51 protein-coding genes and 2 pseudogenes (2 of these 53 running past the window's edge) are annotated in these 57,172 nt (G+C 64.0%); 28 read left to right on the top strand and 25 right to left on the bottom strand.

All coding sequences use genetic code 11. The features are described from left to right. The 6 genes and pseudogenes from FJW06_RS02190 to phnE (FJW06_RS02215) form a co-directional block, all read left to right on the top strand. Positions 1-153, top strand: partial view of a DapH/DapD/GlmU-related protein gene (locus tag FJW06_RS02190; protein WP_140747268.1) — the final stretch only. Its footprint begins 462 nt before the window's first position; only the last 153 of its 615 coding nucleotides appear in the window; its start codon lies off the left edge, out of view; the stop codon is at positions 151-153. Between the two features lie 132 nt (positions 154-285). Further along, a pseudogene (locus tag FJW06_RS02195) lies at positions 286-995 on the top strand (DUF1868 domain-containing protein). 116 nt (positions 996-1,111) lie between these two features. Next, on the top strand, positions 1,112-1,969 hold the full coding sequence (gene phnC, locus FJW06_RS02200; RefSeq protein WP_140747271.1) for a phosphonate ABC transporter ATP-binding protein: 858 nt from the start codon (positions 1,112-1,114) through the stop codon (positions 1,967-1,969). A gap of 138 nt (positions 1,970-2,107) precedes the next feature. Further along, complete coding sequence (phnD, locus tag FJW06_RS02205; RefSeq protein ID WP_140747274.1) at positions 2,108-3,016, top strand: phosphonate ABC transporter substrate-binding protein; 909 nt, start codon at positions 2,108-2,110, stop codon at positions 3,014-3,016. A 160-nt stretch (positions 3,017-3,176) separates the two neighbouring features. Next, positions 3,177-4,130, top strand: a complete 954-nt coding sequence (gene phnE, locus FJW06_RS02210; RefSeq protein ID WP_140747277.1) for a phosphonate ABC transporter, permease protein PhnE — start codon at positions 3,177-3,179, stop codon at positions 4,128-4,130. Positions 4,131-4,216: 86 nt separating this feature from the next. Further along, positions 4,217-5,581, top strand: a complete 1,365-nt coding sequence (phnE, locus tag FJW06_RS02215) for a phosphonate ABC transporter, permease protein PhnE (protein ID WP_140747280.1) — start codon at positions 4,217-4,219, stop codon at positions 5,579-5,581. Positions 5,582-5,659: 78 nt separating this feature from the next. Here the strand turns inward: phnE (FJW06_RS02215) and FJW06_RS02220 are convergent, their stop codons facing one another. The 3 genes from FJW06_RS02220 to FJW06_RS02230 all read right to left on the bottom strand — a co-directional run bounded on the left by FJW06_RS02220 (position 5,660) and on the right by FJW06_RS02230 (position 9,111). Further along, positions 5,660-6,511 (bottom strand): sugar phosphate isomerase/epimerase, encoded by an 852-nt coding sequence (locus FJW06_RS02220; RefSeq protein ID WP_140747283.1) that lies wholly within the window; start codon positions 6,509-6,511, stop codon positions 5,660-5,662. A 209-nt stretch (positions 6,512-6,720) separates the two neighbouring features. Beyond that, a complete protein-coding gene (locus FJW06_RS02225; protein ID WP_140747286.1) occupies positions 6,721-7,908 on the bottom strand; it encodes a Gfo/Idh/MocA family oxidoreductase in 1,188 nt (395 codons plus the stop codon). Positions 7,909-8,055: 147 nt separating this feature from the next. After that, positions 8,056-9,111 (bottom strand): sugar phosphate isomerase/epimerase, encoded by a 1,056-nt coding sequence (locus tag FJW06_RS02230; RefSeq protein ID WP_140747288.1) that lies wholly within the window; start codon positions 9,109-9,111, stop codon positions 8,056-8,058. A gap of 399 nt (positions 9,112-9,510) precedes the next feature. Here FJW06_RS02230 and FJW06_RS02235 point away from each other — a divergent pair, with 399 nt between their 5' ends. From FJW06_RS02235 to FJW06_RS02255, 5 genes are read left to right on the top strand one after another with little or no spacing between them, the layout of a single operon-like run. Further along, positions 9,511-10,398 carry a sugar phosphate isomerase/epimerase gene (locus tag FJW06_RS02235; RefSeq protein WP_140747291.1) on the top strand — a complete coding sequence of 296 codons (888 nt, stop codon included), beginning with the start codon at positions 9,511-9,513 and terminating at the stop codon, positions 10,396-10,398. A gap of 56 nt (positions 10,399-10,454) precedes the next feature. After that, entirely contained in the window at positions 10,455-11,624 is a 1,170-nt protein-coding gene (locus FJW06_RS02240; RefSeq protein WP_140747294.1) for a mandelate racemase/muconate lactonizing enzyme family protein, read from the top strand. 2 nt (positions 11,625-11,626) lie between these two features. Beyond that, positions 11,627-12,343, top strand: coding sequence for a FadR/GntR family transcriptional regulator (locus tag FJW06_RS02245; protein WP_140747297.1), 717 nt, complete (start codon positions 11,627-11,629; stop codon positions 12,341-12,343). A 5-nt stretch (positions 12,344-12,348) separates the two neighbouring features. Beyond that, on the top strand, positions 12,349-13,326 hold the full coding sequence (locus tag FJW06_RS02250) for a hydroxyacid dehydrogenase (RefSeq protein ID WP_140747300.1): 978 nt from the start codon (positions 12,349-12,351) through the stop codon (positions 13,324-13,326). 43 nt (positions 13,327-13,369) lie between these two features. After that, the gene (locus FJW06_RS02255; protein ID WP_140747303.1) at positions 13,370-13,756 is read left to right on the top strand and encodes a hypothetical protein; all 387 of its coding nucleotides are present in this window, start codon (positions 13,370-13,372) and stop codon (positions 13,754-13,756) included. Positions 13,757-13,772: 16 nt separating this feature from the next. Here FJW06_RS02255 and FJW06_RS02260 read toward each other — a convergent pair whose 3' ends face one another. Further along, complete coding sequence (locus FJW06_RS02260) at positions 13,773-15,068, bottom strand: amidase (protein ID WP_140747306.1); 1,296 nt, start codon at positions 15,066-15,068, stop codon at positions 13,773-13,775. Between the two features lie 117 nt (positions 15,069-15,185). On the opposite strand from FJW06_RS02260, the gene FJW06_RS02265 reads away from it, so the two are divergent. Next, positions 15,186-15,533, top strand: a complete 348-nt coding sequence (locus FJW06_RS02265) for a GFA family protein (protein WP_140747309.1) — start codon at positions 15,186-15,188, stop codon at positions 15,531-15,533. A gap of 80 nt (positions 15,534-15,613) precedes the next feature. On the opposite strand, the gene FJW06_RS02270 is transcribed toward FJW06_RS02265, so the two are convergent. Continuing rightward, complete coding sequence (locus FJW06_RS02270) at positions 15,614-16,831, bottom strand: MFS transporter (RefSeq protein WP_140747312.1); 1,218 nt, start codon at positions 16,829-16,831, stop codon at positions 15,614-15,616. A gap of 91 nt (positions 16,832-16,922) precedes the next feature. Between FJW06_RS02270 and FJW06_RS02275 the strand changes: the two genes are divergently transcribed. Both FJW06_RS02275 and FJW06_RS02280 read left to right on the top strand, forming a co-directional pair. After that, the gene (locus tag FJW06_RS02275) at positions 16,923-17,891 is read left to right on the top strand and encodes an AraC family transcriptional regulator (protein WP_140747315.1); all 969 of its coding nucleotides are present in this window, start codon (positions 16,923-16,925) and stop codon (positions 17,889-17,891) included. 102 nt (positions 17,892-17,993) lie between these two features. Beyond that, positions 17,994-18,425: a DUF4437 domain-containing protein gene (locus FJW06_RS02280; protein WP_140747318.1), complete on the top strand. Its 432-nt coding sequence runs from the start codon at positions 17,994-17,996 to the stop codon at positions 18,423-18,425. 20 nt (positions 18,426-18,445) lie between these two features. Here FJW06_RS02280 and FJW06_RS02285 read toward each other — a convergent pair whose 3' ends face one another. The 7 genes from FJW06_RS02285 to FJW06_RS02315 all read right to left on the bottom strand — a co-directional run bounded on the left by FJW06_RS02285 (position 18,446) and on the right by FJW06_RS02315 (position 25,182). Then, positions 18,446-19,549: an ABC transporter ATP-binding protein gene (locus FJW06_RS02285; RefSeq protein WP_140747321.1), complete on the bottom strand. Its 1,104-nt coding sequence runs from the start codon at positions 19,547-19,549 to the stop codon at positions 18,446-18,448. After that, on the bottom strand, positions 19,549-20,652 hold the full coding sequence (locus FJW06_RS02290; protein WP_140747324.1) for an ABC transporter ATP-binding protein: 1,104 nt from the start codon (positions 20,650-20,652) through the stop codon (positions 19,549-19,551). The genes FJW06_RS02285 and FJW06_RS02290 overlap by 1 nt, the downstream gene beginning before the upstream one ends. Further along, on the bottom strand, positions 20,649-20,885 hold the full coding sequence (locus tag FJW06_RS02295) for a hypothetical protein (protein WP_140747327.1): 237 nt from the start codon (positions 20,883-20,885) through the stop codon (positions 20,649-20,651). Before FJW06_RS02295 ends, FJW06_RS02290 begins: the two co-directional genes overlap by 4 nt. After that, positions 20,882-21,841 carry a carbohydrate ABC transporter permease gene (locus FJW06_RS02300; protein ID WP_140747330.1) on the bottom strand — a complete coding sequence of 320 codons (960 nt, stop codon included), beginning with the start codon at positions 21,839-21,841 and terminating at the stop codon, positions 20,882-20,884. The genes FJW06_RS02295 and FJW06_RS02300 overlap by 4 nt, the downstream gene beginning before the upstream one ends. 1 nt (position 21,842) lies before the next feature. Then, positions 21,843-22,748 carry a sugar ABC transporter permease gene (locus FJW06_RS02305; protein ID WP_140747338.1) on the bottom strand — a complete coding sequence of 302 codons (906 nt, stop codon included), beginning with the start codon at positions 22,746-22,748 and terminating at the stop codon, positions 21,843-21,845. Positions 22,749-22,817: 69 nt separating this feature from the next. Beyond that, on the bottom strand, positions 22,818-24,134 hold the full coding sequence (locus tag FJW06_RS02310) for an extracellular solute-binding protein (protein ID WP_140747341.1): 1,317 nt from the start codon (positions 24,132-24,134) through the stop codon (positions 22,818-22,820). A 352-nt stretch (positions 24,135-24,486) separates the two neighbouring features. Beyond that, the gene (locus FJW06_RS02315; protein WP_140747344.1) at positions 24,487-25,182 is read right to left on the bottom strand and encodes a TetR/AcrR family transcriptional regulator; all 696 of its coding nucleotides are present in this window, start codon (positions 25,180-25,182) and stop codon (positions 24,487-24,489) included. Positions 25,183-25,338: 156 nt separating this feature from the next. On the opposite strand from FJW06_RS02315, the gene FJW06_RS02320 reads away from it, so the two are divergent. Genes FJW06_RS02320 through FJW06_RS02330 form a run of 3 tightly spaced genes read left to right on the top strand, consistent with a single transcriptional unit; the run spans position 25,339 to position 27,807 of the window. Continuing rightward, entirely contained in the window at positions 25,339-26,535 is a 1,197-nt protein-coding gene (locus FJW06_RS02320; RefSeq protein WP_140747705.1) for a Tm-1-like ATP-binding domain-containing protein, read from the top strand. An 11-nt stretch (positions 26,536-26,546) separates the two neighbouring features. Further along, positions 26,547-27,386: a phosphoenolpyruvate hydrolase family protein gene (locus tag FJW06_RS02325; RefSeq protein WP_140747347.1), complete on the top strand. Its 840-nt coding sequence runs from the start codon at positions 26,547-26,549 to the stop codon at positions 27,384-27,386. Positions 27,387-27,390: 4 nt separating this feature from the next. Continuing rightward, the gene (locus tag FJW06_RS02330; RefSeq protein ID WP_140747350.1) at positions 27,391-27,807 is read left to right on the top strand and encodes a cupin domain-containing protein; all 417 of its coding nucleotides are present in this window, start codon (positions 27,391-27,393) and stop codon (positions 27,805-27,807) included. A gap of 74 nt (positions 27,808-27,881) precedes the next feature. On the opposite strand, the gene FJW06_RS02335 is transcribed toward FJW06_RS02330, so the two are convergent. Then, the gene (locus tag FJW06_RS02335; protein ID WP_140747353.1) at positions 27,882-29,072 is read right to left on the bottom strand and encodes a Xaa-Pro peptidase family protein; all 1,191 of its coding nucleotides are present in this window, start codon (positions 29,070-29,072) and stop codon (positions 27,882-27,884) included. Between the two features lie 332 nt (positions 29,073-29,404). On the opposite strand from FJW06_RS02335, the gene FJW06_RS02340 reads away from it, so the two are divergent. The 6 genes from FJW06_RS02340 to FJW06_RS02370 all read left to right on the top strand — a co-directional run bounded on the left by FJW06_RS02340 (position 29,405) and on the right by FJW06_RS02370 (position 35,274). Beyond that, the gene (locus FJW06_RS02340; protein ID WP_140747356.1) at positions 29,405-31,015 is read left to right on the top strand and encodes an ABC transporter substrate-binding protein; all 1,611 of its coding nucleotides are present in this window, start codon (positions 29,405-29,407) and stop codon (positions 31,013-31,015) included. Positions 31,016-31,276: 261 nt separating this feature from the next. Continuing rightward, positions 31,277-32,263: an ABC transporter permease gene (locus tag FJW06_RS02350; protein ID WP_140747359.1), complete on the top strand. Its 987-nt coding sequence runs from the start codon at positions 31,277-31,279 to the stop codon at positions 32,261-32,263. After that, a complete protein-coding gene (locus FJW06_RS02355; RefSeq protein ID WP_140747708.1) occupies positions 32,260-33,090 on the top strand; it encodes an ABC transporter permease in 831 nt (276 codons plus the stop codon). Before FJW06_RS02350 ends, FJW06_RS02355 begins: the two co-directional genes overlap by 4 nt. After that, positions 33,087-33,929: an ABC transporter ATP-binding protein gene (locus FJW06_RS02360; RefSeq protein WP_181178108.1), complete on the top strand. Its 843-nt coding sequence runs from the start codon at positions 33,087-33,089 to the stop codon at positions 33,927-33,929. The genes FJW06_RS02355 and FJW06_RS02360 overlap by 4 nt, the downstream gene beginning before the upstream one ends. Beyond that, complete coding sequence (locus FJW06_RS02365) at positions 33,926-34,702, top strand: ATP-binding cassette domain-containing protein (protein WP_140747362.1); 777 nt, start codon at positions 33,926-33,928, stop codon at positions 34,700-34,702. Before FJW06_RS02360 ends, FJW06_RS02365 begins: the two co-directional genes overlap by 4 nt. Positions 34,703-34,767: 65 nt before the next feature. Continuing rightward, positions 34,768-35,274 carry an L-2-amino-thiazoline-4-carboxylic acid hydrolase gene (locus FJW06_RS02370; RefSeq protein ID WP_140747365.1) on the top strand — a complete coding sequence of 169 codons (507 nt, stop codon included), beginning with the start codon at positions 34,768-34,770 and terminating at the stop codon, positions 35,272-35,274. Positions 35,275-35,346: 72 nt separating this feature from the next. Here the strand turns inward: FJW06_RS02370 and FJW06_RS02375 are convergent, their stop codons facing one another. The 8 genes from FJW06_RS02375 to FJW06_RS02410 form a co-directional block, all read right to left on the bottom strand. Then, complete coding sequence (locus FJW06_RS02375) at positions 35,347-36,132, bottom strand: DeoR/GlpR family DNA-binding transcription regulator (RefSeq protein WP_246674497.1); 786 nt, start codon at positions 36,130-36,132, stop codon at positions 35,347-35,349. Positions 36,133-36,192: 60 nt separating this feature from the next. Continuing rightward, positions 36,193-37,491 (bottom strand): FAD-binding oxidoreductase, encoded by a 1,299-nt coding sequence (locus FJW06_RS02380; RefSeq protein ID WP_140747368.1) that lies wholly within the window; start codon positions 37,489-37,491, stop codon positions 36,193-36,195. Positions 37,492-37,493: 2 nt separating this feature from the next. After that, positions 37,494-38,864, bottom strand: coding sequence for a glutamine synthetase family protein (locus FJW06_RS02385; protein ID WP_140747371.1), 1,371 nt, complete (start codon positions 38,862-38,864; stop codon positions 37,494-37,496). 381 nt (positions 38,865-39,245) lie between these two features. After that, complete coding sequence (locus FJW06_RS02390) at positions 39,246-40,007, bottom strand: glucose 1-dehydrogenase (protein ID WP_140747374.1); 762 nt, start codon at positions 40,005-40,007, stop codon at positions 39,246-39,248. 11 nt (positions 40,008-40,018) lie between these two features. Then, positions 40,019-40,831 carry an ABC transporter permease gene (locus FJW06_RS02395; protein ID WP_140747377.1) on the bottom strand — a complete coding sequence of 271 codons (813 nt, stop codon included), beginning with the start codon at positions 40,829-40,831 and terminating at the stop codon, positions 40,019-40,021. Continuing rightward, positions 40,831-41,694, bottom strand: a complete 864-nt coding sequence (locus FJW06_RS02400; protein ID WP_140747380.1) for an ABC transporter permease — start codon at positions 41,692-41,694, stop codon at positions 40,831-40,833. Before FJW06_RS02400 ends, FJW06_RS02395 begins: the two co-directional genes overlap by 1 nt. A 77-nt stretch (positions 41,695-41,771) precedes the next feature. Continuing rightward, positions 41,772-42,935 (bottom strand): spermidine/putrescine ABC transporter substrate-binding protein, encoded by a 1,164-nt coding sequence (locus FJW06_RS02405; RefSeq protein ID WP_140747383.1) that lies wholly within the window; start codon positions 42,933-42,935, stop codon positions 41,772-41,774. Then, on the bottom strand, positions 42,916-44,052 hold the full coding sequence (locus FJW06_RS02410; protein WP_140747386.1) for an ABC transporter ATP-binding protein: 1,137 nt from the start codon (positions 44,050-44,052) through the stop codon (positions 42,916-42,918). The genes FJW06_RS02405 and FJW06_RS02410 overlap by 20 nt, the downstream gene beginning before the upstream one ends. Positions 44,053-44,170: 118 nt before the next feature. Between FJW06_RS02410 and FJW06_RS02415 the strand changes: the two genes are divergently transcribed. From FJW06_RS02415 to FJW06_RS02425, 3 genes are all read left to right on the top strand, one after another. After that, the gene (locus FJW06_RS02415; protein WP_246674498.1) at positions 44,171-44,983 is read left to right on the top strand and encodes a LuxR C-terminal-related transcriptional regulator; all 813 of its coding nucleotides are present in this window, start codon (positions 44,171-44,173) and stop codon (positions 44,981-44,983) included. Between the two features lie 148 nt (positions 44,984-45,131). Beyond that, positions 45,132-45,830 (top strand): GntR family transcriptional regulator, encoded by a 699-nt coding sequence (locus FJW06_RS02420; protein ID WP_140747392.1) that lies wholly within the window; start codon positions 45,132-45,134, stop codon positions 45,828-45,830. Between the two features lie 317 nt (positions 45,831-46,147). After that, a complete protein-coding gene (locus tag FJW06_RS02425) occupies positions 46,148-47,503 on the top strand; it encodes a glutamine synthetase family protein (RefSeq protein WP_140747395.1) in 1,356 nt (451 codons plus the stop codon). Between the two features lie 68 nt (positions 47,504-47,571). Here FJW06_RS02425 and FJW06_RS02430 read toward each other — a convergent pair whose 3' ends face one another. Continuing rightward, positions 47,572-49,608, bottom strand: coding sequence for a recombinase family protein (locus FJW06_RS02430; RefSeq protein WP_140747398.1), 2,037 nt, complete (start codon positions 49,606-49,608; stop codon positions 47,572-47,574). Positions 49,609-50,173: 565 nt separating this feature from the next. Further along, positions 50,174-50,875, bottom strand: coding sequence for a hypothetical protein (locus FJW06_RS02435; protein ID WP_140747401.1), 702 nt, complete (start codon positions 50,873-50,875; stop codon positions 50,174-50,176). Between the two features lie 135 nt (positions 50,876-51,010). On the opposite strand from FJW06_RS02435, the gene FJW06_RS02440 reads away from it, so the two are divergent. After that, complete coding sequence (locus tag FJW06_RS02440) at positions 51,011-51,238, top strand: helix-turn-helix transcriptional regulator (RefSeq protein WP_210238947.1); 228 nt, start codon at positions 51,011-51,013, stop codon at positions 51,236-51,238. A 431-nt stretch (positions 51,239-51,669) separates the two neighbouring features. Next, the gene (locus FJW06_RS29995) at positions 51,670-52,008 is read left to right on the top strand and encodes a response regulator (protein WP_181178109.1); all 339 of its coding nucleotides are present in this window, start codon (positions 51,670-51,672) and stop codon (positions 52,006-52,008) included. Positions 52,009-52,011: 3 nt separating this feature from the next. Here FJW06_RS29995 and FJW06_RS02450 read toward each other — a convergent pair whose 3' ends face one another. Further along, a complete protein-coding gene (locus FJW06_RS02450; protein ID WP_140747407.1) occupies positions 52,012-55,182 on the bottom strand; it encodes a CheR family methyltransferase in 3,171 nt (1,056 codons plus the stop codon). A 1,431-nt stretch (positions 55,183-56,613) separates the two neighbouring features. After that, positions 56,614-57,172, bottom strand: a pseudogene (locus FJW06_RS02460) (IS110 family transposase) (its annotated part continues 250 nt past the right edge of the window); the annotation flags it as partial.

Here is a 57,172-nt window from a genome sequence, read left to right on the forward strand (position 1 = left end):
GCGAAACCGATCCGCGAGCGCTTCGATCGCCGCACCGCCGAGCGCTACCAGGCGCTTGCCTGGTGGGACTGGGACCATGCAAGGCTGCGCGCCGCGCTCGACGATTTTCGCGAGCTGTCGGCAGAGGCTTTCCTGGAGAAATATGGTGGCTGATGTCAGTGAATAGTGAATGGTCAACAGTGAATGGCAACGAAGCCTTCTTTCTCACCATTCACCATTCACCATTCACCATTCACACCCCTGACACAGGACTCGGACAGGACGCAATCTCCCCGGGAGATCGCCATGCTCGCCACTGTCAGACCCTCGCTCGCCGGATTTTCGAAGGCTCCAATCCGACCGCGCCCACGCATCTCGGTACCCGTTACGACCTGTCCGGCAACTTCCTCCCCGAACCGGGCAACACCGTCGTCTGCCATCTGATCGAAGGCTCGCCTTCGCAAGCAGCAATTGTCGAGGTGCGCGAGCGCATGCTCGCCATGCCGGATGCTGATCGGCTCGCTTTCACGCCGATCTCCAGCCTCCATATGACGCTCTTCCAGGGCATCATCGAATACCGGCGTCGCCTCCCCTATTGGCCGGCTGACGTGCTGCTCGACACTGGTATCGACGCCATGACCCGCCTCTATCTCGATCGCCTGCAGGGCTTCGAGGGATACGGCCCCTTCAAGGTCCGGATTGTCGAAGTCGTGCCGACCGGCCTGACCGTCGTCGGCGCCACCGCGGAAGACGGCCGGATCCTGAAAGCCTGGCGCGATGCCCTTTCAGTGCCGTTCGGCTACCGCCATCCGGACCACGACGCTTACGTCTTCCACATCACCTTTGCCTATCAGATCCGCCGTCTCGCCGACGAGCGGGCGGCAGCCTGGCAGGATCTGTTCGACAAGAGCCTCTCATTCCTCGAGCGGGAAGCCCCCGTGGTCGAGTTCAGGCCGCCGGCTTTTTGCAGCTTCAAGGACATGAAGCATTTCGAGGAATTGCTGGTGCTTGGTTGAATCTCCAAGCCTGTGACTCGTAACAAAACTGACATCAATCCGACACCCCAGCTTCATCCGCCTGCGCTAGCGAAGGTTAACAGACCTGCAAAACCGCGACGGACTGGAGCTTTGGTATGTCGACATCATCGGCCACGCTGGAAATCCGCGGCGTAACCCGACGATTTGGCAAGAACACCGCTGTCAGCGACATCAACATCTCGATCCCGCGCGGTCAGATGGTCGGCGTCATCGGCCGTTCGGGCGCCGGCAAGTCGACGCTTCTGCGCATGATCAATCGCCTCATCGATCCCAGCCAGGGGTCGATTTTTTTTGACGGCGCCGAGGTCTCCAGCCTGCAGGGTTCGCCGCTGCGCCGCTGGCAGCGCGACTGCGCCATGATCTTTCAGCAGTTCAACCTCGTGCCGCGCCTCGACGTCTTGACCAATGTGCTACTCGGCCGCCTCAATCATCGCTCCACGATTTCCAACCTGCTCGGCATGTTCTCGCGAACCGAATGCGCCGAGGCGGTGGCCGCGCTCGAGCGCCTTGACATCGCCCGCACCGCCCTGCAGCCGGCCGGCACGCTGTCCGGCGGCCAGCAGCAGCGCGTCGCGATCGCCCGCGCCATGATGCAGCAGCCGAAAGTGCTTCTGGCCGACGAGCCGATCGCCTCGCTCGACCCGCTCAACGCCAAGGTGGTGATGGATTCGCTGCGCGACATCAATCTGCGCGAAGGCATCACCGTCGTCACCAACCTGCACACGCTGGACACCGCACGCGCCTATTGCAACCGCATCATCGGCATGGCCGCCGGCAAGGTCGTCTTCGACGGCGCCCCGGAGGACCTCGACCGCGACGCCGTGCGCACCGTCTACGGCGCCGACGCCAGCGGCGCCGAGATCTCCGAGGCGATCACGTCGACCAGCGTGACCGTCAAGCCGAAGATCACCGCATCCGCCGGACCGCTCGAACCAGCCTTTCCTGGGTATTGAGTCCGCCGCCCGGCCCAGTGGTCCGGGCAAATCGCGGATTTCAGCCGAGCAACCCGGATCGCCCGCCAGCGTCAACGGCAGACTTGAAAAATCAGAACGCCGCCGGCGCGTAGCCGGAACAACAGGAGAGAGATCAAAATGTTCAGGAAGATGGTTTTTGGGGCGGTTTCGCTGCTCGCCGTGGCGGCAAGCGCCGCGCACGCCGCCGACATCAAGGAATTCCGCGTCGGCATCCTCGGCGGCGAGAACGAGACCGACCGTCTGCGCAACTACCAGTGCCTCGCCGATCACCTAAAGGCCGAATTCGGCTTCGAGAAGGTGTCGCTGTTCCCGGCCGCCGACTATGACGGCGTGATACAGGGCCTGCTCGGCGGCACGCTGGACTTCGCCGAGCTCGGCGCGTCCGGCTATGCCAGCGTCTACCTCAAGGACCCGAAGGCCGTCACCCCGATCCTCACCACCAAGCAGACCGACGGCTCGACCGGCTATTATTCGATCGGCCTGGCGCTGAAGACGTCCGGCATCACCGATATCAAGTCGGCCAAGGGCAAGAAGCTCGGCTACGCCGATCCGGACTCGACCTCGGGCTATCTGATCCCGCTGACCCAGATTCCAAAGGACACCGGCGCTTCCAACGAGACCTACTTCGCCTCGACCCAGTTCAACGGTGGCCATGAGAACAACATCCTGGCCGTCCGCGACGGCAAGGTCGACGTGGCGGTGGACGATTCTTCCGGCATCGGCGACTTCAAGAACGGCTACACCTCCGGCACCTTCCACAAGGAAGTCTCCAAGGGCGCCGTCGACCCGAACGACTTCGTCGAAGTGTGGCGCTCGGGCCTGATCCCGAACGGCCCGCTGGTCGTGCGCACCGCGCTGGGTGACGACATGACCGCCAAGCTCGCCGCTTTCTTCACCGCCTTGCCGGCCAAGGACAAGGCCTGCTTCGAAGGCGTCGAGGGTGGCGACTTCACCGGCTACGTCCCGGTGAAGCCGGAGTTCTACAACGTCATCGTCGAAGCCCGCAAAGCCGCTATCGGCGGCTAAAGGCATCAGGAAAAGGGCGGCGTTCACCAAAGCGACGTGCGTCCACTTGGACGCACAAAGTACGCTTTGGCACTTTGGATTGCCGCATCGGACTTTCCGAAAATCGGACTTCGATTTTCGGGCCGATGCGGCGGCGCCGCCCTTTTTTCGTATCCCGATCATGACATCAGCGACACTCCATTCCGACGCAACCCGCCGGCAGGCCGACGCCTGGCGGCGCCAGACCTCGCTGCGCCGCTTCTACACCGCGCTTGGCGTCGGCCTGCTGCTCGTCGCCATGGGCGCGACCATGTGGTTCGCCGACGAGGCCAACGCCGGCCACTTCTTCGACCGGCTGCCGCATATCCTCGACTTCCTGAGCTGGCTGGTCCCGAAGGACTGGAACGATGTCTGGCGGGCGCTGTTCGACATCGCCTCGCCCAGCGACAAGGGCACGCAGGAGTTCAATTTCCCGCTCGGCCGCGTCTATGTCTGGGGTGGCTTCTACATCCCCGAATATTTCGAACTGATGCTGACCACGGTGAACGTGGCGCTGGTCTCGACCTTCATCGGCTTCGTCTTCGCCGTTCCCTTCTCCTTCATCGCCGCGCGCAACCTGACGCCGAACCCGGTCCTGCGGCTCGTCGTCAAGCGTTTCATGGAACTGCTGCGCGCCTTCCCCGAAATCGTGATTGCCGGCCTGTTCGCGGCCATCGTCTCAATCGGCCCGGTCGCCGCCATCATCGCCATCGGCCTGCATTCGATCGGCGCGCTGGGCAAGCTGTTCTACGAGATCAACGAGAACATCGACATGCGCCCGGAGGAAGGCCTGCGCGCCGTCGGCGCCAACTGGTTCGAGCGCGTGCGCTTCGCCGACCTGCCGCAGGTGCTGCCCAATTTCATGTCCTACACACTGCTCAGGATCGAGATCAACGTGCGCATCTCGACCATCATGGGCGCGGTCGGCGGCGGCGGCATCGGCGAGGAGCTGAAGCTTTCGATCTCGCGCGGCTTCGGCGCCAAGACGCTGGCGCTGGTGCTGCTGCTCTTCGTCACCATCTTCCTCGTCGACCAGTTCTCCGCCTGGCTGCGCCGCAAGCTCGTCGGCGAGCAGGCCTTCCTGATGAGTGCCTAGACCATGATTCCGAACCGAAGGACCGCGTTAGCGAAAAGTGGAGGCCGGTTTTCGGACAAGATCATGGTCAACCCAAAAGGTGGCCTATGGCCATGACCGCCGACGAACTGAGCGCAATCGAGGAACGCCATCCGCAGATCTTCCAGCGGCCGGTCTACAAGCGCTTCTGGCCGGTGCTGCTGATCGCGGGCACGGTGCTCTACCTGGGCTACGCCTTGTGGTTCTTCAGCCTGCCGCAAGTGCTGCGCGAGTCGCACTGGGAGCGCTTGCCCCTCTTCCTGTCGCAATGGATCAGCTACGACCTGCAGCCGGAGTTCCGCCTCGACCAGCCCGAGATCACGCCGAAATATCCGCGCTTCTCGGCACTTGGCGAGAATCCCAATCCCGACTGGGTGATCAAGAACCCCGACGGCACCTACACGGTTCGGATCGACGGCGATGCCAAATCCGTCACCTTCGACAAGACCCGGGCGACGATCACGGCCAACGGCGTGACCGTGCCGATATCGCTGACCGGCGGCAAGCCGGTGGTCACAGGTCCGGTACCCGACTGGGTGACCGTCCACGACGACGAGACCGTCGCCAAGATGGGCTTTGCCGGCGAGGTGCGCGTCACCGTCGACCGCGTCAAGGTGCGCAAGCGCTTCCTCGGCTGGGCGAATTTCGTCTTCGACACGCGCTCGCCTTTCTTCGGCAAACCGGCCGGCGAGGTCATCTCGCTGATCGTCTCCGGGCCTGAGCTTCAGCCCGGCACGTCGAACCTCGCTCTGGCGGCCGGCAACATCTGGAACAATGCGCAGTGGCAGCATGGCGACGTCTGGACGAAGCTGCTGCAGACCGTCGTCATGGCGTTCCTCGGCACGCTGCTCGGCGGCATCGTCGCCTTCCCGCTGGCCTTCTTCGCCGCCCGCAACATCACGCCGAGCGGTCTGCTCAGCCAGGTGCTGAAACGCTTCTTCGATTTCATGCGCTCGGTCGACATGCTGATCTGGGCGCTGTTCTTCACCCGCGCCTTCGGCCCCGGCCCGCTGGCCGGCAGCGCCGCGATCTTCTTTACCGAGATCGGCACATTGGGCAAAACCTATTCCGAGGCGTTGGAGAACATCGATGACAAGCCGCGCGAAGGCGTGCTGTCGACCGGCGCCAACGGCATTTTGGTGCAGCGCTACGGCGTGCTGCCGGAAGTGGTGCCGGTCTTCATCAGCCAGACGCTCTACCAGTGGGAATCGAACACCCGCGGCGCGACCATCATCGGCGCCGTCGGCGCCGGCGGCATCGGCTTGAAGCTCTGGGAAGCGATGCGCACCAATTCGAACTGGGCCAACGTCTTCTACATGGTGCTGTTGACGCTGCTCGTCGTCTTCATCTTCGACAACATCTCGAACTTCCTGCGCCGAAGGCTGAGCCGCACGCTGCATGATTACAATCGGCTGCAGGCCGAGCGGGGATAGTTGGACTGCTGCTTCTAAGGAGAGGTCGGCGGGACAGAGGGGCGCGCGAAGGATCGCGACGCCCGCCGGACGGTGCCCCTAAGCCGCCTTCTTCCATCCATCCCTGATATGCCGATACCCTTCGCGATAAACTGCCTCCGGACTCTCGGCGAAATCGCGCCACACCTTGGTCGCCGCCGCCAGATCCTTCAGCGAGCGGCCAAACGACTCGATCGTCAGCCAGTCGTCGTAACCGGCCCGGCGAATGGCGGAGAAAGTCTCCTTCCACGGAATGTTGCCACGCCCCGGCACGCCGCGGTCGTTCTCCGAAATGTGGACATGGACGACATTGCGACGATGCTTGGTATAGGCGCCGATCGGATCGGCCTCCTCGATATTGGCGTGGAACGTGTCGTACATCGCCTTGATGTGCGGCCGGTCGATCGCGTCGATATGCTCCGACAGGTCAGCCATGGTGTTGACGAGATAGCATTCGAAGCGGTTGAGCGCTTCGAGCCCGATCGTCACGCCCTTCTTGCCGGCATGGTCGCCGATGGCGCGCTGCGAGGCGACCGAGCGCTTCTTTTCGGCGGAAGTCGGCCCGCTGCCGGAAAAGGCACCGAGCGTCGAATGCAGCGGCCCGCTCAGCCTATCCGCTCCGAGGGCGGCGCTGCAATCGATCGCCCATTTCATATAGTCGATGCCGGCCTTGCGGGTCGCCGCATCCGGCGAGATCAGGTTCATCGCCGGATCGCCCATGGCCGAGACCGCGGTGCGCTCCAGGCCGATTCGGTCGAGCATCTCGCCGAGCTTTTTATAATCGTCAGGCGCCCCGACAAAGACCGGTATCTCGACGCCGTCGAAACCGGTCGCCTTGATGTCCTTCAGCAGCGCCTCGTGCCTCTTCGAGACGCTGGTGGTCCACAAGAACATGCACATGCCGATTTTCATCGACACCCCCTCCCGCTTGAGGCCAGCCGCTTGCGTTGGCGGGCCACACTCCCCCTCATCCGGCCGCTTCGCGGTCACCTTCTCCCCCGGTGGGGAGAAGAGGTTGTCGTCGGCACTGCGCCTCCTCTCCCCTCGGGGAGAGGTCGGATTGGCCCGAATTGCCTTCGCAATTCGGCTTGGCAATCCGGGTGAGGCCGCGCCGCCGCCGACTATAGCTTCGTCCACGCCCCATTCTTCTTCGACGACTTCACGCAAGCCTCGATGAAGGCCATGCCTTCGACGCCGTCCGCGATCGTCGGGAAGACGACATCCTTACCCGGCTTGCCGCCTTTCCTGCGTGCCGCGCGGATGGCGCGGGCGGCCTCCTGGTAGATGTTGGCGAAACCTTCGAGATAGCCTTCCGGATGGCCGGACGGCACGCGGCTGACGCGCGCGGCCACAGGCAGCGCGCCCGCACCGGCTCGCGTCAGAAGCTGCTTCGGCTGGCCGAACGGCGTGTACCAGAGGTAGTTCGGGTCGGCCTGCACCCATTCCAGCCCGCCTTTGGAACCGTAGATGCGCAGCTTCAGCCCGTTCTCGTGGCCCGGCGCCACCTGGCTCGCCCAGATCATGCCCTTGGCCGGATGCTTGTTGCCGACCGGCTTGAAGCGCAGCATCACGTTGACATTGTCGTCAAGCTGGCGGCCCGGCACGAAGGCGTCGAGATCGGCCGATAGCGAATCCAGCTCCAGCCCTGACACGAAGCGGGCAAGATTGTAGGCATGCGTGCCGATGTCGCCCAACGCGCCGCCGGCGCCGGCCTGCTTCGGATCGGAGCGCCACGAAGCCTGTTTCTGGCCGGTGGCGGCTAGGTCCTCGGTCAGCCAGTCCTGCGGATATTCCGACTGCACGATGCGGATGTCGCCGAGCTGGCCTTTGGCCACCATCTCGCGCGCCTGGCGGATCATCGGATAGGCGGTGTAGTTGTGGGTGAGCACGAACACCTTGCCGGTCTTCTCGACCAGGGCGGCAAGCTTCCTGGCCTCGGCCAGCGACGTCGCCAGCGGCTTGTCGCAGATGACGTGGATTCCCGCCTCCAGGAAGGCTTTTGCGGCCGGCACATGCACATTGTTGGGGGTGACGATTGCCACCGCCTCGATGCCGTCGGGGCGCTTGGCCTCGGCCTTGGCCATCTCGGCATAGGAGCTGTAGCTGCGCTGCGGATCGAGGCCGAGTTCGGCGGCGGAAGCCTTGGCCCGCGCCGGGTCCGACGACAGCGCGCCGGCGACCAGCACGAAATCATTGTCCATGCGCGCGGCGATGCGGTGCACCGCGCCGATGAAGGCGCCCTGCCCGCCGCCAACCATGCCATAGCGGATCGGGCCGCCTCCCGCTTCCGACTTCGATGCGCCGACCATTCTTCGTCCTCTCCTCTTTGGCTCCCCACCCTCCCCGTTGCGGAGAGGGCCGACGCGCGGCGTCGGGGCGGGTATAAAGGTCCGCTGCGACTTGGAGTTCAACCCCATCCGGGCCCGCGGTCGAATCTTCCGACGGAAGTTCCCGGGTCAAATTCCCATCATCGCGCGCAGCAGCTTTTTGTCGGTCGTGCCGGCGGCGAAATCGTCGAAGGCCTTCTCGGTCACCCGGATGATGTGATGCTGGATGAAGGGGGCGCCCTCGGCCGCCCCGTCGTCGGGATGTTTCAGGCAGCATTCCCACTCCAGCACCGCCCAGGAATCGTAGTTGTACTGGGTGAGCTTGGAGAAGATGCCGCCGAAATCGACCTGCCCGTCGCCCAGCGACCGGAAGCGGCCAGCCCGGTTCACCCAGCCCTGGTAGCCGGAATAGACGCCTTGCCGTCCCGTCGGGTTGAACTCGGCATCCTTGACGTGGAAGGCCTTGATCCGCTCGTGGTAGATGTCGATGAACTCGAGATAGTCGAGTTGCTGCAGCAGGAAGTGCGAAGGATCGTAGTTGATGTTGCAGCGCTTGTGCCCGCCGACCGCGTCCAAAAACATCTCGAAGGTCGCGCCGTCGAACACGTCCTCTGAAGGGTGGATCTCGTAACCGACATCGACGCCATTGTCCTCATAGACATCGAGGATCGGCTTCCAGCGTTTGCCGAGCTCGCCGAAGGCTTCCTCGATCAGCCCGGCCGGCCGCTGCGGGAAGGGATAGAGGTAAGGGAAAGCCAGCGAGCCGGTGAACGACACCGAGGCGTTCAGCCCGAGATTGCGCGATGCCTTGGCCCCGAACTTCATCTGTTCGACGGCCCATTTCTGACGCGCCTTGGGATTGTTGTGCACCGATGGCGGCGCGAAGCCATCCATCTGCGCGTCATAGGCGGGATGCACCGCCACCAATTGCCCCTGCAGATGCGTCGACAGTTCGGTGATCTCGACGCCGGCGTCGGCGCAGATGCCCTTCACCTCGTCGCAATAGGCTTTCGACGACGCCGCCTTCTCGAGGTCGAACAGGCGCCCGTCCCAGGTCGGGATCTGCACGCCCTTGTAGCCGAGGCCGGCCGCCCATTTGGTGATCGAGGCCAGTGAATTGAACGGCGCGGCGTCGCCCGCGAACTGCGCCAGAAACAGGCCGGGCCCCTTCATCGTCGTCGGCATCGGCATCCTCCCTCATTGTTTTCGCGAACCAAGCATAGCGCCGATTGGAGCGAGGGCCAGCCTGTTTGGTCAGTCCTACCGGGATCCAAACGCCATGTCATTCTGGTATTACCAAATCCCGCAGTTCGGTCAAGCGCTTGAAAAGCTGGAGGAAGGGTCCTGCCGGCAACCAAAAGAACGAAATTGCATCGTTAAATCATGGAATTGCCCGATGTAAGGAGCTTCCCATGCACACTTCTTGCCGCGCATGAAAATTTGCTGTAGAGGTCAAGATAGGCCCAATTGGTCGAACCAGTTTCGAGAAAATGCTGGCAAGCCTTGGGGAGGAAACGTGCGGCCGCCTCTGCGGGAGGCGTCGCGGGGTAAAATGTGACAGGCGAATTCTGGGAAGGATAGACCATGCATCTTTCGACGCACAATTGGATGCGGGCGGAGCCGCTGGAGGTGACGCTGAAGCGCATCAAGAAGTTCGGCTATGAATCGATCGAGATTTCCGGTGAGCCTGAGCAATACAAGACCAAGGAGACGCGCGCGCTCTTGAAGGAGCATGGCATCCGCTGCTGGGGTTCGGTGACGCTGATGCTGGGCGAACGCAATCTCGCCGCTAAGGACCAGGGCCAGCGCGAGCGGTCCGTCCAATATGTCAAGAACGTGCTCACCATGGTGAGTGAGCTCGACGGCGAGATCATCACGCTGGTGCCCGCGACCGTCGGCAAGGTGGTGCCGGACGGCACCGAGGCGGAGGAATGGGGCTGGGTGGTTGACGCCACGCGCGAATGCTTCACGCATGCCAAGAAGGTCGGCGTCAGGATCGCCGTCGAGCCGCTCAACCGCTTCGAGACCTATCTCTTCAACCGAGGCGCCCAGGCGCTGGCGCTCGCCGACGCGGTGAGCCCCGAATGCGGCGTCTGCCTCGACGCCTACCACATCCACATGGAGGAATTTAACGTCTATGACGCGATCCGTCAGGTCGGAAAGCGCCTGTTCGACTTCCATGTCGCCGACAACAACCGCTTCGCCGCCGGCCTTGGCCAGATCGACTGGCCGAAGATCGTGCGCACGCTGAAGGAAGTCGGCTATGACGGCGCGCTGACCAACGAGTTCGTCGCGCCCGTCGACCGCACGCCGGCCGCGCCCTATCCGGACATGGTCGAGCGCAATCCGGTCGATATCTCGCCCGAGCAGCTGAAATTCATCCAGGACCACGGTTCCAGCCTGCTCACGGAAAAATTCTACACCGACCAGATGCGCATCACCGCCGAAACGCTGCTGCCCCTGATCAAGTGACCTCCGACTGAAACCTGTCCCTTCCGCCCGGCGGGGCGGAGGGCCGAAGGGAAAACATGCGCATCAAAAGCGTCCAGGCCTGGTGGGTTCGCGTCCCGATCGAAGTCGCGAAGCAGCATCGCAGCGACTTCGGTCAGGTGACGACGTTCGACGCCGCCATTCTGCGCATCGAGACCGATGACGGCCTGATCGGCTGGGGCGAGGGCAAGAACGCCGCCGGCAGCGCCGGCAGCTATGGCGCGCTCGTCCATATGCTCAACCATGAGATCGGCCCGCAGCTCATCGGCCGCGATCCCGCCGACATCGGCATCATCTGGGAGATGCTCTACAACGGCGTGCGGCACGAGACGGCGGCACATGCCGGCCATGCCATGCCGCAGCTGGCGCGGCGCGGCATGAGCGTGGCGGCGATCAGCGCTGTCGACATCGCGCTCTGGGACATCCTCGGCAAGTCGCTCGGACAGCCGGTGTGGCGGCTGCTCGGTGGCCGCAAGCTCGAGCGCATGCAGGCCTATGCCTCGGGCGGCTGGGCTTCCGTCGACGCCATCGGCGAGCAGTTGAAATCCTACATTGCCAAGGGCGGCTTCAAGGCGCTGAAGATGCGCGTCGGCGTCATGGACGGCGCCCCGCATGTCTCGGCCGCGCGCGTGCGCGCCGCAAGGCAGGCGATCGGGCCGGACATCGAGCTGATGGTCGACGCGCACGGCACCTACACCGTGGCTGAAGCCAAGCGCTTCATCAAGCTCACCGCCGATCTCGACCTCGCCTGGTTCGAGGAACCGGTGATCGCCGACGACAAGCCGGGCATGGCCGAGGTGCGCGCCTCGGGCTCGACGCCGGTCGCCACGGGCGAAAGCGAGGCGACACGCTACGCCTTCCGCGACCTGGCGATGCTGAAATCCGCCGACATCTTCCAGCCGGATCCGGCGTTTTGCGGCGGCATCAGCGAGGCGATGAAGATCGGCACCATTGCCAGCGCATTCAACCTGCGCTTCGCACCGCATCTGTGGGCCGGCGCGCCCTGCTTCTTCGCCGGGTTGCATGTGTGCGCGGCCTCGCCCGCCTCCTTCATCATCGAATATTCGCTCGGCGCCAATCCGATGATCCACGACCTTGTCGAGGAGACTGTCGAAGCGAAGGACGGTATGGTAGCGATCCCTGAAAAGCCTGGATTGGGATTCACCATCTCGGAGCGATTCCTGGAGGCGCACGCGCAACGTATTTGACGATGAAAGAAAAGAACCTTCTCGCGGAACTTGCCGCCTACCTCTTCGCCAACTCGGACAAGGAGTCCGGCCGCACGCCCTCGGAGCGCGAGCTGGCCGAGCATTTCGGCGTCAGCCGTGGCCAGATCCGCGAGGCGCTCGCCATCCTCGAAGCCATGCGCATCGTCGAGCGCCGCGCTAAGTCCGGCATCTATATCGACACCAAGCAGGCAAGCGTGGAAGCGCTGGCGCTTTTCGCCCGCGCTGGCCTGCCGCTTGATCCGGTGCAGATCTACGAGACCGTCGAATTGCGCAAGATCCACGAGATCAAGGCGGCCGAGCTTGCCTGCTCGCGCGCAACGGAGGAGAACTTCGAACGCCTGCGCGACATCCTGAAAGCCTCCGAAGAGCGCATCGCCGCCGGCGAAGGCCTCGCCAAGGAGGACCGCGAGTTCCATCTCGAGATCGTGCGCGCGACCAAGAACAGCGTCTTCCACAACATCTGCAGCGTCTATTACCTGATGGGCGAGCAGCGCCTGCCGATCTATTTCAACGACCCCGAGCGCAGCGTGCGCTCGCATGCCGAGCACATCCAGATCTATGAAGCGCTGCTGCGCCGCGACGGCAATCTCGCCCAGGCCCTGATGAACGCCCATTTGCAGGGCGCCGAGAGCTACTGGAAGGGGATCATCGAAGGCCGCGGGACGGAACCGAAAAGCGCGGCGCTCGAAAAGGCCTGAGTGCGATGCGCAAGATCCTGTCGACGCATCAGCTGCACCCTCGCGCCACGGCCATGCTGGCGGGTGCAGGCCGCCTTGCGATCGCTTCCGCGCTCGATCCCAAGACGCTGACCGCCGAGGCCCGCGACGCCGACATCGTCATCGTGCGCGCGCCGCTGCCGCCGGAGCTGTTTCAGGGCGCGGCGAATTTGCGCGCCGCGATCCGCCACGGCGCCGGGCTGGACATGATCCCGGTCGAGGCGGCGACCGCCGCCGGCGTGCTGGTCGCGAACGTGCCTGCCGTCAACGCCCGCTCGGTCGCCGAGCACGTGATGTTCACCGCGCTGGCTTTGCTGCGGCGCTTCCGCGTGATGGACCGCGACCTGCGCGCCAAGGGCTGGCTTGCCGGGCGCGAGCACGCCAATTCGACCAGCGAGCTGGCCGGCAAGACCATCGGCATCGTCGGCCTCGGGGCGGTCGGACAGGCCGTCGGCCATATCGCCGCGCATGGCTTCGACCTCAATGTCGTGGCGACGACGCGCAGCCTGCGCCCGGCGCCCGAACGCGTCGGCTTCCTGTCGATAGACGCGCTGGTCGAGCAAAGCGATATCATCGTGCTCTGCTGCCCGCTGACACAGGAGACGCGCGGCCTGATCAGCCGCGAGCGCATCGCCCGCATGAAGCCCAACGCGCTGCTGATCAATGTCTCGCGCGGCCCGGTGGTGGACGACGAGGCGCTGATCGAAGCCTTGCGGAAGGGCCGCATCGGCGGCGCCGCGCTCGACGTCTTTGCCACGCAGCCGCTGCCGCCCAACCATCCTTATTTCGGCTTCGACAATGTTATCGTCACCCCGCATATGGCCGGCATCACCGAGGAATCGATGATGCGCATGGGCGTCGGCGCGGCGAACGAGGCGCTGCTGGTGCTCGCCGGCAAGCTGCCGGTCAATCTGCGCAATCCGGAAGTCGTCGAGCACTACCGGCGGCGGTTTCCAGCCGGCTGACGTTCACCTCAATTTTCCCGGATTTGACGACGACCTTCCCCTAATGCGCAAGCGTGTCGCGAAAGTCGTCCTGATCGCTATCTGCTGTCTATCTGCAGCCGCGGCCCGCGCTGACGCGCAAGGCAGCTACATGCCATGCGACAACGGCCTGCGCTGCATAATGGCGCCATGTCCTTCGAACAGCGCGCTCGACCTCGCCTCCGGCAAGATCATCAAAGGTGTGTCGGTCGACACTGAGGGCCTGCCGCAGCAGGACAAGGCTCTCGGCCTGGCGGACAAGCTCTATGCCGGCAAGCTTGTCGTTGCCGGCACGATCGAGAACCGCCCGCATAGCCTCAACGGCAGGCAATACAGCCTGCCGACACTGGTGGCGACCGGCATTGAACGGGCGGCGACGGACGACGAGCGCAGGCACTGCTCGGCGCGTTGAGATCCGCAGCACAGTCTCAACCTTGCAGCAAAGCCTCAATCGCAGCGGCAATGCGCAGCAGATGTTTGTCATCCCCATGCCTGCCCACCAGCATCAGTCCGGTCGGCAGTTTGGTGCCGGGCATCGGCAGCGAGATCGCGCAGAGGTCGAACTGGTTGGCGACCTGCGTGTTGCGCAGGAGCAGCCCTTCGGTCCTGTCGCGCAGCACTTCGTCGCCGGCCATGGCGGCAATGGAGGGCGCGACCATCGGCACGGTCGGCAATGCCAGAACATCGACCGTGTCCAGCCGTTCCGCCATGGCCGCCACCAGCTCGCCGCGACGGCGGATCGTGCGGATATAGTCGGAAGCGGGAACAGCCAGCGCGCGCGACAATGGCCCAGTGACGTGCGGATCGACGGGCACGGATGTGTCGTTCGTCAGCCAGTCGGCATGCACTTCGGCGCCTTCCATTGAGGCGATCGTGCCGCGTCTGGTCGCCGCGCGCATCTCGGCGATGAGATCGTCGATCGGCAAATCGGCAGCGCGGGCGCCGGCTCGTCCGATCCTATCGATGCAGGCCTCGAAAGCCTCGGCGACCTCCGCTTGCGTCTCGCCGAACAACGCGCCGCGCGGGATGCCGATGCGCAAGGTCGCGAGCGGGGCAAGCTGAAGCACTGTCGGCTCTTCTCCGGCCATGACCGCATCGACGACCGCGCAATCGGCGACGCTGCGGGCAAGCGGGCCGATCGAATCCAGCGTCATCGACAGCGGAAAGGCGCCGGCCAAGGGTACGCGCCGCGCCGTCGGCTTGAAGCCGACGACGCCGTTGAGCGAGGCCGGGATGCGCACCGAGCCGCCGGTGTCCGACCCGATCGATATGTCGCTCGTGCCCTCGCCCACCGCAACGCCGGCCCCGGACGACGAGCCGCCCGGGATCAGGCCGGCATCGGCGGCATTGCCCGGCGTGCCGTAATGCGGATTGTCGCCGATCGCGGTGAAGGCGAACTCGGTCATGTTGGTCTTGCCGAGGATGACCGCGCCCGCCTGGCGCAGCCTTTGCACGATCACCGCATCCCGTGTCGCCGGCGCCGCGCCCGCCCGGATCAGCGACCCGGCCGTCGTCGGCCCGCCGGCGACATCGAACAGGTCCTTGATCGAGACGATGCGCCCGTCGAGCGGACCGAGGCTCAAACCGGCCTTGCCGCGGGCGTCGGATGCGTCGGCGGCCGCCCGCGCGGCCTCGGCATAGAGCTTCACGTAGACCTTCTCGTCGGCCGCGCGATTGGCAAGACGTGACAGGATGATTTCGAGATGGTCGCGGACGGATTGCATTTTCGATGTCGGGCCTTGCAAAGTTGCAGCGTCTTTCAGGCACGGCCTGATTTGGGCCGGCGAAGAGATAACCCGGCAAGTGTGCCTTTGCACCCTGCCAGCGATGGGAAGATGCTGATGCTGTACAAAGGCAGCTGCCACTGCGGCAAGGTGGCGTTCGAGGTCAAAGGTGAGATCGGCGGCGTGGTGCGCTGCAACTGCTCGATCTGCAGGCGCAAGGGCGCGCTGCTGTGGGCCGTGCCGCATGAGAAGCTCAGTCTGGTCGCTTGGGGCGACGATCTCGGCCGCTACACTTTCGGCAAGGCCCAGATCGCGCATCGATTCTGCCGCACCTGCGGCATCCATCCGTTTGCCGAAGACGTCGGCGAAGGCAGCGAACGGTCCGCCTATATCAACGTCAACTGCCTGGAAGACGTTGATCTTGCCGGCGTCGAAGTGTTCGAGTTCGACGGCCGCTCGGCCTGATTACCGGTGCCGGTAGCATCGGCCCTCCCGACATCGGCCCGGCGCCGCCGGGCCGATGTCGGGAGGGCGAGCAGGCTTGCCTACTCGGCGGCCTGCTTCGGTCCCATCAGGAAGGCCACCAGCGCCGCGAGCAAGGTCGCCACGCCGCCATAGGCGAAGGCGCTTGCAACACCGGCATGATCGACCAGCAGGCCGCCGACGATGGCGCCGAGCGCGATCGCCACCTGGAAGGTCGCGACCATCAGCCCGCCGGCGCTCTCGGCCTGGTCGGGCGCGGCGCGCACCAGCCAGGTCTGCAGGCCGACCGGCACGGCGCCGAAGGCGAAGCCCCAGGTGGTGACGGCGACCGCCGCCGTTATCGGCGAGGCGCCTAGCAGAAGCAGCGTCGCCGCCGACAGGGCGATCAGCAGCGGTGCCAGGCCGACGGCCATCTTCAAATTACGCTCGGCGAGAAACGCGCCGGCGAAATTGCCGAAGAAACCGCCGATGCCATAGGCAAGCAGCACCAGCGAGATGGTCTCGATCGGCATCACCGGCACCGTCTCCAGGAACGGCCGCACATAGGTGAAGCCGGCGAACTGACCGGACGCGACCAGCAGCACCACCAGCAGCGCAATGCGGATCATCGGCCGCTTCAGCACCTCGACCAGCGTGCGGAAGCTCGCCACGGCCGTCGGCGGCAGGCTGGGAAGCGTGGCGAGCTGCACCAGAAGCGCCAGCGCGCCGACGACCGCCGCCATCATGAAGGCGGTGCGCCAACCCCAGATGTCGCCGACATAGGCGCCGACCGGAGCTGCGGTCACGGTGGCGACCGAGACACCGGTCAGGATGATCGACATGGCGCGCGGCATCAGCCGCATCGGCACGAGCCTGAGCGCCATGGCCGCCGACATCGACCAGAAACCGCCGAGCGCGACGCCGAGCACGACGCGGGCGAGAAGCAGCATGGTGAGCGAGGAGGCGAAGGCGGCGACGAGGTTGGAGACGATCAGAAGGACGGAGAGGATCCACATTACATACCGCCGGTCGAGCCGCTTGGTGACGATCGCCATGGTCGGCGCGGCGATCGCACCGACAACGGCCGTCGCGGTCACCGCCTGACCGGCGGCGCCTTCACTGACGCCGAGGTCCTGCGCCAGCCGCGTCAACAGGCTGGCGGGCAGGAATTCGGCGGTCACCAGGCCGAAAACACCGAGCGCCAGCGAGACCACCGCGCCCCAGGCAGGTTCACTTCGTTCTTCTGGTTCGGCTCTGTCGAGGACAGCGGCGTCGATGGCGCCTGTGGCGGGCTCGATCATGACAAATCTCCGGTGAGTTGCAGCGCAACATTTGGACTGCAGTGCAACATAGGGAGTGACTATCTGGAGTTTCCATGCTAGAAACGCCGAAATGAATTACAATTCGTCCAAATCCGTTTTAGAGACGTCGGGCGACCCGCTCACCGACATGTTGCGTGGCTTGCGCCTCGACGGCGTCGACTATGGCCGCTGCGTACTGGGTGAGCCCTGGGCCGTTTCCTTCCCAGCTCAGAAGGCTGCGCGCTTCCATTTCATCGGACAGCAGGGCTGCTGGCTGTTCTCGCCGGCGAAGGAATGGATCGAGCTCTCGGTGGGCGACGCGCTGCTGATCCCGCGCGGCGCCGAGCATGTGCTGGCGAGCGCGCCCGGCGTGCCGCCGGTGCCGATCGGCCGCTACACGATCGAGCCGGTGTGCGAGAACATCTACGATGTCTCGAACGGCTGCGACGGCTGCAAGACCCTGCTGTTTTGCGGCTCGATGCATTTCAACCTCGACGGCTCGCATCCGCTGCTGGAGATGATGCCGGACCTCATGCAGGCGCATAAGCTGATGGCGAATGCCCCCGGCATCCAGCACCTGCTCGACGGGATGGCCGGCGAGGTGACGATGGACCGGGTCGGCTCCGGCGGCATCCTCGCCCGCCTGGCCGATGTGCTCGCCGCCACCATCATCCGCTCCTGGGTGGAAAATGGCTGCGGCGATGCCACCGGATGGATCGCCGCCGTGCGCAACCCGGACGTCGGCAAGGTGCTCGCCGCCATTCACCTGCAGCCGGAGCGCGACTGGACGGTGGAGGCGCTGGCAAGGATGATGGGCGCCTCGCGCTCCGCCTTCGCGCAACGCTTCGCCACCGTGGTCGGCGAGACGCCGGCTAAGTATGTCCTGCGCGTGCGTATGCACCAGGCAAGGCAATGGCTTGGCCGCGACGGCATGCGGGTCTCGGTCGCGGCCTCGAGATTGGGCTACGATTCGGAAGCCTCCTTCAGCCGCGCCTTCAAGCGGGTGATGGGCGTGGCACCGAGCCATTTCCGTCACACCGGCGCCGAGGAGCAATCCTGACATCCGGCAGGCTGCCCGCTGGAGGAATGGCCAAATCTTTTGGACGACGCGCCATTCCCCGCCGGTCGGGACAGCATAAGCTCGATGGCGGAGGAAACCGCCATGCCCAATCATCTTGCATCGCTTACGGTTGCGGCACTTGCCATCCTGCCGGGCCGGGCTTTCGCGCTGGAAGACAGCTACCTGTCCGCCGACAAGATTCCTTATGCCGTCGAGGCGCCCGGCCAGCCGCAGCGGCTTGGTCGGCTGTGGGGCGAGCGCGCGGAGGGACCGGCCGGCACGCTGCTGAAAGTTCCCGGCAATTGGCGCGCGCCAGTCCACGCCCATACGGCCGATTACCGCGCCGTGGTCATCAAGGGCCTTTGGGCGCACTGGCAGATGCAGGGCGGCGAAGCCACCAAGGTTAAGTTGCCGCCCGGCTCCTACTGGACCCAGAAGGCCAACGAGATGCATGACGACGCCTGCCTGTCAGACACCGAATGCGTCATCCTGCTGATCAACGACGCGCCTTACGACACCTATCTGCCGAAGTAAGCCAGCAGGCCGGCCGGTCGCTATCCGGCGTGACGCAGGCTCACCCCGCTGCCCTTGTCGAACATCACCACCTTTTCCGGGTTCCAGGCAAATCGCACCGGCTGTTCGATCGCGACATCGGTCCTGGCCGGCACTGTGGCCCGCAGCATCGTGTCGCCCACCCTGAGCGTCACGATCTTCTCGACGCCATGGTTTTCGACATCGTGGACCCGCGCCTCGACCGGCGCCCCGCTTTCCAGATAGACGTCCTCGGGTCGAATGCCGAAGACGAGCGGCCGACCGTCGGTCGCGCCGCTCGTCCTGCCCCCGCCAAAGGTTTTGGCCCCAGTTGACAGTGGTAGTTCGAAATTCATCGGAGCCATCACCGCGCGGTCGTTAACCAGCTTGCCGTCGATGAGGTTCATCGGCGGCGAACCGACGAAGCTCGCGACATAGGTGTCGCGCGGATTGTTGTAGATCTCCTGCGGCGTGCCGGTCTGGACGATGCGGCCATGGTTGAGCACACCGACCTTGTCACCCATCGACATGGCCTCGATCTGGTCATGCGTGACGAACAGGAACGTGGCGCCGAGCTGCATCTGCAGGTTCTTCAGCTCCGTGCGCAGCGCCTCGCGCAGCTTGGCGTCGAGCGCCGACAGCGGCTCGTCCATCAGGAAGACACGCGGCTTGCGCACGATCGCGCGGCCGATCGAGACGCGCTGCATCTCGCCGCCGGAAAGCCGGTCGGTCTTGCGGTCGAGCAGATGCTCGATACGAAGCGTGCGGGCGGCGCGCGCGACGCGATCCTTGATCTCGGCATCCGGCAGACGGCGGATCTTCGGCTTCAGCGGGAATTCGAGATTCTGCCGCACCGTGTAGCGCGGATAAAGCGAATATTGCTGCAGCACCAGCGCCACATCGCGTTCGGCCGCGCCCCAATCGGCGACATCGACGCCGTCGATGAAGACCTGGCCCTCGGTCGGCTTATCGAGCCCGGCGATCAGGCGCAGGGTCGTCGTCTTGCCGGCGCCCGTCTCGCCGAGTAGCACGAAGAACTCGCCGTCGGCGATGTCGAGATTGAGATTGGACAGCGCGGTGTGGTTGCCGAATGTCTTGGAGATGTTCTTCAGCTGGATATGGGCCATTACAGTCTCACTCCGAGCGACTTGCCGCTCGCGGCGTCGAAGAAATGCGCTTGCGAAGGATCGATGCGCGCATAGACCTTTTCGCCCGCGCCGCTGATGAAGCCGCTCTTGGTGCGGGCGCGCAGCATGTTGGAGCCGACTTTCAGGTCGACGATGTCGAAGGAGCCGAGCGGCTCGACGATTTGCGTTTCGACCGGCAGGAAGCCGTCCGTCGCCTCGCGGCGCACCAACACGCCCTCCGGCCTGATGCCCAAGGTGAGCTGGCCGCCGGCATGGCCGTTGAGCTTGGAAAGCAGCGCGCGCGGAAACTCGAAGCCCGCGGCCGCGTTGCCGACCGTGACCGACGCGGCCGAGCCGGTCTCGGCGACCTTGGCCTCGGCGACATTCATCACCGGGCTGCCGACGAACTGCGCGACGAAGAGGTTGGCCGGGTGGGAATAGACCTCGTCCGGCGTGCCAACCTGCTGCAGCACGCCTTCATGCATGATGACGATGCGGTCGGCGAGGCTCATCGCCTCGATCTGGTCATGCGTCACATAGATGCTGGTCGAGCCCTGCTTGATATGCAACCGCTTGATCTCGGCGCGCATCTCCTCGCGCAGCTTGGCGTCGAGCGCGCCGATCGGCTCGTCCATCAGCATCGCCTTCGGACGCCGCACCAGCGCCCGGCCGATGGCCACGCGCTGCATGTCGCCGCCCGACAGCGCCGAGGGCTTCTTGGTGAGCAGGTCGGTGATCTGCAGCGTCTTGGCCACCGATCGCACCTCGGTGTCAATCTCGCTTCTGCTCTTGCGCGTCGCGCGCAGCGGGAAGGCGATGTTCTCGTACACGTTCATATGCGGGTAGAGCGAGAACGACTGGAACACCATGGCGATGTCGCGATCGGCCGCTTTGAGTTGCTGCACCGGCTTGCCGTCGATCAGTATGTCGCCCTGGTCGATGGTCTCCAGCCCGGCGATGGCACGCAGCGTCGTCGTCTTGCCGCAGCCCGATTGCCCGAGCAGCACGATGAACTCGTTGTCGTCGATCTTGAGGTTCAGGTCCTTGATGACCTGGACGGCGCCGAAGAATTTCTGGACGCCGCGAAGCTCTATCTTGGTCAATGCTGCGCCCCCGCATTATGCGCCTGCTGGCCGGCCCCGTGCCCGGTGCCGGCTTGCTCCTCGCGCGGGATCTTGGAGGTGACGTTGAAGCCGATCAGGCCGATCAGGATGATCGTCACGCCATAGGTGTGGAGCAGCATGTTCCACGGCTGGCAGAGCGCGACGATGCCCAGCACCATCAGGATTTGCGAGCCCGGCTCCAGATATTTCTCGTTCATCGCGCGAAAGCTCATTTGCGGATCGCTCCGAAGGACATGCCGCGCAACAGATGGTTGCGGAGCAGGAAGGTGAAAATCGCGACCGGCAGCAGGAACAGGAACGTGCCGGCGGCAATCACCGTCCAGTCCGGCAGGCCGGAGCCGACCTGGCTCGGGATGAAAGGCGGTGCGGTCTGGGCGCGACGGTTGGTCATGATCAGCGCGAAGGCGTATTCGTTCCACGCCGTGATGAAGCAGAACACGGCCGTTGCGGCGATGCCGGTCGCGGCTTCGGGCAGCACGATCTTGAAGAAGGCTTCCATGCGCGTATAGCCGTCGACGAGCGCCGCCTCCTCATATTCCTTCGGGATCTCGTCGATGAAGCCCTTCATCAGCCAGACCGAGAAGGACAGGTTGAAGGCGGTGTAGAGGATGATCAGGCCGAGATGGGAATCGTTCAGTCCCACGGCCCGGTACATCAGGAACATCGGGATCGCGACCACCACCGGCGGCAGCATGCGCGTCGACAGGATGAAGAAGAGCAGGTCCGCCTCCCCCTTCACCTTGAAGCGCGAGAAGCCGTAGGCGGTGAATGTGCCCATGCCGACGGCAAGCACGGTCGAGGTGATCGCCACGATCAGCGAATTCATGAACCGGTTCGGATAGCCCGACCACTGCACGGCGCCCTTGCCGTCGCGCACGATCTTCTCGCCGCCGTCGAAGACGACGCGTTCCCACCACGGGGCGGCCGCGTACTCTTCCGGCGTCGGCGGGCTGCGCAGTTGCGAGCGCTTGGTGAACAGCTTGACGAAGGGCGATATCTCCGGCTGGAACACGACCGTCGGCGGGATTGTCGTGGCGAGGTTGCGCGGCTTGAAGGCCGTCGAGGCGATCCAGTAGATCGGCGCCAGGAAGATGATCGTCACCACCAGCACGGCGACGATTGCCGCGCGGTTAAAGGCGACCTCGGAAGAAGTGCGGACAGCAGCCATCTCAGCGCTCCTTCACCTTGTTGAGGTATTTGACGTAGATATTGGTGATCGCCAGCACCATGATGAGCACGATATAGGCCATGGCGCAGGAGCGCCCGGTCTGCCATTCCTGAAAGGCCATCTTGTAGAGCCGGATCGAGATCAGCTCGGCCGTCGGCTGGCTGGTCAGGATGTAGGCGAGATCAAAGGTCTTGAACGCTTCCATGGTGCGGAAGATGACGGCGATCATCAGGATCGGCGCGACCAGCGGCAGCGTGATGCGGAAGAAAGTGTAGAACGGCCCGGCCCGGTCGATCGCAGCGGCCTCGTAAAGATGCTTCGGCACTGCCGAGAGGCCGGCAAGCGACAAGAGCATGACGAAGGGCGACCACATCCAGATGTCGGTGAGCGCGACCGCGTAGAGCGCCATCTTCGGGTCGGCCAGCCACTCGAAAGTGCCGAGCCCGAGCGCATAGTTGATGATGCCGAAAGACGGATCGTAGAGCAGCTTCCAGAACAGGCCCACCACCGCCATGGAAAGCATCATCGGCAGAAGCAGCAGCGTCGTCAGCAGCCCCTTCATCGGTATGTCGCGGTTGAGCAGCATCGCCACGCCAAAGCCGACGAAGAGCTGTCCGGCAACCGAGATGATGACGTATTTCGCGGTGATGGCGAAGTTCGACCAGACATAGGGATCGTTGAGCAGGTCGCGATAATTCTGCAACCCGACGAAATTGGCCGGCGCATTGGTCGAGGCGCGGAAGTCGGTGAACGAGTAGCCCAGCGAATAAATCAGCGGGAAGATGTTGAAGACGATCAGGAACAGGATCGTCGGAATGATGAACAGATTGCGGATCGAAATATCGCTGAGGCCGCGCGCCGCGGCCCGCGAGGACCTGTCGAGCGTGGTGATCATCGTGGTCGCCAAAACCCTGCTCCGGATGCTTGAAAAACAAACGGAGGAGGCTTTTGAGGCCTCCTCCGTGAGGTATGCCGATTACTTCACGCGGCCGTATTTCTTGAAGGTCGCGTTCCAGTCGGCGGCAAGCGCGTCCAGCGTTTCCTTGGCGGTGCCAGATCCGCCGATCATGTAGGGATAGATGCGCTGGTTGAGCTGCTGCAGCAGTTCGGCATATTCCGGCACCGCCCAGAAATCCTTCACCTTGAACATGGTCTCATAGAAGGCCTTGTTGTACGGCGTGGCGCTCTGGAACTCAGGCGACTTCAGCACCGCGGCGCTGCAGGTGTAGCCGCCGAGCGCAGCCCACTTCTTCTGGGTCTCGTCCTTGATGAACCATTCGAGGAACTTCATCGCCTCGTCCTGCTTCTGCGAGTAGGAGACGACCGAGATGCCCTGGCCGCCAAGCGCCGCGAACTGGTCGCCATTTGGGCCCGGAGGATTGGCGAAGAAACCGGTGTTCTTGGCGTTCGGGTTCGACGACTCGTTGATCAGCGAGGGGAAGAAGGCGAAGTAGTTCATGCTCATCGCCGCTAGGTTCTCGGTGATCGCCTGGTTGTCCTCGACGAAGAACGACTTTGCCCAGCCCGGAGGCGTGAACTTGTAGAGTTCCTTATAGGCATCGAGCGCGGCGACCGCCTTCTCGGAATTGATGTGGCCGTCGACCTTGTAGGTCGCGTAATCGCCGAGCTCGCCGCCATAGGAGAACAGCGCGTTCTCGAAGCCCATCGCCATCGCGTCATAGGAATTGTCGGTGTAGATGGCGATGCCGTATTTCTTCTGGTCCGGCCGGTAGAAGAATTCGGCGATGTCGCGCAACGCCTTGAAATCCTTCGGCACGTCGAGGTCGTAGCCATACTTGGCCTTGAAGGCTTCCTTCTCCTTCGGATCCTCGAACCAGTCCTTGCGATAGGACCAGCCGACGGCGTCGCCCTCGAGCGGGATTGCCCAGTACTTGCCGCTGTTGCCGGGATATTCGGCGTAGTACTTGACCGTCGCCGGCGCCATCACGTCGTTGAGTTTGTGCTTCTTGAAGAAGTCGGTCAGGTCGACATAATGACCGCCGGTCGAGCCCGCGCCGAGCCACTGCGAGTCGCCCACCACCAGATCGTAAGCGTCGCCATGGGCGTTGAATTCGGTGAAGGCCTTGGTCTGGAAATCGGACCACGGCGTGGTCTCGACCGTGATCTTGACGCCGGTTTCCTTCTCATACTCGTTGCCGAGTTCCTGCAGGTAGTTGGCCGGATCCCACTCCGCCCAGAAGATGGTGAGCGACTTTTCCTGCGCATGGACGGACGTCCCGCAGGCAAGCGCCAGGCCGACACCAGCAAGCACGCTGGTCACTATCTTGCGCATAGTTTTCCTCCCTTGTGCGCATTCTATCGTGTCATGCGAACCGGCAGCGAAGCCGGCCTTGGTAGTTCCTCCTGTGATGGCACCTTGCCGGTTCCAGGCCTCCTCGCCCTGCCGGAAATGGAATGCGGCCATCACTTTTGATCCGCTTTATTTGGCTATAATCTGGTATTACCAATCTCAGCTTGGCGTCAAGCGCTTTCTTCAGCGACCGAAAGCAGCCGAAAGCGCAATCCCTACGATATCCGGGTGTTTTCCCTTGTTTTTCCTACTCAGCGATACGCAAGACCATTGTCACGATCTGCCCACCACAATTAATATTCGCACTTGGCTCCGCAATCTGGTCGAACCAGATTTAGACGGCTGGCGCCTTCGACGCCGCCGACATTCCTGCCGATTTTGCTTCTGATTCCGCCATTGCTGCGCGCACCAGCGCCCCCGCCGCCCATTGCGCGACCGACATCATCTCGGCGCTGTCCAGCCCCCAGATGTCCTTCAGCACCGTGACCACCTCGACGCCGAACACCAGCGACAGCGCCTGCGCCAGGCGCCTGAACTGGCGCGGCTTCAGGCGGCCCTTGAGCGGCGCGATCGCATCCTTCAGCAGGTCGACGCGATGGCCGCGCGTGAAGGCGGGCTCCGATCCGAGCGTGCCGGCCTGGCGCCGCGCCCATTGATCGAGGGAGAGTTTCAGCGCCGCCTTGAACGTCGCCTCGAAGGCCTCGATGCGCGGCATCGCTGTGGCGAACAGATCCGCCACGCGCCGTTCGGCATCGTCGGAGGCCGACTTCCAAGTGAGGATCGGGCCGAGCCCCTCATCGACCACGGCCTGCACCAGCGCCGCCTGGCTCGGGAAATACCGGTAGGCGGTGGCGCGCGACACCTCCGCCGCCTCCGCGACCTCGCTGACCGAGGGTGTCATGCCGGACTGCATCAGCCGCGTCGCCGTTTCCAGCATCAACCGCCTGGTGCGGGCGCGCGCGCCCTTCTCGACGCCAGGCGCCTGGGCGGCCTCATCCTTGGCGACGGCTTGTTGACGTGAGACATCCATATCAATACGATACGCGCGTCTCAAAAAATTGCAATGGCGCAATGCCAAGCAATAATAGGTCCCTCACCAGCGACAAGGCCTTCGCCGAGGAGCTTAAAGGTGGGGCAAGAAAGGCAGGCGGCAAAGCCGACCATGCCGGACGACGGGGAACCGCGCATGAAGCGCATCTATGTGGTCGGCACCGCTGACACCAAAGGTGAGGAGGTTGCCTTCCTGGCCGATGCCGTCACTGCTGCCGGCGGCACGGTTGTGCGTGTCGACATCGGCACGCGCGGCGCGACCGTCCCGGTGGATATCCCGGCGGGCGAAGTCGCCGCGCATCACCCCAAGGGACACGGAGCGGTGCTCGGGACCAATGACCGCGGCGCCGCCGTTGCCGGCATGGCCGCTGCCTTCGCCGGTTTCATTCGCTCGCGCGACGACGTGGCCGGCGTGATCGGCATCGGCGGCGGGGGAGGCACCTCGATCGTCACCGCCGGCATGCGCGCGCTGCCGCTCGGCCTGCCGAAGCTCGTGGTCTCGACGCTGGCCTCCGGCGATACCGCAGCCTACGTCGACGTCTCCGACATCATCATGATGCCGTCGGTGACCGACATGGCGGGACTGAACAGGATCTCCTGCACGGTGCTGCACAATGCCGCCCAGGCGATCGCCGGCATGGCGGCGAAGCCGGCCCCGGCCGCCGCCGGCAAACCGGCGCTGGGGCTCACCATGTTCGGCGTCACTACGCCTTGCGTGACTGCAATCGTCGAGCGCTTGCGCACCGATTATGACTGCATGGTCTTCCACGCCACCGGCACCGGCGGCCGCTCGATGGAGAAGCTCGCCGATTCCGGCCTACTCGCCGGCGTTCTCGACATCACCACGACCGAGGTCTGCGATCTCCTGCTCGGCGGCGTGCTGCCGGCAACCGACGATCGCTTCGGCGCCATCGCCCGTACGAAATTGCCCTATGTCGGCTCGGTTGGCGCGCTCGACATGGTGAATTTCTGGGCGCCGCCGACGATTCCCGAAAAATATCGTGGGCGGCTGTTCTACGAGCACAACCCAAACGTCACCTTGATGCGCACCACGGCCGACGAATCCCGCCGGATCGGCGAATGGATCGGCGGCCGCCTCGCGCGATGCGACGGTCCGGTTCGCTTCCTGATCCCGGAAAAGGGCGTCTCGGCGCTCGATATCGAAGGCGGCGCTTTCTTCGACGCGGAGGCCGATCAAGCGCTGTTCGACGCCATCGAGCGGACGATCGTGCCGACGAAAGACCGCACCGTCACGCGCCTGCCGCTGCACATCAACGATCCCGCCTTCGCCAAGGCCGCGGCCAAGGCTTTTCTCGACATCGCCAACAAGTGAGACAGACAAGCATGGCTGCCATCCCGCGCAAAACGATCCTGGAAAAATTCCGCAAGATGATTGCCGACGGCGTGCCGATCGTCGGCGGCGGCGCCGGCACCGGGCTGTCGGCCAAGGCCGAGGAAGCCGGCGGCATCGACCTGATCATCATCTACAATTCCGGCCGCTACCGCATGGCCGGGCGCGGCTCGGCCGCCGGCCTGCTCGCCTATGGCAACGCCAACGAGATCGTCAAGGAAATGGCCTATGAGGTGCTTCCGGTGGTGAAGAAGACGCCGGTGCTGGCCGGCGTCAACGGCACCGACCCATTCGTCATCATGCCGCTGCTGCTTTCCGAGCTGAAGATGATGGGCTTTTCCGGCGTCCAGAATTTTCCGACCGTTGGCCTGTTCGACGGCACCATGCGCCAGAGTTTCGAGGAGACCGGCATGGGTTTCGGGCTCGAGGTCGACATGATCGCCGAGGCGCACAAGCTCGACCTTCTCACCACGCCCTATGTCTTCAACCCGGACGAGGCGCGCGCTATGACGAAAGCCGGCGCCGACATCGTCGTCGCCCATATGGGTGTCACGACCGGCGGCTCGATCGGCGCCACCTCGGCGAAGACGCTCGACGCCTGCGTCAAGGAGATCGACGCCATAGCCGATGCCGCGCGCTCGGTGCGAAAGGACGTGATCCTGCTTTGCCATGGCGGGCCGATCTCGATGCCTGACGACGCCCGCTATATCCTCGAGCGCTGCGAGGGGCTGCACGGCTTCTATGGCGCGAGCTCGATGGAACGGCTGCCGGCCGAGGCGGCGATCGCCAGGCAGACGGCGGATTTCAAGACAATCACGAAAAGGAAGGGATGAGGCAATGGCCGACAGGAGCAAGGTGTTCGTCTACCCGAAGGATGTCAGCGCCTTCGGCTTCGACTGGGGCAGACTGTCGTTGACCGTCGCGCCGGAAGTGAACGGCGCCGAACGTTTTTCCGGCGGCGTCGTCGACCTGCCGCCCGGCAAGGGCCACACCCGCCACAACCATCCGGGCGCCGAGGAGATCATCTTCGTCATCTCCGGCCATGGCGAGCAGATGGTCGAGGACGAGGAGGGCAATCCGGTGGTGGCGAAGGTCGGTCCCGGCTGCACCATCTATGTGCCGGAAAGCCGCTTCCACTCGACGCTCAACACCGGCGACCAGCCGATGCAGCTTTTCGTCGTCTACTCGCCCGCCGGCCCGGAACTGGCGCTGCGCGCCCTGCCGGATTTCAGGCTACTGCCGGCGGCTCAGTAACGGTCTTTCCTTCTCCCCGTTCTACGGGGAGAAGGTGCCCGAAGGGCGGATGAGGGGCTGCGCCGACCTTCTGCTTAAGAAATCCCACCCCGGTTCCATCCGCGCCCCCGGTCGCCGAACATCACATAGCCGCTATCCGTCACCGCGACCGTATCCTCCAGCTTGATGAAGCCGCGCGACGGATGAAGCATGGTCGTCTCGACCGAAAGCACCATGTTCTTTTCCAGCGGCTTTGCCGCGTAGGTGCCTTCATAGGCGACCGGATGATTGGTCATCAGAAACGGCGCCTCATGCGTGATCAGCCCCATGCCGTGGGCGAAGAAATCCGTGTAGGCCGCAACCTTCGAGGCCTTCAGCACGCTTTCCGCATGCGCGATCATGTCGCCGCCCAGCGTGCCTGCCTTGACCCTGGAAAAGGCCGCCTGCTGCACCGCCTCGACTTCGGCCAGCAGATCCTCCAGCTCGGCATCCGGCTCGCCAAGCACGCCCATGCGGCAAAGGTCGCCGATATAGCCGCGATAATTGCCGCCGGAATCGATCGACATCACCTCGCCCTTCTTCCACGCCTGGCTGGACGCCGCGCGGTTGTGGCTGGAGCCCAGCGTCAGCAGGCAATATTCGAAATGCGCGCCGCGATTGGTCTCCTCGCGCCTGAGCCGCTCGATGATGTCGGTCTTTGTTGTCCCTTCGCGCGCCCAGGCGATCGTTGCCAGCATCGAGTCGGTTATGAGTTCGGAGGCGATGCGCAGTTGCTCCAGCTCAGCCTCGGTCTTGATGGCGCGCATGCTCTCAAGCATGCCGGTCGCATCGACAAGCTTGGCGTCCGGCAGCGCCTTTCGGACCAGCGCATAGGCGTCGGACGGCAGAAAGCCCGGTTCGATGCCGATGCGGGCGGCTTCCCTGCCGATCTGCTTGAGATGCTCCACCGCCAGATTGGCGGCATCGAGCGTGCCCCAGCAGGCCGCGTGCAAGGTGGGCGTCCAGAACGGATGGTTCTGATGCTCGCCACCTTCCATCTTGTTGCCGATATAAGCCGCATGCTCCGGCCCGCCTTTCTCGTAAAGTACGATCGGCAGATAGCGGCTGTGGCCGATCGCATCCATCGCCGCGAAGAAGATGAACTTGTAGCCGCCGAGCAGATATTGCGTGTTGTGCTTGGAGGTGGCGAAGAGCACGTCAATGCCTGCCTCCTCCATCAGCCGGTCCACTCGCGCCTGGTCGAATGGAATGCTGCTGACTTCGGTCTTGCCCGGAGCGATGTTCATCTGCCTCTCCCTGTTTTCATCGGCCGCAGGAGCGCCGAACGTCATGATTTATGGCTGTCAGCCAAATCTGCATCATTCTGGCCACGCTGGTCCAGCCAGAATCGATCACTTTCGCGCCTATGGCCTTTTCCGCCTGAATCTTGATCCCATTCTCCAGAATCTGGTCCTACCAGATAGGGAGATTGGAACTCCTTTTGGCTGGCTGGTCCAGGGGACGGAAATTTCAAAGCCAAGCCATGATGCGCCAAATCCGTCTCTGGCGAAACCTTTGCCAAGGGCCATAATCACCGAAGTGCCGCGCCCTCCACGGCGCGAAGAGGGGAGTTTGAACGATGTCCGAATTGACGATTTCACGCCGCGGCCTGCTGGCCGGCTCGGCGCTGCTTCTGGCTTCGACCGCGCTGCCGACTATCGGCCTGGCGCAGACGCCGAAGAAGGGCGGCCGCCTGGTGCTGGCCGCCGATTCTGAACCCCGCAACCTCAATCCGGCTATCGTCGCGTCCAACGGCGTCTTCTTCATCTCCAGCAAGATCGTCGAGACGCTGGCCGAAGCCTCCTTCGACGGTAAGGACGGGCTTCAGCCGCGCCTGGCGCTTTCGTGGGACGGTGCCGCCGACGGCCTGTCGGTGACCTTCAAATTGCGCGACGGCGTCAAATGGCATGACCGCAAGCCCTTCACCTCGGCCGATGTCGCTTTCTCGGCGCTGCAGATCTGGAAGCCGCTGCAAAATCTCGGCCGCACCGTGTTCAAGGACCTGGAGGCCGTCGACACGCCGGACGAGCTGACCGCAATCTTCAAATTCGCCAAGCCGACGCCGTTCCAGCTGATCCGCAACGCGCTGCCGGCGCTTTCGAGCGTCGTGCCGAAACACCTCTATGAGGTGGGCAAGATCGAGGACAACCCGGCCAATAACGCGCCGGTCGGTACCGGTCCGTTCAAATTCGCCGAATACAAGGCCGGCCAATATTACCGGCTGACAAGGAACGACGCCTATTGGGGCAAGGACGAGCCTTATCTCGACGAGATCGTCTACCAGGTGCTCCCCGATCGCACATCGGCGGCTGCCGCGCTCGAGGCGGAAGAGATCCAGCTTGCCGCCTTCTCCGCCGTGCCGCTCGCCGATCTCGACCGCATCTCCAAGGTGCCCGGCCTGAAGGTCATCACCAAGGGCTATGAGGGGCTAACCTATCAGCTTGTCGTCGAGATCAACCACCGCCGCAAGGAGCTGGCCGATCTGAAAGTACGGCAGGCGATCGCGCATGCCATCGACAAGGATTTCGTCGTCAAGACGATCTTTCTCGGCTATGCCGCGACCGCCACCGGGCCGGTGCCGAAGAACGACCCGCAATTCTACACCGCCGATGTCGAGACCTACCCCTTCGACGTCGCCAAGGCCAACGCCTTGCTGGACGAGGCCGGCTACAAGCGAACGGACGATGGCAAGCGCTTTTCGCTGAAGCTGCTGCCGGCGCCCTATTTCAACGAGACGAAGCAGTTCGGCGATTACCTGCGCCAGGCGCTCGCCGCCATCGGCATCGAGGCCGAGATCGTCAACAACGATGCGGCCGCGCATATCAAGGCTATCTACACCGACCATGCCTTCGACCTCGCTGTCGGCCCGCCGGTGTTCCGCGGCGACCCGGCGATCTCGACCACCATCCTGGTGCAGAGCGGCATTCCCGACGGCGTGCCCTTCTCCAACCAGGGCGGCTACAAGAATGCCGAGCTCGACGCGCTGATCGCCAAAGCGTCCGAGACGCTCGACACGTCCGCCCGCACCGATCTCTACAAGGAGTTCCAGAAGAAGGTCGCGGCCGACCTGCCGCTGATCAACGTCGCCGAATGGAGTTTTATCAGCGTCGCTCGCGATACCGTGGGCAACATCGCCAACAACCCGCGCTGGGCCGTATCGAACTGGGCGGACACTTATTTGGCGGGTTGATCCGGCACTTGCGGATCGGCAGTCGGGGTGCTCAGCTTCGACAATGAGAGTTCCTTCGCGCCCCCCTCTGTCCTGCCGGACATCTCCCCCTCTTGGGGGGAGATTGGCCCTCACATTGGTTTTCGCCAATTTTCGACGCCGCAGGAATGAGCGAGGCGTAAGAACTGCTAATCTCCCCCCTAGAGGGGGAGATGTCCGGCAGGACAGAGGGGGGCGCCGTAGAACGCGACCTCCGAGGATCGCGAGCAGCTTCCCTTCACCATGACCCGCGCCCTCCGCCTGTTCCGCCGCCGCCTCGTCGGCAGCATCTTCGTTCTCCTCATCGTCGTCATCGGCAGCTTCCTGCTGCTCGAAGCTGCCCCCGGCGATGCGGTCGACGCCTATATCGTCTCGACCGGCGGCGATGTCGGCATGATCGAATTGCTGCGCCACCGCTGGGGTCTCGACCAATCCGAGCTGACCCGCCTCGCCAACTACCTTTGGGCGCTGCTGCATCTCGATCTCGGCCAATCGGTCACCTTCTCGCGGCCGATCCGCGATGTCATCCTCGAACGCCTGCCGACCACGCTGATCCTGATGGGCAGCGCCACCGCGCTCTCCTTCGGCCTTGGCTCTGCGCTCGGCATCTATGCCGGTGCGAGACCCGGCAGCTTCCGCGACCGCTTCCTGTCGATCGGTTCACTGGCGCTCTATGCCGTGCCCGGCTTCTGGCTCGGCCTGGTGTTGATCGTCATCTTTGCCGTCGACCTGCGCTGGCTGCCGATCGGCGGCATCGAGACCATCGCCTCCGGCAAAACCGGACTGGCGCGCGTAGCCGATATAGCCACCCATCTCGTGCTGCCGGTGTCGGCGCTGGGCTTCATCTATCTCGCGCTCTATCTGCGCATGATGCGCGCCGGCATGGCCGAGGCCTGGCGGCAGGATTTTGTTCTCGCCGCCCGCGCCAGGGGACTGTCCCGCCGCCGCATCGTGCTCGCCCATGTCGCCCGCAACGCGCTCTTGCCGCTGGTCACTATGCTCGGCCTGCAATCGGCGCAGATGCTGGGCGGCAGCGTCGTCATCGAAAGCGTCTTCGCCGTGCCTGGCCTTGGCCGGCTGGCGCAAAAGGCCGTCGCCGCACGCGACACGCCGCTGCTGCTCGGCATCATCCTGGTCAGCGCCGTCCTGGTCGTCGTCATCAACCTTCTGGTCGATCTCGCCTACGCTATCCTCGATCCGCGCGTCGGCGCCGGCGAGGCAAGCGCATGAACCGCCTGCGCCGTTTCTTCCACACGCCGGAAGCGATCGCGGGCGCCTCGATCCTCGCCTTGCTCATCGTCATGGCGCTGGTCGCGCCGCTGCTCTTTTCCGGCGACCCGCAGGCCATCGCCGGCCCGGCGCTGCTGCCGCCCTTCCAGGACTGGTCGCTGCCGCTCGGCACCGACCGGCTCGGGCGCGACGTGCTGGCCGAGCTATTCCACGGAGCCCGCACCTCGCTAGCGGTCGGGCTGGCGGCGGCGGCCGCCGCGCTATTCATCGGCGCCCTGGTTGGCACCTTGGCCGGCTTCGCCGGCGGCCTGATCGACGAAATGCTGATGCGCGTCACCGATGCCTTCCAGACTGTGCCGAGCTTCCTGCTCGCGCTCGCCTTCGTCAGCATCGTCGGTCCTTCGCTGGGCGCCGTCGTCGCGGCCATCGCGCTCGGCGCCTGGACCGGACCCGCGCGCGTCGCCCGCGCGGAAGTGCTGTCTATCCGTGAGCGCGACTATGTCGCCGGCGCCCGCGTCATCGGCATGCATCCGCTGGAGATTGCTTTTCGCGAGGTGCTGCCCAACGCGCTCCCACCGGTGCTGGCGCTATCCTCGGTGATTGTTGCGGCCGCGATCCTCACCGAAGCGGCGCTCTCCTTCCTCGGCCTGGGCGATCCCAACCGCGTCACCTGGGGCGGCATGATCGCCGAAGGCCGCGCGGTGCTGCGCAGCGCACCTTTCCTGTCGGTCGTTCCCGGTATCGCGCTGGTGCTGACCGTGCTCGGCGTCTACCTCGCCGGCGAAGGCGTGGTGGAAAGCACCGCGGTGCGCAGGAGCCTGTCGTGACCGCGCTGCTTTCTATCCGCGATCTAAGGGTCGCCTACCGCCGCGATGGTGTCGAGGTGGCAGCGCTGAAAGGTGTCAGCCTGGATGTTCTCGCAGGAGAGCGCCTCGCGATCATTGGCGAGAGCGGTTCGGGCAAGAGCACGCTGGCGCTGGCGGTCGCGGGGTTGTTGCCACAGTCCGCTGTGATCGGCGGAACGATCGGTTGGCCGATACCGAAATCGCAAACCTCTCATTCCTTCGCGCCCCCCTCTCGTCCTCGCGATGCCATCCCCCTCCTCGGCCGCGACATCGGCTTCGTCTTTCAGGACCCCTCCTCCAGCCTCGACCCCGTGATGCCCGTCGGCAAGCAGATCGCCGAAGTCGTCCGCACGCATCTCAAGCTCAGCTGGCGAGACTCATATACGAAGGCCAAAACCCTCCTCCAACGCGTCCGCCTCCCCGACCCGGACTCGGCCCTCCACACCTACCCGCACCAGCTCTCCGGCGGCCAGAAGCAGCGCGTGGCCATCGCTGCGGCAATTGCAGCCGCACCAAAAATCCTGATCGCCGACGAAGCGACCAGCGCGCTCGACACCATCGTCCAGGCCGAGATCGTCGCCCTCATCCGCAGGCTGGTTGCCGAGGACGGCATGACGCTCATCTTCATCAGCCACGACATCGCGCTTGCAGCTTCGCTTGCCGATCGCATAGCGGTGCTGCGCCATGGCGAACTGATCGAGCTCGGCGAGACCCACCAGATCATCGAAGCGCCGCGCCATACCTATACGCGTGCCCTGCTTGAGGCCCATCTCGGCCTTGACGCCAAGCCGTTGCTTGGCCGGCAAGGCGCCTCGGCATGACAGTGCTTGCCGCCTCCAGTCTCACCAAGCGCTATCGTCGCGGCGATAAACCGTTCGCCGCAGTCGACAATGTGTCCTTCGAGATCGGTCCGGCGGAAACGCTGGCGCTCGCCGGCCCCTCCGGTAGCGGCAAATCGACGATTGCAAGGCTGGTTCTGCGGCTGATCGAGCCTGACGCCGGCCGGGTCGACTTCGAAGGCGCGGACTTCCTCGCTTTGTCGGGCGCCGCTCTGCGCGCCCGCCGCGCTCGCATCCAGATGGTGTTCCAGGATCCGCTCGCCGCTTTCAACCCGCGCGCCACCGTCGCGCGCGTGCTGGACGATCCCTTGCGCATCCATGGCATCGCCACGCGTGCCGAGCGTCCACGCCGCATCGCGGCGCTGCTGGAGCGCGTCGGCCTCGATGCGGGCCTTGCCGCGCGCGCCATCCACGAGATTTCCGGAGGCCAACGCCAGCGCGTGGCGATCGCCCGCGCCATCGCCACGCGGCCGTCGCTGATCGTGCTCGACGAAGCCGTGTCGGCGCTCGATGTCTCGGTGCGCGGCCAGATCCTGGAATTGCTGCTCGACCTGCAAAGGCAGGAACGGATCGCCTACCTGTTCATTTCGCATGACCTCGGCGTCATCCGTGCCGTGGCGCATCGCGTCGTCATCCTCGATGCAGGCCGGATCACCGAAAGCGGCGATGCCCGCTCCGTCATCGCCAACCCGCAATCGGCGATCGGCAAGGCGTTGGTGGCGGCGACGCCAAGATTGACCAGGAGCCGACCATGATCCCGCAAAGTGGCAACCGATTTGCGGACAAGAACATCGTCAAACAACAAGATCAGGACGCACCCATGACCGATCCCGAAGCCGCCAGGGCCGAGAAACTGTCGCGCGAGCTCGATTCCGCTTTCCGCAACCGCGCCGACCTCTACCGGCTCTTCCTCGACGAACTGACCGCCGAGCTCGGCGCCGAGAAGGCCGAGGCGGTGATGATCCGCAGCATCGAGAAGCGCGGCCGGGAAGTTGCGGCAGCCGCTTTCGCTAATTTCGGCCCTAACGACGCGCCGGCAATCGGCGAGGCGTTCCTCGCCGTCAGCCCGGACGCCGGCCGCATGTATCCGACCGATGTCGAGCGCGGGCCTGACCACATCGCCTTCAAGGTCAAGCGCTGCCCGCTGAAGGATGCCTGGGTCGAGGCCGGTGTCGGCGAGGAGAAACTCGCCACGCTCTGCCGCATCGCCGGCGCCTTCGACCGCGGCCTGTTCGAGGCGACCGGCGTGCGCTTCGCCAATGTCACCTGGACGCCCGGCCACGGTTCCGGTTGCTGCCATATCGCGCTGACCAACCGCGACGCCTAAAGCAATTCCAGGAAAAGTGCGTAGCGGTTTTCCGTCCGGAATTGCGCAAAACAAAACGATAAAGCCGATTGTCTATTCGGCAAAGACATGCAGTTCGCCGCCCGCCTCGTCGATCGCGGCGCGCAGCTCCGCTGCCGGCTCGCTGTCGGTAACGACGTCCGAAATCTGGCTCAGCGCGCAGACGCGCTCCAGGCCGCTGCGGCCGAACTTGTCGTTGGTGACGACCAGCATCGTCGACAGCGATCGTGCCATCATCGCCCGCTTCACCGCCGCCGCGCCCGAGATCATGTCGCTCGGCCCTTCGGCATTCAGCGCCGACGCGCCGATGATGGCGATATCGGCATTGTAGCGGCGCACGAATTCGACGGTGTCCTCGCCGAGCACCGCCGCCTCGCGGCTGTCATATGTGCCTGGGCAAAGGATGACGCGGAAGCCCGGATTGGCGCCGGCCACCGAAGCGACGCCGACGGAGTTGGTGATGATGGTCAGATCCCGCCCAAGCTGCGACAGGCTGCGCGCGACCTCGTAGGTCGTCGACCCGCCATCGATCATCACGATGGACCCCTTCTCGATCAGTCCGGCGGCGCCGCGGCCGATGCGGGCCCGCTCCTCGACCATTATGAGGCCGCGTTCGGCGATCACCGGTTCCGACGTCACCAGCGAAATGGTGGCGCCGCCATAGGTGCGGTTGATGAGCCCGGCCTCGCCGAGCTCGATCAGGTCGCGGCGGATGGTTTCGCCGGCGACACCGATGCGCCGCGCCAGCTTCGAGATACGGATCGAAGCCGAGCGCCGCACTTCCGACAGGATCAGCTCATGGCGCTCTTTCTTGGTCAGCCGACCCGACTCGATGTTCATCGCCCTTCCTTCTCGCTCCCCGGCGTGGCGACATTAGCCACGCCGGGGAAAGGAAACCAGTCAGTGCCGGAGCCGATCGCGCATCGCATACCACAGCATCCCCAGCACATAGAGCGGGCCGCGTAGCGCCGTGCCGCCCGGGAAGGGCAGCGGCGTCAGCGTCGAGAACAAGTCGAGCCGCGAGGCATCGCCCGTGATCGCTTCCGCCAGGAGCTTGCCCGACAGCGTCGACAGGATGACGCCCTTGCCGGAATAGCCATGCGCGAAATAGACCTCGCCATAGTGCCCGACATGCGGCAGGCGCGACGTGGTGATCGACACCAGCCCGCCCCAGGCATGGTCGATGCGGCAGCCCTTGAGCTGCGGAAAGGTTTTTTCCATATGCGGCCGCACGAAGCCGGCGATGTCGGCCGGCGGCGACGGCGTGTAGCGCTCACCGCCGCCGAACAGCAGGCGGCCGTCCGCCGACATGCGGTAGTAGTTGACGACGAACAGCGTGTCCGAGACGGCGACATTGGCCGGGATGACGTTGCGCGCGCCCAAGGGCTCGGTGGCGACGATATAGTTGCCGACCGGCATGATGCGGCTGTTGACGCGCGGTTCCAGCCCCTTGAGCAGCGCATCGCCGGCCAGCACCACATGCTTGGCGCGGACCGAGCCCTTGTCGGTGAACACCCGGATGGAAGGCTCGCGCTCCAGCCGGACGGCCACCGAGTTCTCATGGATGACGACACCTGCAGCGACGGCCGCGCGGGCAAGCCCCAGCGTGTAGTTGAGCGGATGCATGTGGCCGCCGAGCCTTTCGTAGACCGCGCCCTGATAGGGCGTGTCTACCATCCGCCGCGCCTCGGCCGCCGACAGGATCTCGACGTCGGTGAAGTTCATCACCTTGGCGAGGCATTCGGCCTCGTCCTCGAAGTCACGCACATCCGAGCTGGTGACGGCACCGACCAGGTGGCCGGTCTGGCGCAAATCGCATTCGATGCCGTGGCGCTCGATGATGTCGAGCACCAGCCCGCGCGCCTCGAAGGCGAGGTCGAACAGCGCCTTCGCTCGTTCCGGCCCGAAGGACTTGACCAGGCCCCTGGCGCCCTTGCGCAGGCCGGGGATCATCTGGCCGCCATTGCGGCCGGAGGCGCCCCACCCGATCTTGCCGCCCTCGAGCAGCACCACTTTAAGACCACGCTCGGCCGCATGCAGCGCCGCCGAAAGGCCGGTGCAGCCGCCGCCCACCACCACCATATCGGCCTCGACATCGCCGGCCAGCGCCCGATGGTCGGGCGCCGGGTTGGCGGTGGCGACATAATAGGACTTGCCGATATCGAGACCGGAATTGAAACCCGTCGAACGCGAAGCCATGGTCACACCTTGAGCAGCAGGTGGTCGCGTTCCCAGGACGTCACGACGCTCTGGAACAGGTCGAGCTCGACGCTCTTCACGCGCAGATAGGTCTGGAAGAAATCCTCGCCGAGCAGCGCCCGCACGGGTTCGCAGGCGGCGAAGCGGTCGAGCGCTTCCTCCATTGTCTTCGGCAGCGTGCTCTTGCTCTTATAGGCATTGCCGAAGGCCTCTTCCGAGCGCGCAAGCTTCTCCTCGATGCCGAGATAGCCGGCGATCAGCGAGCCAGCCATGGCAAGGTAGGGATTGGCGTCCGCGCCCGGCAGCCGGTTCTCTATGCGGCGCGCGGCGCGCCCGCCAAGCGGCACGCGCAGACCGCAGGAGCGATTGTCGTGCGACCATTCGATATTGGCTGGCGCGCTGTGGCCGGGCCGGATGCGCCGGTACGAATTCGCATGCGGCGCAAACAGCGGCATGATTTCGGGAATGTATTTCTGCAGGCCGCCGATGAAATGCGAGAACATGTCGCTGTCCTCGCCGTCTTCGCCGGCAAACAAGGGCTCGCCCTTGCGGTCGACGATCGACATGTGCAGATGCATCGCGCTGCCGGCCTGCGCCGCGATCGGCTTGGCCATGAAGGTGGCATGCATGCCGTTCGCCTGGGCGATCTGCCGCGCCAGGCGCTTGAACAGAAGCACCTGGTCGGCGAGCGTCAGCGGATCGCCGTGCAGCAGATTGATCTCGAGCTGCGCGGTTCCGGATTCGTGGATCAGCGTCTCCACCGGCAAGCCGGTGATGGCGGCGTGTTCATAGAGCCGCCGCGTCACCGCTTCGAACTCTTCCATCGCCTGCATGTCGTAGGGATGCTGCACGCTTTCCGGCCGGCCGTTGCGTCCCACCGGCGCCGTGATCGGGCGATCCGGATCGGGATTGGGCGCGGTGAGGTAGAATTCGAGCTCCGGCGCCATCACCGCGCGCCAGCCGCGCTGCTCGTAAAGGTCGAGCACCGATTTCAGCACATGGCGTGGCGAGGCCATCCAGGGCCGGTCGTCCATGTGGAACGTGTCGGCGAAAACATAAGCTTTGCCGGCGCTGCCGGGCGCAAGGCACAGGCTCGAAACGTCCGGCACCATGCGCATGTCCGGATCCTGGTAGGCAAAGCCTTCGTCGATGGAGCCGGAATAGCGGCCGTCGATCGCCACCAGGAAGGCGCTGCTCGGCAGATAGAGCGCGCGGTCGTCGAGCGACTTCAGGAACTTGGCGACTGGCAAGGTCTTGCCGCGCAGCACGCCGTTGACGTCCGGCACGAAGCATTCGACCTCGTCGATCGCATGCGTCTTCAACCAGCTTTGCGTGTCCGCGCCGGGAAATGAGGTGTTCAGATTGTCAGGCATTGGTCATGTCCGTACGAAGGAGAGATCGCTTCGGCGGGCATGTCCGTTCCGGTAGGGCGTTATCTAAGCTGCGTTATCCGAGGACGGACGCCCGCCTGATGACCGGCCGAAGGGCCGGGTGCGGAGCGCCCTGCACTCCCTCCGTCCAGCCGTCGCGAACGACATGCGAGCCGACCTTGGTCTCCTCCGCGCGCTGCAGGTTCTCGTGGCGGCAGTAGCGCATGATCACCGGTATCCCGAGCGCGCAAACGAAATACCGTAGGCAACCAAATGCCTGGCGCGGTATTGCTGTTTTGCAGCTTGCATGACGGGTCCTATCAAAGTGAGATTATGGTTTGACCGATCATCGCTGCTCGCGCAAGCCCGCTTTGCTGGACCAGATCAGCCGATGCTCTCGCCGCCGTCGACCACCAGCGCCTGTCCCGTCATGAAGGACGAGCGGTCGGAGACGAGGAACAGGATGGCCTCCGCGATCTCCTCCGCGCTCGCCCAGCGCCCCATCGGGATCTTGGTCCGGACATAGTTTTCGATCGCATCGCGTCCACCCATTTGCGCGATGAAAGGCGCGTTGAAAGGCGTGTCGACCCAGCCCGGGCAGAGCGCGTTGATGCGCACATTGTGCTTGGCGTAGTCGAGCGACATCTGTCTGGTCATCGCCACCACCGCATGTTTGGAGGTGGCGTAGGCGATCATCTCGCGGTCGTAGAACACGCCGGAATTGGACGCCGTGTTGAGGATGACGCCGCCGCCCTGCGCGATCATCGCCGGCATGACCGTCTTGGCCGCCAGGAACTGCGCCCGCACATTGATGCGCCACGAGGCGTCCATCCCGTCCGTACCGACTTCCGTCAGCGTGCCGCCGACCTGGATACCGGCATGGCTGTGCAGAATATCGATCCGGCCGTGCTTGCCGAGCGTTCCTTCGATGAGGCCCTCGACGGCTGTGTCGTCGCCGACATCGGTGGCGACAGCCTCGGCGCAGCCGCCGGCTTCGCGGATGTCGGAAGCGGTGGCTTCGCCAGCCGCCGGATCACGGTCGGCGATGACCACATGCGCCCCTTCCCGCGCCATGATCATCGCGCCGGCGCGTCCGATACCCGACCCGGCGCCAGTCACCACGGCGATGCGGTCTTTCAAGATCATGGATGTGTCTCTCAAGGCGATGGCTTCCGTCGGCCCAATTGCCATTGCGCCAGCAGCACGAGCAGGACCGACGCGCAGAGCACGATCGTCGCGATGGCGTTGATCTCCGGCGTCACACCGCGCCGTATCGAGGCGAAGACATAGATCGGCAGTGTCGTCTGCGCGCCGGCGACGAAGAAGGCGATGATGAAATCGTCGAAGGAGAAGGTGAAGGCGAGCAGGAAGCCGGCAATCACCGCCGGCATGATCTGCGGCAGCACTATCGAGCGGAACGTCGTCAGCGGGGTGGCGTAGAGATCGCTCGAGGCCTCGACCAGGTTGCGGTCGAGGCTGCTGAGCCGCGTGCCGACGATCATCGTCACCAGCGCCATCGAGAACAGGCCGTGCGCGGCGATGATCGAGCCATAACCGAGCGAAAGCTTCGGCGGCTGGTCGGTCGGCCAGAGCGAGGCGAGGAACGGATTGACGACGGCGAAGAGCTGCACCAGCGCCACCAGCGTTGAGATGCCGATGACGACGCCCGGAACGACGATCGCGGCGCCCAGCAATGCATCGAAGAGCGCCCGCGTCCGCGCGCCGACCCGCTGCAGTCCGAGCGCCGCGGCGGTGCCGCAGAAGGCAGCGAGCAGCGCGCTGGTGGAGGCAATAAAGAGGCTGTTCTTCAGCGCCTCGACCAGAAACGGGTTCGATAGCGCCTTGCCGTACCATTGCACCGAGAAGCCGGTGAACTCGCTGGCGTGATGGCCGGCATTGAAGGAGAACAGCACGACCAGCGCGATCGGCAGATAGAGGAAGGCGAAGACGGCAACGACGAAGGCGCGCATCAGATCAGGTCCACCCGGCGTGCGCCCGACAACCGGGTCGAGATGCGGTTGGCGATAATCAGCACCACGACCGAGACCAGCACCAGCGTGATGGCGATGGCCGATCCGAACGGCCAGTTGCGCGATTGCAGGAAGAGGTCGACCAGCGCGTTGCCGATGAAGAAGACCTTGCCGCCGCCGAGAAGCGTCGGGATCAGATATTCGCCGAGCAGCAGGATCATCACCAGCGAGAAGCCGGTCATCACGCCGGGCAGCGAAAGTCTCAACGTCACGCCGAGGAAGGTCGACAGCGGTGTCGCGCCGAGGTCGGCGGAGGCTTCCAGCAGGCGGCGGTCGAGCCGCTCCAGGCTGACATAGATCGGCAGGATCATCAGCGGCAGGTAGCCGTAGACGATGCCGAGCAACACCGCGCCCGGCGTGTTGATCAGCCTCAGATCCTCGATGCCGACATAGGTGAGCAAAGCCGGGATGCCGCGGCCGCCGAGGATATACATCCAGGCATAGGTGCGCATCAGCAGGCTGGTCCAGAACGGAATGACGATCATCGCGAGCAGGATCAGCCGCCAGCGATCCGGCGCCCGAAGCGCAAGATAGTAGGCGACCGGATAGGCGACGAGCAGGCAGGCCAAAGCGCCGATCGGCGCCAGCACCATCGTGTTCCAGAACGCCGTCGCCCGCGCCGGCAAATTGGCGTATTGCGCGAAGGTGAGCGCTGCCTGGTAGCCGCCCTCCGGCGCCCGCTCGCCGACGCTGAAGATGGCGATGGCGACGAAGGGCAGCACTAGGAAGACCACCAGCCACAGCGCCGCCGGAGCGAGCAGCAGCGCCGTCACGAGATTTTTGCGAAAGAAACTGCGGCGCATCGGGAAAGCCGGTTGGGAGCCGGCGGACTTTCGTCCGCCGGTCGCATTGTCAGGATCGGGTTTGTGACCAGTCTCGCTCAAGCCGACTTGAAGCGCGCCATCAGCTCGGCACGGCCCGGATCGGTCAGCGTCGCGGCGGCGCCGAACTCGAGCGGCTTCAATAGGTCGGCCGCGGGATAGAGGATCGGATTGTCGAGCACCTCTTTCGGCAGCAGCGCGTTGACCCGTGCATCCGTGCAAGGCGCGCCATTGGCCAGATGCTCCTTAACCGCGACCTTCGGGTTCATCAGGTAGTTGAGCAGCGCGTAACCGGCCGGCTTGTTCGGCGCGTCCTTCGGAATGGCGTAAAAGTCGGTCCAGATCTCGCCGCCTTCCTTGCCGAGCACATAGGCGATCTCGGGAACGTCGCGATGGAGCTGCGCCCCGTCATTGGTCCAGCACATCGTCATCCAGGCATCGCCGGCGCGCATTCCGGGCTGGTAGTCGCTCGACACCGCGAACAGATGCGGCTTGACCTTGAGCAGCAGTTCCTCGGCCTTGGCGAGCTCGTCCTGCTTCAGCGAATTGAACGAATAGCCGTAATATTTCAGCGCGTTGCCGATGGTGGTGAGCTGATAGTCGTGCACCATGGTGCGGCCGTCGGCTTCCGCCATGGCGGTATCCCAGAACTCCTTCCAGCTCGTCATCGGCTTGGCGAGCTTCTTGGTGTTGACGGCAAAACCCGTCGTGCCCCAGTTCTTCGGCACGGCATAGATCGTGCCGTCGATCGTGCCTTCGGCGGTGAAGCGCGCATCCTCCGACTTGCCGTCGAAATTCGGAAGCTTCGCCATGTCCAGAGGCTCGATGATGCCGAGCTTCTTGTAGGTCGAGATCGTGTAGTTGGTCGGCACGAACAGGCTCCAGCCCGAGCCGCCGGCCTGCAGCTTGGCCAGCATCTCCTCATTCGAGCCGAAGACATTGACCTCGACGGCGACGCCCGTCTCTGCCTTGAAGTTCTCGAAAGTCTGCGGATCGTGGTAGTTCGGCCAGGTGGCGATCGACATGCGGTCGCCGAGATTCTCGGCGGCATGGGCCGGCGTCGGCATGATGCCGAGCTCGCGCGCCATCACCGCAGTGGCGAGGCCGAGGCCGGTGAGGCCGAGGAAGTCGCGCCGGCTGATCGAGCCGCGCTTCAGGCGCATCAACTGGTCGACGAATTTATCGGAGCTTATCGGCAGTCCGTCACGATAGGATTTCGGCATTTTGGTCTTCCCTCTGGTTGGTCCCGTTATTGTTGGCATGCGGAAACGCCAGCGGCGCTCCGGCGGCAAAGCCGATGGCGACGGGTTCGCCCGGCTTGAACAGATTGCCTTGGCCGATCACATGGTCGGCCTTGGCGAGCAGTGATCCGATGCCTCGGACCTCGATCGCGTATTCCGCGGTCGAACCCAGGAAAATCCGGTTGCGGACGATGCCTTTCAGGCTGCCGCTTCCGGGTGCCGAGAGGCTGAGCGATTCCGGCCGCAGGCTGACCGATACCGCCTCGCCGCGGCTGAGCGGCACCCGCTTGCGCGCCGAAATCACGGTGCCGTCGGCAAGCGCGACATCGACGAGATCGCCGGAAAGCCTGGCCACCTTGCCGCTGACGAGATTGGTCTTGCCGACGAAATCGGCGACGAACAGGTCGGCCGGCTCGTCATAGATCTCGCTCGGCTGCCCGAGTTGGACAATGCGGCCGCCATTCATCACGCAGACGAAGTCGCTCATCGAAAGCGCTTCCTCCTGGTCATGGGTGACCAGCACGAAGGTGATGCCGATTTCGCGCTGCAGGTTCTGCAACTCGATCTGCATGTCGGTGCGCAGCTTCTTGTCGAGCGCCGCCAGCGGCTCGTCGAGCAACAGCACCGCCGGCTTGTTGACCAGCGCGCGGGCGAGCGCGACGCGCTGCTGCTGGCCGCCGGACAGCTCATGGATCTTGCGGCGCCCGTAGCCGGCGAGCTGCACCATCGAAAGCGCCTCGCCGGCCCTTAAGGCGATCTCGTGCGACGACAGTCTGGGCCGCGCCTGGCGCAGCCCATAGGAGATGTTCTCCTCGACATCGAGATGCGGGAACAGCGCATATTGCTGAAACACCATGTTGACCGGACGCCGGTAGGGCGGGGTTCCGGCCATGTCGCGGCCGCGGATCAGCACCTGGCCTTCGCTCGGTTGCTCGAAGCCGCCGATCATGCGCAGGCAGGTCGTCTTGCCGCAGCCGGAAGGGCCGAGCAGAGCGACGAAGGCGGAAGGCGGGATGGCAAGGTCAACGCCTCTCACCGCGGTGACCGCGCCGTAGCGCTTGGTGACCGCGCGAAATTCGATATCGGGCACTGCAGTCAAGCCACGGGCTCCAGCGACAGCGTGAGGCAATGTCGTGACGCTAGCAGAGCCGATGGCACCTAGTATATACCTCGTAGGTGGTATATTTAGCCGATTTTATCGTTTAGAGGGGTATGGATTGGCTGCTTCCCGCAGTGACGACTACAACGCCTTGGCCGCCGTGATCGCCGCCACGCGCGAGACCGGCGGCGATCATTTCGGCAAGGCGATCGTCAGCTGGCTGCGCGGCCATGTCCGTTTCGACCACTGCGTGATCTTCGGCTATCGCGGCGCCGCGCGGCCGCCGCTCCTGTTCGAGACCTTCTCGCCGGCGGAGAGCCACATCTTCGTCGCGCTCTATCAGGAAGGGCCCTATCTGCTCGACCCCTTCCATCACGCCGCGGTCGAGCGCAAGGAAGGTTTTTGGCGCATGCGTGAGCTCGCGCCGGACCGTTTTTACGCCAGCGAATACTACCGCTCCTATTATAGCCAGACCAAGCTTGCCGAGGAGGCCGGCTTCTTTGTGCCGCTGGCCGGCAAGGACGCGCTGGTGCTTTCGCTGATGCGGCTGCGCGCCACCGGTCCGTTCGGAACCGCCGACGCCAGGCTGCTGCGCGACATGGCACCGGCGGTGATCGGCTTCTGCAAGCAGCGCTGGCCCGCTTTGCCCGCCGACGAGGTTGCGACCCAGCCCTCCGGCGAAACGGCTGCAACGGCCAACGAACTCGACCGTGCCCATATCTGGAAGAGCCTGTCGCTGACCTCACGTGAAAAGCAGGTCGTCGACCTCGTGCTTCAGGGCCATTCCACGGAATCGATCGCCAGGTCGCTCAGGATCGTGCCGGGGACCGTCAAGGTCCACCGCCGCAACATCTATCGCAAGCTGAAGATCAAGTCGCAGGCTGGTCTCTTCGCGCGTTTCGTCGAGATCATCGACGCGCGGATCGGATAGCAACTCCGGCCGCCCTTGCAGCGGCGCGCGATGAGCGTCTATCGTGCAGCCGAAACGACCGGCCAGGTATTTCGGCGGCGGCCAGCTATCCCGGCGTCGGATCAGGTGACGAAACAGATTTCAGGATCGATCAACCAGTGCATAGCCAATGGCCGACAAAACACGATTCGGACTGACCGCTGTCGATACCGTACCCCTGCATGAAAAAGTCTATCTGGAGCTCGTGCGGGCCCTTATGTCGGGTCAGCTCCAGCCTGGTCAGAAGCTGACTTCGCGCAAGCTCGCCAAGGAGCTTGGCACCAGCGACATGCCGGTTCGCAGCGCTTTCATGCGGCTGCAGGCGCTGCGAGCGTTGAGCCCGATGCCGAACGGCAGCGTCGAGGTGCCGACGATTTCGGCCGATCGTTTCCAGCAACTGACCGACGTCCGGACGGTCCTGGAAGGCACCGCTACCGAACTCGCGACAAAACGCATCAACGGCAACAACCTGCGCGCGATCCGCCGTCTCTGCGCCGAGCTCACCCAGGCCGCCCGCAGCGGCGACATCGACGACTATCTGCGCAAGAACCATGACTTCAAATTCGAGATCTATCGCCATTGCGGCAACGAGCAGATGATCTTCCTGATCGAAACTGTGTGGATGCAGGTGGGACCTTTCCTGCGCAACCTGCATATCGGCTTCGAGGACGACCTCGCCGGCATTCTCGGCATCGACCACCACGAGGAGGTCGTGGCGGCGATCGAGGCCGGCGACAGCGAAAGGGCGCGGGGCGCGATCGTGCGCGATATCGCTGAAGGCGCGACCCACATCCTGAAGCAGGTCAGGTTCCCGAAACCGCGGAACTAGCATTCGGGATCGGCCGAAAACGTCTCCAACTTCGTCATTCCATGGTCTGCGCGACCGAGCTGTGCTCCTGCTCCGCCCCGGATGACGAAGGTAAGGGCTTACGACCAACTCCCGGCTTGGCTTTCTCTTTGCTTGTCGTTATGTTGCGATCGCAGATCGCACAGGCGGACCCGAAATGCCTCCCGATATCCCGGCTAGTGAATTGAAAAAATGAAGGAAACCCGCTCGGCGTCAGCCGAGACGGCCTTCACGAACTCACAAGCTAAAAATTGGATATCGTAGCCGATAGGGCTACAGCACCTGGAAGGGGCTGGAAATTGAGCGATGCGATTGCGGACGTTTTGAAGTGGCTGGATAGCAGGAAGGACATCCAGAGCCTGCGGGCGGCGGTGTGCGACCTCAACGGCATCATGCGCGGCAAGCGCATTCCGGTCGAGCAGGCGAGCAAGGCGCTCGAGGGCAAGCTGCGCATGCCTTACTCGGCCATCGGGCTCGACATATGGGGCGAGGACATCGAAGGCAATGCCCAGGTGTTCTCGACCGGCGACGCCGACGGGCTTTGCCATTGGACTGGGCGTGGCATCCTGCCCGTCAACTGGACGGCGCACCCGACGGCGCTGTTGCCGGTCTGGCTGGCGGATGACAGCGGCGCCCCCTACCTCGGCGACCCGCGCCGGGCACTGGCCCGCATCCTCGACCGCTATGCCGCGCTCGGCCTGACGCCCGCCACCGCGACCGAGCTCGAATTCTACCTTGTCGACCCGACCTCGCAGCGGCCTGTCGGACCGGTCTCACCGGTGACCGGGCGGCGTCTCGATTCCGACGCGGCGCTTTCGATCGACGAGGTCGACGATTTCGAAGCCTTCATCCACGACATCTACGAAGCCTGCCGCATGCAGGACATTCCGGTCGACACTGCGATCGCCGAGAACGGCGTCGGCCAGTTCGAGATCAATCTCAACCATGTGCCCGACGCCTTGCGCGCCGCGGACGACGCTGCGCTCTTCAAGCGCACCGTCAAGGGCATCGCGCGCAAGCACGGCTTTGCCGCCTGCTTCATGGCCAAGCCCTATGGCGAGCGCGCCGGCAATGGTTTTCATGTTCATTTCAGCGTCCTCGACAAAGAGGGTCGCAACATCTTCGACAACGGCTCGGACCAAGGCTCCGACACAATGCGCCACGCTGTCGGCGGCCTGCTTGCCGCGATGGCCCAAAGCACGCTGGTGTTCGCGCCGCATTTCAACTCCTATCGCCGGCTGCGGCCCAGGTCCTATGCGCCGACTGCCGTCGCCTGGGGTTATGAAAACCGCATGGTAGCGATCCGAATTCCGGGCGGCCCTTCGGCCGCGCGACGCATCGAGCATCGCGTCTCCGGCGCCGACGCCAATCCCTATCTGGTGCTGGCGGCGATTCTGGGCGCGGCGTTGATCGGCATCGAGCGCCAGCTCTCGCCCGGCGAGCCGACCGGCGGCGAGGGTCAGGGGCTGACGCTCGCCAAGCTGCCGCCCGACTGGGCCTCGGCAATTGCCGCCTTCGAGGCCGGCCCGCGCGTCGCCGAGATCTTCCCGGACGTGCTGCGCGACGCCTTCGTCGCCTGCAAGCGCCAGGAGCTGAATACCTTCGCCCTCAACGTCAGCGACTTCGAGATCGAGACCTATCTGAAGAGCGTCTGAGGTCGGCCCGGTCGAGGATCTCGATTCGGGCGCTTCAGGATCTCCGCACCCGCGATTCGCGAGATGCGTCAGACACGGAAGCCAGTTGGGTTTAAGCTCCGCCGGCTAATATTATTAGGGCCTTGTTTGTGCACCGGGCTCTGAATGGCGTTGTTCGCGCCCACTCTGATGACTCCATCGCAAGCGAATGTCGCATAGAGCGCCGATGTGGTGAATGATTCGGGCCTTGAGTAAGGGCTGCAGCCTTCGTGCCCGATCTGCGTTCTCTCCTGCGGTGGGCATCTTGCGGGGAGCGGAACCGGATACAGGAACGCCCGCGCGAGGCGGGCGTTTTGGTCTTGGTTTTCGTGGACAGGATTTTGGCTTTTCTGGCCCGGGGCGTCGGGTTTGGCTCCTCGCGGGCCCTGATGCGGGTTCAGCCGGATGCAAAAACGGCCCGCTGTTGCGGGCCGTTTTTGAGTTTGGTTGCGGGGACCCGCAACCCCTTTTGTCATAACGTCGTCAGCCTTTTGATTCTGATCAGGTTTGGCGAGCTCGAGGATGCCGAACAACTCGCCGCGTAGCTCGGCATGCACCTCGCCACGCTTTTCGCCGGGCGTGAGGACGATCTCTCCGATCAATGAGCGCAACGCATCGGCGGCCGGACGTCCGTCCTCGTGGTCGGCGAGCGCTTGGGTGAGTTGCTCGACCCGCTTGCGGTAGAGCGTTGCGATGTTGGGATGCAGGTCGGGCACTTCAGTGGGCGCCGCTGCCAGACGCGCGGCGATCTCCGCCTTCTGCCTCTCCAAGTCTTCCATTCTCGCTTTCATCGAAGGTTGGTACAGGCCATCCTCGATCGCAGCCATGATACCGGTGATAGCGCGCTCGATCTTGTCGAGCGCCTTGCGATCCTGTTCGCCTTGTGCGCGACGCTCCTTGCTGAGACGGTTGGTCTCCTGCGCATAAGCTCTGATCGCCTCGGCGACGGCATCGGCCGAGACGAGCCTTTCCTTCAGGCCGGCGAGAACGCGCTGCTCGATCTTCTCGCGGGTGATGGTGCGACCGTTGTCGCAGATGCCCCGGCGCTGGTGGTTGAGACAGGCGTAGCGGTCGCGTGTGAACAACCCGTAGCGCCCGCCGCAGCAGCCGCAGATGAGCAAGCCGGACAGGAGGGAGACCGGCCGCTTCATGGTGTGCAGCTTTCTGGCCCGGGCCCTGCGCGTGGCGATCGCCACCGCCTCGAACTGGCTGGCGATGGATTTCTGCCTCTCCTTCACGGCCTGCCACAATTCATCCTCGATGATCCTGAGATGCGGCACCTCGGTGCGGATCCATTTGGCTGGCGGATTGGCCCGGGAGACCCGCTTGCCGGTGGCAGGATCCTTGACGAAGTGCAGGCGGTTCCAGACCAGCACACCGATGTAGAGCTCGTTGTTGATGACCCCGGTCCCCCGGATTACATGCCCGCGCACGCTGGTGTCGCCCCAGTGGCGGCCGAGCGGACCAGGAATGCCCTCCTTGTTGAGGTCCACGGCGATCGCCTTCGGGCTCTTGCCGGCAGCAAATTCGCTGAAGATGCGGCGCACGACGGTCGCTTCTTCCGACACGATCTCGCGATCCCCACGGACGGGCTCGCCTTCGGTATCGAGTTTCTTCACCAGCCTGTAGCCGTAACACAGCCCGCCTCCGGCCTTTCCCTTCTCCACCCTGCCTCGCAGGCCACGATGGGTCTTGAGGGCAAGGTCTTTAAGGAACAAGGCATTCATCGTGCCCTTGAGGCCGACATGCAGCTCGCTGATCTCGCCCTCGGCCAAAGTGACGATGGCAACGCCGGCGAATTTGAGATGCTTGAAGAGCGTTGCGACATCTGCCTGATCGCGGCTGATGCGATCGAGCGCCTCGGCCAGCACCACCTCGAACCGGCCGCGCTGGGCATCGCGTATCAAATGCTGGATACCCGGCCGCAGCACAGTGCTGGCGCCGGAGATCGCGGCATCCTCATACGCTCCCGCAACGCTCCAGCCCTCACGCGCTGCCTGCTCGCGGCACAGCCTCAACTGGTCCTCGATGGAAGCATCCCGCTGGCTATCAGATGAATAGCGGGCATAGAGTGCGACACGCGTCATGGCGGCAGATCCTCTTTCTTGTTCCGAGAAGGTTTGCCATCCGGCCCCCTGCCCTCTCCCTCTCGACCGGCCGGCCGATTGTCGTTGGCCGCCAGCCTCGCCTCGAATGCCTCCCGGGCCAGTTGCCCCCCGATCAGCCGGACGATATCCAGGACCACCCGATCCACCCTGGCCGCCGCCGTTGGTTCAGGGCGAGCCTCGGCATTGGCGAGGCCTCCATTGTCGTTCGCAGGAACCATAGCCTGTGGGCCCGTCCCGTTTTCTGCTGGCATCGCGGTCGCTCCCAATTGTGGATCGACTCGCTATCAGATGTCTCCGGACCGCAAAGGAAAGCACGAAGTTCATATCGTAGTGGTACAGCGTGCGATGACTTACACAGTGCGGTTTCGTCGCCAGCCAATTGCCAAGAGAGGCAATGGCGATGCACCGGTTTGCCGGGACCATCGTGCTTTCCAGCTGGTACACAGTGCAACAGTTGCAGACACCTGAAACAGGAAGGGGATTCCAGTGTCGTCTTCGCAACGGCCGCCAGAGCTCACCCGACGCAATCGCCGTCATGGCGAAATCACCGATTCGCCAGCGCGTCCCTTTGCACCCCTATACTTCTTTGCGCGCGTGAACCGAGGATGGTTACAGGATCGATGTGATGGTAGCGAGCAAGGTCATCGAGCACCGACCGGATATGATACCAGGGAAAATCGTCTGGATCCTCCCAATGTTCACCGTAGCGCAGGATAACCGAGAGCTTAGCCAATACACCTTCAACGGAACATGCCGGAAACAGCGGCAGATCGTCCAGAAGCGCCCGTTCTGCCGCTTCCGATCGCTGTATTAGTTCGTCAGTTCTTGAAAACCCGATCTCGGCATCAGCAGCGTCCCAGCGCGTCTGATGTGCCTCTAGCTCCGAAAATGCTCTGCCCCATGCCACTTCGTATTCGGGAGAATAAAATTCGTCGAGACTCTCGACGGAATGGACCGTCTTTTCCCCGCCGCCGGGAAGCTGCATCTTAGCACAGGGAAAGCCGATAGCTTTGACGAGATATGTCTCCAACTGCTGCTGTTGCCGGCATAGCTCCAAGGTCGAGCGGTGAACCTCGTGCCAGTTCTCACATAACCGAAGAGCTGGATCATCCTGCCGCCCTTTGACCGAAATATTCTCGCGCGCCCCAGCGCCAAATGGCCACAGTCCAGCGACCGTAACAATCTGCGTCATCAGCAGCCGCCGAGTGACGAACGACAAAGGCGTGGTATTGTCGGAATCAGCCATGATCCGAGCTCCTAACAGCTTGGGTTGTGGTCAGGCCGGATCGGTGTTGCGTCACCGTTCCGGCCGCTTAGTGCACTCCTGAATACAGCTAGAGCAGCATATGAGCAAGAAAAATCACCATATTATGGTGATCTTATGACACCGGTCCAGTGTAGAATGGCCCGGGCCGCGCTGGATTGGGGTGTCCTCGATCTTGCTAGAGAAGCGGGCGTTTCAACACAGACAGTTGTCCGCCTGGAACGAGGCGAGACGCTTAAACAGCCTACGCTCGATCGAATACGCGAGGCCTTTGAAGATGCCGGAGTGGAATTTATTCCGGCGAACGGCGGCGGCCTCGGTGTGCGCTTGGCCAAGCGGCCTTAGCGATATCCCAATCGCGCGTGCAATGTTTCGAACCTAACTAAGTTCGAAGGCATCCTTGGTCGCTTTGCTGACTTCAGTCCAAAATGGGGCCGAGTCCAGACGGTCTCGTCTTTTTGGCGGTATTGAGAAACCGGACCTGGCTTATCGCGTAGCTCCTGGCTTGCGGGTTCTCCGGCGGAGGAGACGGACCGGGGTCCGACGTTCTCCAGGTGAAGCCACGGAACATGCTCAATCCTTTACTTCGAAAGCTATGTGCAGACCCAACTTGGCTCCTAGACTGCTGCCGGTCGGTTTTCGACGTCGCCACCAGCAGTTCGTGGAAGCGACGGCTGACCACACGAACGTCGGAACTTTCTCGTGGCGAAGCGGTTACGTTCCTTTGGGGGCCACGGGACGTGCGTCCAATTGAAAACCGAAAGCCACGAATCCTCGTGATCGAGGATGACGTCCTCATTGCAATGGATGTCGAGTACATGGTCGGCGAGTGCGGCTGCGTGCCTGTCGGGCCGGTTTCCAACGTCGAGGCAGGGCTGTTGGCGGTCCGGCAGAACGACCTCGACGGCGCGGTCCTCGACGTGAACCTCGGCGATGAGCGCGTCTGGCCGGTCGCCGATCTGCTTCATGAGCATGGCGTCCCCTTTGTAATCGCGACGGGTTATTCGACGATGGAGGTGCCCGAGCGCTTCAAACAGTGTCAGGTTCTGCACAAGCCGCTCACTGAGGTCGCGCTCTTTGCCGCGCTCGACGCGCTCGGTCTCGCGCGGCGATGAGCCTCAGCGATTTTCATCGCGATCCATCAACATGGCTTTTGCAGGCGCGACTATGACGCAGCGGTAGCCGGCGGAGGGAAACTGATGGTCGCAGGTGCCGCGAAGTTCGTGCTGGGTAGACCGCGAGACGAAGTTGAGGCCGAAACCATTGCTCTGGGGCGGCGCAACGGGCGGGCCGCCGCTTTCCGCCCATTCGATCCTCAGCTCGTCGCCGTCGGTCGTGACCCGAGTCCAGTTCAACGAAACCCGTCCCGTCCCGGTGGACCACGCGCCGTACTTCGACGCGTTCGTGGCGAGCTCATGCAGGATCAGCCCGAGCGCGACCACGACCTGCGGCTTCAGATGGACCTCGGGTCCTTGGATGCTCAGCCCGTCGAGCCCCTCGCCGACGAAGGGGGACAAGACGGCGTCGACGAGGTCACGCAGCCTGGCGCCCTTCCAGTCGCCGCGCGAGAGGATGTCGTGCGATGCGGCCGTTGCGTGTAGCTGGCCCGTGAGCACCTTGTGTAGCTCGTCCTTCGTCTCTGTGTGTTTGGCCGCCTGACGGATCATGGATTGCACACTGGCCAGGTTGTTCTTCACCCGATGGTTCAGCTCGGACACCATGTCTGAGAGCCGCTCTTCAGACCGCTTGCGCTCGGTGATGTCGATGAATGTGAGAACGGCACCCTGAATCACGTCGTTCTCGCCGCGATAGGGCAGCATGCGCATGATCAGCGTCTGGGGCTCACCGTTTCGCACCTCGACCTCCTTCTCGATCTGCTCCCCGCTGCGGATGACTTCCGCCACCTGCTGCTTCAGGGAGCCGAGGTCGACGCCGCCGGCGAGTTCGTCCAGCGGCCGCCCCATGTCGTGGTCGCGCAGCCGGAAGAGCGGCTTGGCCGGCTGCGTGAAGTTGCGGATGCGGAACTCGGCATCGAGAAAGAGCATCGCTATGCGGGTGTTGGAGAAAAGGTTCTTCAGATCGCTGTTGGCACGGCTCAGCTCCTCAACCCGCGTCGAAAGCTCGTTATTGACCGTGCGAAGCTCCTCATTGATCGACTGCAGTTCCTCCTTCGAGGTTTCCAGTTCCTCGTTGGAGGACTGCAGTTCTTCGTTTAACGACGAGAGTTCCTCGTTCGAGGCGCGAAGTTCCTCGTTCGAGGTTTCCAACTCCTCCAGCGTGCTCTGCAGCCGTTCCTTCGTCGTCTGAAGCTCCAGCTCCAGCGCGCGTACGAGTTCCTCGTCGCCGCCTCGCTGCCTTGCCCGCTCGGTGGTCTCCGCCATCGCGGCGGCTCCTGCCTGAAAGACGACGAGACAACGGCGCTCGCTCGCGTCGGCCCGGGTCAGGGGCTCCACGATCAGAGTAAGGTAGCGGCGCTCTTCGTCATGGCCCAGGATCAGATCATCGCGCACGAGCCGCTCGCCCGAAGTCAGCACTTTCGCGACCGCCGCCTTGATGTCCACGGCCAGTTCGGTGCGCGCCATCGCGGCCAGATTCGCCTTCGGCCGGCCGCGCGGCAGTTCGAGGAAGGCGCCGGTGCCCGTCGAAGCATCGAGGATCTCGAAGTCGCCATCGACGATGACATAGGCCGGCGTGTAGCGCTCAAGCAGTTTTTGCGCAGTACGGAATGCCGGATCGCTTACGGCAGGTTTCGTGGCGCCGTCCTGCTGTTGCTTCTGCTGACGATTCTTGCCGTCGCCGCCAGCGATAGGAAACTCGGGCAGCCGCGCGGTCTCGCCCAGCCGGCGGAAGATACGGTGCTTCCGGTCGAACTCACCGAAGAGCTTGTCGTGCCCCGCGTTCTCGGCAGGGCCGAGGAACAGGAAGCCACCGGGCCGGAGCGCGTAATGGAACACCGGCATTAGCCGCTTCTGCAATCCCGGGTTCATGTAGATCAGCACGTTCCGGCACGAGAGCAGGTCAATGCGGGAGAACGGTGGGTCGCGCAGCAGGTTGTGCTGAGCGAACAGGCACATCTCGCGCAGTTGCGGACGGATGGTGTAATGACCATCCTCCTTTTCGAAGAACCGCTCCAGCCGCTCCTTGGTGACATCGGCGGCGATGCTGTGCGGATAGCGGCCGACACGGGCGAAATGCAGGGCGGCCTCGTCGATATCGCTGCCGAAGATTTTCACCTCCGGCGGGCTCTCCATCTTCGCCCGGGCCTCCTGAAACAGGATCGCCAAGCTGTAGGCCTCCTCGCCCGTGGCGCAACCCGGAACCCAGACCCGCACCTCGTCGTCCTCGGTCTTTTCCTCCATGATCGGGCCGAGTACCTTCGCGGCCAGCGCCGCGAACAAGTCGGTATCGCGGAAGAACTGGGTGACCCCGATCAGCAGATCGCGGAACAGCCGCTCGGGCTCCCGGCGGTCGTTGCGCATAAGGTCGACGTAAGCGGACAGCGTGTCGATGCCCTGCATCTGCATTCGCCGACGGATGCGCCGGTCGATCGTGCTCGACTTGTAATCGGTGAAGTCGTGGCCGGTGGCGCGGCGAAGCACGTCGCAGATCTCGCGCCTCTCGCCATCTTCGACCTCGACAGCGCTCGTGATGGGCTTGCGCCGCACCAGGAAGTCGGCGAAGAGCCCGGGCATGTCGGCGACGTCGGCCTCGCGGTCCACGAGGCCAGTACGCGTGGCGCTCAGCAGCATGCTGTCGTATTCGGCCGTTTGAAGCGTCTGGGTCAGCGTCAGCCCGCCTGCCTCCTTCACCGCCTTGAGGCCGAGAGTCCCGTCAGTGCCCGCCCCTGACAGAAGCGCGCAGCCGCTATGCTCCCCCTGATCCTCGGCGAGCGAGACAAGGAAGGCGTCGATGCTGGTGCGCCGCGCGAGCGGGTCGCCGTCCTGCGCGAGGCGCAGCACGCCCTCGCGGATCGTCATCACTTGCCCCGGCGCTATCAGATAGATCTTGTCAGCCTCGATGCGCGTGTCGTGCGTAACCTCCTCCACTGGTAAGTCTGCCTTGCGCGCAAGAATGCTCGTGAGTTCGCTCGGCCGATCCGGTGCCATGTGCTGGATAAGCACCCAGGCGATGCCGCTATCCGCCGGTATGTTGCTGACAAGCTTCTGCAGAGCGGCCACGCCTCCGGCCGATGACCCGATGCCCACGATGGGGGGCGCGTTGTTCGTCGCTTTCGCATCAGCGTTATCGTCGGCAGCCCTATCGCCGTCGTGGGGGGGTGCCCCTGCCATGTTCTTGCCATCCTTATTGGCGTCGTTTTCCAGCCTATAGATGTTTCCCTTCGGCCGCGACCCCCCGGCCCGACAGCGGCTGTCGGGCCAGCACCTCGCGCGCGGATGGCGTTTCTGCGGCGAAGACTGTCTCCTGGACTGGGAAACAGTCGCCCGCGGGCGGGCTGGGCAAAGGGCGATGTGACGTAGAGGCGTGGCTCACGAACGGCGGGTTTCGGAAATCCGAAACTGCCCGTCTAGCGACCGACATGAGGCGCAAAGCGGACCTCGGAAAGCGTCGACGCGTTCCTGTCCGTTGCCGGTCATCGGATGATCTGGGGAGACTGGCCGGATTTTGGCCTTATGTGTCCGAAATCGTAGAACGCAGAAGAGCCTGGATGTATTCTGGTAGATCGAGTTCGCCACGCGCCTCGATCTCTAAAAGGTATCGAGCCTTGGCCAAGCGATCCTCTTCGCTGACGCAGGGTAGGCGCAAATGGCCAGTAACGCCCTCTCCTCCTCCCGGCTGGCTCCGTCGCCACTGTTGCCACCTGCTTCATGAATGGCCTTACCGAACGCTGCGTATGCCGTCGTGTGGGCTTCAATCAACGCCTGCAGTTTGTCCGTTGTAACCAGCTCTCGATGCGCTCCCTTTGCGGCACAAGCTGTCGCGACCGCTGTCGTGCCCAAAACGGCAGCACCAGAGTGGGCGAGCAAGGTGCGGCGGCTAATCCTGGTCGTGGTGCTTTCTCCTCTTGGTTCAACCCTAAGGGTACATCGCAAATCGCGAACCTAATGACCGTAACACGATGGCTCGCGCATTCACGTCAGGATAGATCGCCCAATGGCCGAACCAGGCGCCGCCACTCCGATCTTTCCCTTACCGGCCGGCCGTTGGCCCGGCACCGCACATTGCGTTAAATCACCGAAAGTGTTCAGAAATCGTCATCGGTGCAATGTGCGCCGAATATTCACACATTTGGAAATTCCAATTTAACCCGTTGAAAACAAACAACCGTTGAGGCTGCGCAACGTGCGCGCTTTTATCCTGCCGTCTTCATCGGTTGTGCTTCGCGATATTTCTGCAACATCGTCGTACCTCTTCCAGAGTGCGATAATATACGCATCTATTCTCTGCGTCACGATCCGGGATTCCGAGGTCGAGTTCCGATGCGCCGTGCAGTCTTCCGCGCTCTGCGACGGGGTGTTTGGGCTGCACGAAGGCAGCGCTCGAGCCGTCGTGGCGCACTTTGCCATCGGTCTGACGGAGCAGCGTCACAGGCAATCGAGCGCGGTCCGGCCGTCTCAGCGATGGCGCGGCCGCAGGCAGGGTAACGTGCGTTCCGTCGTTCCTGGTCTGCATCGGTCCTCATCCGCCGGAGCGGATCTCCTTGGCTCAGGCGGCGCCCGTCTGCGTGCGGGCGCCATGCGTTTGAACTGTTGTTGAGCTGCTCATCGATGCGCTCCGAGCAGCTTGCGGGCCTTGTCGTGCGCGCGTCGGCCGGCGTCCGCCTGGCTTGCCGCCGGATCGCCGACATAGAACGTGCCGTCGCTCCAAAGCGCGTGCATGATCACGGCCAGCTTGCGCACCACGGCAACACTGGCCTTGCGATGACAGGAGCGCTTGGCGATGGCCTGGCCCCAGCTCTTGACCTTGTCGGCGCCTTTGAAGCGCGTCATCAATCCCGACGCCGCCTCGTAGAGCGCGCGCCGCACATCCGCGTCACCGGCCTTCGAGATGCGCCCCTGGACGTCGATCGTGGAGCCGGACTGCCAGCGCCGCGACGTCAGCCCGAAGTAGGCCGCGACGTCGCGCGAGCGACGGAAGCGCGACGGGTCGTCGATCGCGGTCATGAACGAGAGCGCCGTCACCGGGCCGACGCCGGGGATGGCCATGAACCGCCGCCACTCCTCGTTGCGACGATACTCACGACGACATCGTGCAGTCGGCAGTACTGTCTCCACAGCGCAGCGCGCCGTCAGCATGGCGTCCATGAGTTCGGCCGACAGC

The sequence above is a fragment of the Mesorhizobium sp. B4-1-3 genome (assembly GCF_006439355.1).
Taxonomy (GTDB): Bacteria; Pseudomonadota; Alphaproteobacteria; order Rhizobiales; family Rhizobiaceae; genus Mesorhizobium.

Bases quoted from the DNA above. Each gene is read 5' to 3' on its own strand.
- phnC (WP_140747271.1), top strand. From the start codon at position 1,112: ATGTCGACATCATCGGCCACGCTGGAAATCCGCGGCGTAACCCGACGA.
- phnD (WP_140747274.1), top strand. From the start codon at position 2,108: ATGTTCAGGAAGATGGTTTTTGGGGCGGTTTCGCTGCTCGCCGTGGCG.
- phnE (WP_140747277.1), top strand. From the start codon at position 3,177: ATGACATCAGCGACACTCCATTCCGACGCAACCCGCCGGCAGGCCGAC.
- phnE (WP_140747280.1), top strand. From the start codon at position 4,217: ATGGCCATGACCGCCGACGAACTGAGCGCAATCGAGGAACGCCATCCG.
- FJW06_RS02220 (WP_140747283.1), bottom strand. From the start codon at position 6,511: ATGAAAATCGGCATGTGCATGTTCTTGTGGACCACCAGCGTCTCGAAG.
- FJW06_RS02225 (WP_140747286.1), bottom strand. From the start codon at position 7,908: ATGGTCGGCGCATCGAAGTCGGAAGCGGGAGGCGGCCCGATCCGCTAT.
- FJW06_RS02230 (WP_140747288.1), bottom strand. From the start codon at position 9,111: ATGCCGACGACGATGAAGGGGCCCGGCCTGTTTCTGGCGCAGTTCGCG.
- FJW06_RS02235 (WP_140747291.1), top strand. From the start codon at position 9,511: ATGCATCTTTCGACGCACAATTGGATGCGGGCGGAGCCGCTGGAGGTG.
- FJW06_RS02240 (WP_140747294.1), top strand. From the start codon at position 10,455: ATGCGCATCAAAAGCGTCCAGGCCTGGTGGGTTCGCGTCCCGATCGAA.
- FJW06_RS02245 (WP_140747297.1), top strand. From the start codon at position 11,627: ATGAAAGAAAAGAACCTTCTCGCGGAACTTGCCGCCTACCTCTTCGCC.
- FJW06_RS02250 (WP_140747300.1), top strand. From the start codon at position 12,349: ATGCGCAAGATCCTGTCGACGCATCAGCTGCACCCTCGCGCCACGGCC.
- FJW06_RS02255 (WP_140747303.1), top strand. From the start codon at position 13,370: ATGCGCAAGCGTGTCGCGAAAGTCGTCCTGATCGCTATCTGCTGTCTA.
- FJW06_RS02260 (WP_140747306.1), bottom strand. From the start codon at position 15,068: ATGCAATCCGTCCGCGACCATCTCGAAATCATCCTGTCACGTCTTGCC.
- FJW06_RS02265 (WP_140747309.1), top strand. From the start codon at position 15,186: ATGCTGTACAAAGGCAGCTGCCACTGCGGCAAGGTGGCGTTCGAGGTC.
- FJW06_RS02270 (WP_140747312.1), bottom strand. From the start codon at position 16,831: ATGATCGAGCCCGCCACAGGCGCCATCGACGCCGCTGTCCTCGACAGA.
- FJW06_RS02275 (WP_140747315.1), top strand. From the start codon at position 16,923: ATGAATTACAATTCGTCCAAATCCGTTTTAGAGACGTCGGGCGACCCG.
- FJW06_RS02280 (WP_140747318.1), top strand. From the start codon at position 17,994: ATGCCCAATCATCTTGCATCGCTTACGGTTGCGGCACTTGCCATCCTG.
- FJW06_RS02285 (WP_140747321.1), bottom strand. From the start codon at position 19,549: ATGGCCCATATCCAGCTGAAGAACATCTCCAAGACATTCGGCAACCAC.
- FJW06_RS02295 (WP_140747327.1), bottom strand. From the start codon at position 20,885: ATGAGCTTTCGCGCGATGAACGAGAAATATCTGGAGCCGGGCTCGCAA.
- FJW06_RS02300 (WP_140747330.1), bottom strand. From the start codon at position 21,841: ATGGCTGCTGTCCGCACTTCTTCCGAGGTCGCCTTTAACCGCGCGGCA.
- FJW06_RS02310 (WP_140747341.1), bottom strand. From the start codon at position 24,134: ATGCGCAAGATAGTGACCAGCGTGCTTGCTGGTGTCGGCCTGGCGCTT.
- FJW06_RS02315 (WP_140747344.1), bottom strand. From the start codon at position 25,182: ATGGATGTCTCACGTCAACAAGCCGTCGCCAAGGATGAGGCCGCCCAG.
- FJW06_RS02320 (WP_140747705.1), top strand. From the start codon at position 25,339: ATGAAGCGCATCTATGTGGTCGGCACCGCTGACACCAAAGGTGAGGAG.
- FJW06_RS02325 (WP_140747347.1), top strand. From the start codon at position 26,547: ATGGCTGCCATCCCGCGCAAAACGATCCTGGAAAAATTCCGCAAGATG.
- FJW06_RS02330 (WP_140747350.1), top strand. From the start codon at position 27,391: ATGGCCGACAGGAGCAAGGTGTTCGTCTACCCGAAGGATGTCAGCGCC.
- FJW06_RS02335 (WP_140747353.1), bottom strand. From the start codon at position 29,072: ATGAACATCGCTCCGGGCAAGACCGAAGTCAGCAGCATTCCATTCGAC.
- FJW06_RS02340 (WP_140747356.1), top strand. From the start codon at position 29,405: ATGTCCGAATTGACGATTTCACGCCGCGGCCTGCTGGCCGGCTCGGCG.
- FJW06_RS02350 (WP_140747359.1), top strand. From the start codon at position 31,277: ATGACCCGCGCCCTCCGCCTGTTCCGCCGCCGCCTCGTCGGCAGCATC.
- FJW06_RS02355 (WP_140747708.1), top strand. From the start codon at position 32,260: ATGAACCGCCTGCGCCGTTTCTTCCACACGCCGGAAGCGATCGCGGGC.
- FJW06_RS02365 (WP_140747362.1), top strand. From the start codon at position 33,926: ATGACAGTGCTTGCCGCCTCCAGTCTCACCAAGCGCTATCGTCGCGGC.
- FJW06_RS02370 (WP_140747365.1), top strand. From the start codon at position 34,768: ATGACCGATCCCGAAGCCGCCAGGGCCGAGAAACTGTCGCGCGAGCTC.
- FJW06_RS02375 (WP_246674497.1), bottom strand. From the start codon at position 36,132: ATGAACATCGAGTCGGGTCGGCTGACCAAGAAAGAGCGCCATGAGCTG.
- FJW06_RS02380 (WP_140747368.1), bottom strand. From the start codon at position 37,491: ATGGCTTCGCGTTCGACGGGTTTCAATTCCGGTCTCGATATCGGCAAG.
- FJW06_RS02385 (WP_140747371.1), bottom strand. From the start codon at position 38,864: ATGCCTGACAATCTGAACACCTCATTTCCCGGCGCGGACACGCAAAGC.
- FJW06_RS02390 (WP_140747374.1), bottom strand. From the start codon at position 40,007: ATGATCTTGAAAGACCGCATCGCCGTGGTGACTGGCGCCGGGTCGGGT.
- FJW06_RS02395 (WP_140747377.1), bottom strand. From the start codon at position 40,831: ATGCGCGCCTTCGTCGTTGCCGTCTTCGCCTTCCTCTATCTGCCGATC.
- FJW06_RS02400 (WP_140747380.1), bottom strand. From the start codon at position 41,694: ATGCGCCGCAGTTTCTTTCGCAAAAATCTCGTGACGGCGCTGCTGCTC.
- FJW06_RS02405 (WP_140747383.1), bottom strand. From the start codon at position 42,935: ATGCCGAAATCCTATCGTGACGGACTGCCGATAAGCTCCGATAAATTC.
- FJW06_RS02420 (WP_140747392.1), top strand. From the start codon at position 45,132: ATGGCCGACAAAACACGATTCGGACTGACCGCTGTCGATACCGTACCC.
- FJW06_RS02430 (WP_140747398.1), bottom strand. From the start codon at position 49,608: ATGACGCGTGTCGCACTCTATGCCCGCTATTCATCTGATAGCCAGCGG.
- FJW06_RS02435 (WP_140747401.1), bottom strand. From the start codon at position 50,875: ATGGCTGATTCCGACAATACCACGCCTTTGTCGTTCGTCACTCGGCGG.
- FJW06_RS02440 (WP_210238947.1), top strand. From the start codon at position 51,011: ATGACACCGGTCCAGTGTAGAATGGCCCGGGCCGCGCTGGATTGGGGT.
- FJW06_RS02450 (WP_140747407.1), bottom strand. From the start codon at position 55,182: ATGGCAGGGGCACCCCCCCACGACGGCGATAGGGCTGCCGACGATAAC.